The sequence below is a fragment of the Streptomyces sp. NPDC090445 genome (assembly GCF_044769385.1).
Classification (GTDB): domain Bacteria; phylum Actinomycetota; class Actinomycetes; order Streptomycetales; family Streptomycetaceae; genus Streptomyces.
Genome location: NZ_JBIVXV010000016.1, coordinates 57,672 through 115,342, shown reverse-complemented (window position 1 = coordinate 115,342; position 57,671 = coordinate 57,672). Strand labels below are relative to the sequence as shown.

Sequence of the window (57,671 nt, the reverse complement as noted above, 5' to 3'; positions counted from 1 at the left end):
TGCTGTGCGAGGCACTGGAGCGGGCGGCCCGCCGGACCGGCAGCGCCGCGCCCCTGACCGAGGCCGTACAGCTCCTGGACGACGCACTCGACGCCCGTCCCGCACACCACCCCGACCGGGCGGTGCTGCTCCTGAAGGGCACCCAGGCCCTGATCGACCGCTACGCGTTCGAGTCCCGACCGGACGTGCTGGACCTGGCGATCACCCGGGGCCGGGCGGCCGCCGCGGCCGCGACGGCGGACGACCCGGTCAACGAGGGCGCGGCCCGCGGCATCCTGGGGTCCGCCCTGCACGACCGCTACCAGCGCACCCACCGCACCGCCGACCTCGACGAGGCCGTCACCCTGCTGGAGCGGGCCGCCGCCCTCGCGACCGGCGGCAACCGCGCCACGGCGACCGCCGAGCTGGCGCGCTGCCTGCTCACCCGGGCCCGTACCACCCGGCACACCGGGGACGTCGACCACGCCGCCCGCGTCCTGCGGGCCGCACTGGACCGGCCGCCCGCCGGCGGCTGGAGCCGCTCCGCCGCCCACCTGCTGCTGGCCGAACTCGGCAAGGCCATGGTCCGCCGTCACGAACGAACCGGCGGGAACGAGGCCCTCGAAGCCGCGCGGCAGGTGACGCAGGCCGCCCTCGACCTGCTGCCCGCGCAGCATCCGGGCCGCCCCGCAGCGGTGGCCAACCTGGGCTCCGTACTGGAGCGGGCCCACCGCGAGACCGGCGATCCGGCCCCCCTCGAACAGGCGGTGGGGCTCTACCGGCACGCGCTGGCACAGCTGCCCGACGCCGGCCCCCCGCGCCGGTACTTCCTCGACGGCCTCGGCTACGGGCTGCGCACACTGTACGACGCCTACGGGGACCCGGCCGACCTGCACGAGTCGATCGGCCTGCTGCGGCAGGCGGCCGCCGCCTTCCCCGAGGACGACCCCGACCAGATGGCGACGCGGTACTCCCTCGTACAGGCGCTGCGGGCCGAGCACCAGCGCACCGGCGACCGCAGCGCGCTGCGCGAGGCCGCCGGCGTGGCGGCCGCGGCCGTCGCGGTGCGCACGGCCTCCGTGGGCCGGCGGATCGAAGCGCTCGCCGCGCAGGGACACGTCCGGGCCGGCCTGAAGGACTGGCCGGGGGCCGCGGACTCCCTCCGGCAGGCCGTCGCCCTCGTGCCGCGGCTGGCCACCCGCGACCGGCTGCTGATGGACCAGCTCCACGACCTGGGCGACACGTCCGGACTCCCCTCGGCCGCGGCCGCCTGCGCACTGAACGCCCGACGGCCCGAACGCGCCCTGGAACTCCTGGAGCACGGCCGCGGGGTGGTGCTGTCCCGCCGCCTCACCGCCCGCGGCGGCCTGGCCCCGCTCTGGCAGGCGGATCCGGAACTGGCACGGGAGTACGTCCGGTTGCGCCGCGCCTTCGACCCGCCGCAACCCGCCGCCCGGCCGGACCTCGCCACCCCGCCGGGCCGGACGCAGCCGGCCCCCGCCGGCGCCCCCTCCGGCCCCGGCGCGCCGCGGCCGGAGGACCGGGAGGCCGAGTGGGGCGCCCTGCTGCGGCGCATCCGGGCCCTGCCGGGGCTGGCTGGCTTCCTCGTACCCGCCACCGCGGCGGAGCTGTTGGCGGACGCGGGCCCGGACCCCGTCGTGCTCGTCGTCCCCTCCTGGTACCGGTGCGACGCGCTGCTGCTGCGCAACGGGCGCCTGGACGTTCTGCGGCTGCCCCGTCTGACGTTCCGGGCGGCGGTCGACCGGGCCGCCGTCCTGCAGGAGGCCACCGAGGCGGCCCACGACCCGGCCGTCGGGGTACGGGAGCGGCTGGCCGCCCAGCAGACCGTCGCGGGAGTCCTGGACTGGCTGTGGCACACCACCGTGCACCCCGTCCTGAAGCGCCTCCGGCTCGACGCCGCACCCGCCCCGGGCACGGCGAGGCCGAGGCTGTGGTGGTGCCCGACCGGGCCGATGGCACTGCTGCCCCTGCACGCGGCCGCCCCCGCCGAGGACGGCGGCCGCCGGTGGCTTCGGGCACCGCGGTCGGACGGCGGCGCGCTGGACCGGGTGGTGTCCTCGTACACCCCCAGCGTGGAGGCCCTGCGGCGGGTCCGGTCGCGGCCGCCCGCCGATCCGGCCACCGCCTCGTCCTGCGTGGTGGCGATGGGCCGGACCGGGGACGGCCACGCGCCCCTGCCGTCCGCCGCCGCGGAGGCCGCCCTGGCCGCGGCGGCCCTGCCCGCCGCCACGGTCGCCGCCGACGACGCCGCCCGTCGGGACCGCGTCATCGGCCTCCTCGCCCACGCCACCCACGCGCACTTCGCCTGCCACGCCGTCGACGACCCGGGCCGGCCCGCCGAGAGCCGGCTGCTGACCGCGGGCCACCGCGAACGGCCCCTGACCGTCGCCGACATCTCCGCCCTCGGCCTGGAACACGCCGAGCTGGCCTTCCTCTCCGCTTGCTCCACCGCCCGCGGCGCCGCCCGCCTCGCCGACGAATCGGTGCACATCACCGGCGCGTTCCTGCTCGCCGGATTCCGGCACGTGGTGGGCACGCTGTGGCAGGTCGACGACACCGCCTCCCTTGAGATCACGCGCCTGTTCTACGAGGGAACCCGCTCCAGCCGCCCGGTCGGCGCGGGTCCGACGGGCGCGGGTCCGACGGGCGCGGGTGCGGCACCGTACGCCCTGCACGAGGCCGTCCGCGCGCTGCGGGACCGCTACCCGCGCACGCCCACCCTGTGGGCGGCCCACACCCACACCGGCGCCTGACGGCACGGCACGACGGGACCCACCGCCCGCACCGGCACCAACCCCCCTGTGGAGTGGCCGGGTTCAGGTCCGGTTCCCGCCGCGGATCCGCCCCAGCAGCGCACGCGCCGCCTCCGTGTCCGGATGGCCGGGGCCCAGCATCCGCTCGCGCCCGGCCAGGCAGGCGCGGGCCTCCCGCGCGGCCCGCTCCGGTTCCCCGCCGGCGGCCAGGGCCTCGGCCAGGCCCTGCCGCGCCGCGAGGGTGAGCGGATGGTCGGCTCCGCAGGTCCGGGTGTAGCCCGCGACGGTGGCCTCCAGCACGGCCGTGGCCTCCCGCGGCCTGCCCGACCGGGAGAGCGCGTCGGCCAGTCCGTGCCGGGCGTGCAGGGTCACCGTGTGGTCGGCGCCGAGGGCGCGCTCGGCATCGGCGGCGACGGCCTTCGCCGCGGGCAGTGCCTCGGCCGTCCGGTCCAGGGACAGCAGGGCAGTGACGTGGTTGCTGCGGGCCTGGAGGGCGGTGACGGAGGAGGGTCCCTCGACCCGCGCGAAGGCGTCGACCAGGTGGGCGATGAGCCGTTCGGTCTCGACCGGCCGGCCCAGCGCCCGCAGGACGGCGGCGAGCCGCATCAGGCAGTGCAGTGTCTCCGGGGCGTCCGGGCCCAGGGCCCGTTCCGCGGCCTCGGCGGCGGCGAGCTGTACCTCCCCGGACTCGTTGAGACGGCCGAGGCGGAACAGCAGCTCGCCCAGGTTGCCCCCGCTGGCCACCGTGTCCGGGTGGTCGGAGCCGAGCACGGCGCGGCGCCTGTCGTACACCGCGCGCTGCACCGCCTCGGCCTCGGCGTACGAGCCCTGCACGTACAGCGCGAAGGCGAGGCTGTGCCCGCTCGCCAGGGTGTCCGGATGGTCCGGGCCCTGGGAAGCCGACCGCAGCGCCACGATCTCGCGGTAGGCCTCGACGGCGTGGGCCACCTCGTGGTTCTGCATCAGGTGGCGGGCGTGACCGGTGCGGATCTCCAGGGCGCGGGGGTCGGTGCGCCCGTACTTCGCGAGCTCTGCGGAGACCTGCAGCGCCGTCGACATCACGGGGCCGAGCCTGATGCTGATGACGGGCGTGCCGTCCGCCTTCTCCCCCGTGGTGACGGTGAAGGGCTCCGCCTCCGGCCCGCCGAGCCCCGCCGGCGGGGGCAGCGGACCGGGCCGGGCCCGCCCCGACAGGCGCCGCCGTAATCGTGCCCACACGCTCTCACCCATCGAGTCCCCCGATCCCGCGGCAGGTTTGAGGCCGTCCCGAAGGATACGTCCGCCGGCCGGAGTTGCCGCCCTCTCGTGCGGGTGCGGGCCGGCCGCGTCCGGCACGGCCTCGGTGCGGAACTCGATAGTGGCCTTGTGACCTGCTCTGTTACGGTCATGGGGCCGGCCGCGGGACTCCGGTGCGACTTCCGGAACCTGCCTCTGAAGCAATGATTCGCAGCTCGCGCCCCCATTCCCCGGCCGGCATCCGCACTCACGGGGAAAGATCTGGATGGACACCTACGGGGACCTCGTCGCAGCCGAAGACGTACTGCTCTTCGTCAACGCGGCGATCACCGCCACCGGCCAGCGGGAATTCCACAGCGATGCGGACGAGCAGCGGCTGTCCTTGGACTTCCTCCACACGTACATGCTGGGGAACTACCGCGACCTGTACGCCGGGGTCCTCGCGCTCGACATCAACGACCACAACGCGGTCATCGTCATCCGACGGCTGCTGGAGACCGCCGGTGAGGCCACTGCCGACCGGCGCCGCAGCGAGGGCCGTCTGATCGCGTCCCGGCTGGCGGTGCTGCCGCCACAGCGCGTGTACGGACTCTTCGACGCGCTGAGCCGGGCCGGGGTGAACAACCGCCGCACGCGCGCGATCATGCGTGACTGGCTGTCCGCCCGCCGGGACCTGGCGTTCGACGCGGTGAAGTACCGCAGCAGCCTCAAACGCGCCCTTCGCCACGCACACCTGGCCCCCGCCACCGAAGAGCTGGGCACGTTCCTGTTCGCGCCGCTGACCCGAACGCACTATGCGACACCCCTGCTGGAGGCGTGGCGCCGCGCGCACCACGAGCAGGCAGCCCTGTACGAGCTGCCCTACACGGCTGCCGAGGGCTTCGCCGCGAAACACGGCATACGCCGGGACGTCTTCCTGGAGCGCATCGCCCCGCGGATGACCCGCCTGGAAACCCTGCGGCTGCAGGCGTCCGCGCACAGGCGCGGGACCACGGCAGTGCAGGCGGACCTCGCCGGGATGCCGCTGACCCGGTTGGCGACCCATGTGCTGTCGCTGCCGGTCGAGGACCGCCGGCGGCGGCGTGCCGAGCTCACCCAGGCCCTGGAGGCGGCCGCAGGCCGGGTGGCCGGCTCCCACCGGGGGACCTGGGGCAAGGTCACCGCCGTCCTGGACGACAGCTTTTCCGCCTTCGGCTCGGTGCAGAAGCGCCGCCGGCCGCTGGCCGTCGCCCTGGCCTGCCACCACCTGCTCGCGGCCCTCGCCGCCGACTACACCGGCCTGTGGACGTCCGGGCGGACCGACGCACTGCTGGCCCGTCCGCACGGGCCGACCCCGCTCGGGCGGCGGATCCTCGACGCGCTGGACACCGCCCCGTCCAGGCTGGTGATCGTCTCCGACGGATGGGACAACGCACCTCCCGGCCTGGCGGCCGAGGTGCTGCGCGTCTGGCGGACCCGGCTCGACCCCGAGCGGCGTACCGGCATCGTCCATCTCAACCCCGTCTACGACGCGGCCGATTTCGACGTGCGCCGGCTGGCCCCGTCCGTGCCCACCGCGGGCATCCGTGACGCCGAGGACCTTCCCGCACTGGTGGAACTGGCCCAGTTCGCGGAAGGCCGGACCGGCCTGGCCGAACTGATCACCTACATGGACACCCGTGCGGCCGGCATGACGAGCGGACGCGACCAGGAGCAGGCGCGATGACCACCCCGGACCCGACCATGCTGGACCTGACCGGTCTTGCCCCCCGTCCCGCCCAGGTATGGGGCGCCGTCCGCCTGGTTCCGCTCGTGCGCGACGAACCCCTCCACGACCTCCGTCTGCGCCCGGAGCTCTACGGCGATGCGGCCGGTCAGGCCGAGGCCGACCCGCCCCCTGCCCACCTCTCCTACGTCCCGCACGGGTTCGTCGCCACGTGGACCGGTGACGGTACGCCGGCAGCCGCCTTCGGCACCCAGCTCTCCGCCGACGGCAACTCGGCCCCCACCGCCACGATGGGCCTGCGCTTCCACCGCCGGACGGCCCGCCGCCAGGCCAAGGACCGGCTGCGGTTCCTCCCCGCGCACCTGGCGCTGGAGGGCTACCTGGCACTGCACTTCGGCGGCCCCACGATCGCCTGGGAGGAATGGTCGCAGCGGGCGATCCGCCAGGGGCTCTCCCCGCGCGTCGAGGAAGCCTACGCGGGAGCCGAAGTGCGCGGACTCGCCGACGCACTGCGCATCTTCGAGATCCACCCCGGCCAGTGCGGTGTTCTGCTCTACGTCGCCGACGCGCTCGCCGCCGCGTTCGCGGTCCCGCATCCCGACGACTACCGGGCACTCCACCCCACCCTCCTGCAGGACCTGTACGGGGAGCTGATCCACCACTACGCCACGCTGATGCCGCCGGTGCCGGACTTCCGCGCCCGCATCCCCGACGCGCAGATCCGCTCCCTGGCCCATCTGCGCACGGCGGTTGCCGAGCAGGAAAGCGCCTGGGCGCACTTCCACGACACGACCATGGCCACCGGACTGCTGGAGCAGGCGTACACCTGGCAGAGGGTCTACCGGATGGGACGCTTCACGCTCTCCCGGTTCCTGCCGCTGTTCCGTCCCAAGCAGGAGAACCACATCGGTGAGGCCATCACCGACGACCGGGGCCGGATCGCCTTCCTCAAGACGTTCCGCCTGTCGGAGGCCCAGGTCCGCCGCGGCCACCTGCTGAGCAGGCTCGCCGACAACGACTGGCACCTGGCGGACACCGCAGCCGGTCTCGGCATCGACAAGGCCCGGTTGGGGCTGCGGCTGGCATCCGCCGGCTTCGGTTACCTGCTCCGCCAGGACGTCTTGGACGGCTACCGCAGGCAAGCGCGGCTCCGCAGGGCATGAACGCAGCGCGTGAGCGCGATGCGGTGGCGGCAGGGCAGCGCGGAAGGTTGGCCTTGACCTTGACCTTGGGTCAGGGATCAGACTCGATCGCATGCCGCCTCGCAAGGGCCGGCAGCCGCAGGGGCTGCCGCTGAGCCTTCGAGCCGCGCCGAATCCGTACTCCCGCGAGACAAGGAATGACCCATGGGTGAGTCCCACCGCACCGTCGTGGACAGCCGCGCCGTGACCGAGGCCGCTGCCGGGCAGGACCGTCCGGAACTGCGGGAAGCCATAAGGGAGTTCGCCGATGCAGGCTTCGCCGGGATACAGGTGCGGGTGCATGACGAGCAGGGCGACTGGGCCGGCAGCGCCGGCGTGCGCGAGCTGGGCGGGACCGCCGAGCCGTCGACGAACGGGGCGTTCCGGGTGGGGAGCTCCACCAAGACCTTCGTCTCGACGGTGGTGCTGCAACTGGCGGCCGAGGGCAAGGTCGGGCTGGACGCCCCGGCCGCCGACCACCTGCCCGGGTTCGGGCTGGACCGGCGGATCACGGTGCGGATGCTGCTGCAGCACACCAGCGGCCTGTTCAGCTTCACCGGCGAGTACTACCCCGACGGGACGATCGTGCCGGGCATCCCCTGGCAGGGCGGGGAGTGGGTGGAGAAGCGGTTCCACACCTACCGGCCGGAGGAATTGGTACGGCTGTCGTTGTCCAAGCCGGTGCGGTTCGAGCCGGGGGCCGACTGGAGCTACTCCAACACCAACTACGTGCTGGCCGCGCTGCTGATCGAGCGCATCACCGGCCGCCCCTACGGCGAGGAGATGGAGCGGCGGATCCTGCGGCCGCTCGGGCTGCGGGACACCCTGGTGCCGGGCACCCGGGCGGACATCCCCGGGCCGCACGCCCACGGCTACCACCGCTACCAGGACGCCGCCGGCCAGTGGAAGACGCTCGACGTCAGCCGCCAGAACCCCTCCTGGATCTCCGCCGGCGGCGAGATGATCTCGACCGCCAAGGACCTCGGCACGTTCATGTCCGCGCTGGCGGGCGGCAGGATCCTCCCGGCCCCGCTGCTCGCCGAGATGCGCACGCCGCACCCCAAGAGCGGCGAACACCACTACGGCCTGGGGCTGTTCGTGCAGGACCTGAGCCCGGAGTGCGGCGTCACCGTCCTCCACCACAACGGCGGCCTCAACGGCTACGCGACGTTGATGTACAGCACCCCCGACGGCAGGACGACGCTCACCGCCTCGGTGACCACCGGGGACGCCGCGCTCGACCCGGCAGGGGAGTTCCCGAAGCTGCGGGACAGGCTCGTCAACGAGGTGTTCTGCGGCGGACAGGCCACGGGCTGACGGCACGGGCACGCGATACCCTCGACCCGGCGCCCGCGCGGTACCCGTACCCCACCGCCTGCGGCCGCCCGCGACCAGGAGGTTGGCTCAGCACATGACGGGGAAGACGACCGGCGGCATCACGATCGGCCAGGCAGCGGCATTCGCCGGCGTCACGGTGAAGACCGTGCGGCACTACCACCGGCACGGCCTGATCGACGAACCACGACGCGACAGCTCCGGATACCGGCGGTACGGATCGGCCGACCTGCTGCGGCTGATCCAGGTCCGGACCCTGGCCGCAGCCGGCGTCCCGCTGGCCGAGGTCGGGCCCCTGCTCGACGCCGACACCGAGCAGTTCGCCGCCGGGCTCGACGACGTCGAGCAACGGCTCACCGACCGGATCGCCGAGCTGACCGCCCGCCGCGACACCCTGCGGCAGCTCACCGACGGCGACCGGCTCCTGCTGCCCGGCCGTGCTCTCGCGATCCTGGACCGGTTCGCCGATCTCGGCTTCGACCCCGAGTACACGGCCGGCCAGCGGGAAGCCCTGGTGCTGGCCAGGGCACTGGCGCCGGAGGTCTTCGACAGCCTGCTGCCCCAGCTCGAACACCGGCTGGACGACCCCGAGTACGTCGAACTGACCAAGCGCTGCCGGGAGGCCGAGGCCTGGCCGGCGGACGACCCGCGCATCGAGGAGCTGGCGTCCGCCCTGGCCGACAACCTGCTGGCCAACCGCGAACTGCTGGCCATGTCGCCGGACTTCCTCGCCCAGCCCGACGCCGCCGCCCGGTACGGGCTGATCAACTCCCACCGGGAGGACGAATGGCCGGCCTCGGCCCGGTTGACCGCGCTGGTCGAGGAGAGGCTGCGCGCCGCCGGCTTCGGCATCCCCCACCGGTGACCTGACGGGACGGCGGCAGGCGCAGCCCCCGGTCAGCCCGCGGTGTCCTCCAGGGCGCTGTCGGGCACCCAGGAGCCGTGGACCCCCGCGGGCACCCGGTGGGGCAGGTGCACGGTGGCGATCGGGTTCAGGCCGGAGGCGTCGAGGACCAGCAGCTGCGAGGCGTCCTGCTTGAGGTCGGAGACGACGGTCAGCAGATAGCCGTCGTCCTCGCACGTCGCAAGGGCGGCAGGGACGAAGACGGCCTCGCCGGGCAGGCGGGCGTCACCGACCCGGTGGATGCGGCGGGCGCCGGTGGTGCGGTCGTACTTGACGATGCCGTAGCTGCCGAAGCCCTTCTCGTCGGGGAAGGAGATGGCGTACTGGTAGCGGTTCTCGGTGCCCAGGTACTCCTCGTTGAGGGTCGGGAACTCCACCGGCAGGTCGTCGATGATCTGCTCGCCGACGCTGCCGTCGGTCAGGTCGACGACCCAGCGGCGGGTGTAGGAGCGGGCGTTGGGCTCGCTGCCGCGCCCGGGTGCGCCGACCCACCAGTTCCAGGAGAGCCGGAAGCCCTCGCGGTCCACGGTGGGGCCTTCCAGGATGATGCGGCCCCGGTCGTCCTCGAAGGCGTTGGAGACGTGCAGCATGTTGCCCGGCTCGATGGAGAACCAGCGGATCTGCCGGGAGCCGTCGTCTCCCCGCGGCATGACACCGATGCGGGCCGGCTGCCGGTCACTCCAGCCGTACGGGATGCCGGAGCGCTCGGCGGGGTCGAACGTGACGTTGCCCTCCATGAAGACGACGTGGCGGCGGGTGACGGCGAAGTCGTGCTTGAGCGCGGCGGTGGCTCCCGGAACCTCGCTGCCGTGGACGATCCGGCCCTTGGCGTCCGAGACGTAGTACGTCAGGAACGGCGGGAACGGCGAGGACCCGAAGAAGTGGAGCTCCCCGGTTCGCGGGTCTTCCTTGGGGTGGGCGGTCATCGCGCTGCGCAGCTTGCCGTCGAAGTCGTGGGCGCCGACCGTCTCCAGCTCCGGGGTGAGCTCGAAGGGGAAGTTCGACTCGCACAGGGCCAGGAGGCGTCCGCCGTGTTCGATGACGTGGGTGCCGGCGGTGCTGGCGGTCAGGTCGGGGCCGTGCTCGGTCATGTAGGGGGCGCCGTCGAGGGCGGGGGTGTGGACCCAGCGGTTGCGGTACCACTCGGCGCGGCCGTCGCGCAGGCGGATGCCGTGGACCATGCCGCTGCCCTTGAACCAGTGGGTGGGCGTGATGCCGGGCTTGGGGTTGTGTCCGTTGCGGAGCAGCCGGCCCGTCAGCTCGGGCGGCAGCGTGCCCTCCACGGTGAGTTCGGTGGTGGTGACCTCCTCGACGACGGGGGTGTAGTGGCCGGTCAGGTACGGCTTGGCGGCAGCGGCGGTGGCAGTGGTGGCGGCAGACACGGCAGGGATCTCCTTCGGTGGACGGGTACGGCGGATGGGTCAGGCGGCCTGTTCGGCGCGGGACTTGAGGTGGGAGAGCCAGCTCTTCAGCGAGTCGTGGAGGGCCTTGCCGAGCGCGTCGGCCGCGGCCTCGACCGGGGCGCCGCTCCAGGACTCCTCGGTGCGGACGGTGACGCGGTCGCCGTCCTGCTCGAACATCCACACGTGGACGCCGGTGATGCCGCCGGCGGGGCCGCCCCAGACGATGCACTGTCCGGGGACCAGTTCGTGCACGGTGGAGGTGATGTCCAGACCGCCGGTGCTCCAGCTGAAGGAACCGCCGGGCGCCAGCGGGCCGTGGGGCCGCGCCCGGTCGATGTCCGGATTCCAGGACGGCCAGGCGGCGATGTCGGTGTGCAGCTCCCACACCGTCGCGAGCGGGGCGTCGATCACGGTGCTCAGCCGGACGATGGCGGGAGCGGTTTCGTCGATGGTGACCATGGTGGTGCCTTCTGTCGTCGGTATGACACGGGCGGGTGGTGCGCGGCCGGCTATCGGTCCGGCCGCAGTCGGGAGAGCCGGGAGGTTGCCGGGCCGGAAGCCCGGCGGGTGGACGGGGTGGCCGTACGCGCCCCGGTGCCGCGGGTGAGGAGCAGAGCGAGGACCACCGTCGCGGCCAGGACCGCGGCCGAGACCGCGAACGCGGTGCGGTAGCCGGCGGTGAGGGCTTCCAGAGCGGGCCGGTGGCCGGCTGCGTGGGCGGTGACGGAGGCGGCCAGGGTGGTCAGGGCGGCCAGGCCGATCGCGCCGCCGACCTGCCGGGTGGTGTTCACCAGTCCGCCGGCCAGGCCCGCGTCCTGCGGCGGTACGCCGTCCACGGCGAGCGCGGTGAGCTGGACGAACGCGACGCTCAGGCCCAGGCCGACCAGGATGCTCGGGCCGAGGACGTCGGCGGCGTAGCTGCCGTCGGCGCTCATCCGGGACAGCCACAGCAGTCCGGCGGCCTCGGTGAGCAGGGCCGCGGTCACGGCCGCCGGGGCGCCGATGCGCCGCAGGACGCGCGGGGCGAGGGAGGCGCCGAGCATGTTCGCCGCGGCGAAGGGGAGTTGCCCCGCGCCGGTGGCCAGCGGGCCCGAGCCGAGGACCTGCTGCTGGTAGAGCGGCAGGAAGAAGAACAGGGCGATCCACACGGACCCCAGCAGAGCCATCAGCAGGTTCCCCGCGGCGACCCGGCCCGTGGTGAACAGCCGCGGCGGTACCAGCGCGTCCGGCCGGCGGCGCTCGATCACGGCGAAGGCCGCCAGCAGCGCGGCGGCGGCGCCGAGGGCGCCCAGCACCCGGGCGTCGGCCCAGCCGGTGTCCCGTGCCGTGGTCAGGCCCCAGACCAGGCAGGTCAGGGCCAGCGTGACGGTGACGGTGCCCGGCAGGTCGAACCGCCCGGCCTGCTGCCCTCCGGCCGCACCCGGTACGAGCGCCACCACGCCGGCGAGGACCAGCCCCGACCCGAGCGCGACCGCGTGGAAGATCCAGGGCCAGCCCCACGCCTGGGTGAGCGCACCGCCCAGCAGGACCCCACCCGCCCCGCCCGCACCGGAGACCGCCCCCCACACGCCCAGCGCCCTGCCGCGCCCGGGCCCGGACGGGAACAGCCCCATTGCCAGGGCGAGCGAGGCCGGGGCGATGGCCGCGGCGCCGAGGCCCTGGACGGCGCGCGCCGCGATCAGTACGCCGGCCGAGGCGGCGAGTCCCGCCGCCAGCGAGGCCAGGGCGAACAGGGCGAGCCCGGCGATCAGCACCCGGCGGCGGCCGAACAGGTCGGCGACCCGTCCGCCCGCCAGGAGCAGCGCCCCGAACGCCAGGCCGTAGGCGTTGACCACCCAGGTGGTCCCGCCGTCCGAGAGGCCCGCCCCGGCACGGATCTGCGGGAGCGCCACGTTGACGATCGACGTGGCGAGCATGACGGTGAACTGGGCCGCGGCGAGCGCCGCGAGCACCGCCCCCGGCCGGGGAGCCCGGCGTGCCGCCCGGTCCGTCTGTGTGCGTGCTGCGTTCATGGCGCACACACTGGTGCCGGACGCTGTCCACTCTCCAGGCCCGACCGGGACGGGCACTGTCCACGGCTGTCCACACCTGTCCACCCGGCCCTGCCGGGGGCGTGCGTCCGCGGCGGCTACCGCGGATCGTGCAGCTCCTGCTGCCACAGGGCTTCGCAGAGGAGGTCCAGGCCCTGGCGCAGGTGACGGCGGTACGTACCGTACGGAAGGCCGAGCCGGCGGGCGGCGGCCTCCTGGGTGGGCGCCCCGGAGAAGTAGCCCGCGGTCAGGGCCTCGCGGGCGCGCACCCCGCGCGGGTCACGGGCGAGGTCGTCGGCGGCCCCGCGCAGCAGGGCACGCAACTCACCGACGGGCTCGCCGAGGTCCGCCGCGAGACGGGACCGCATCAGGGCACAGGCGGCGAAGGCACTCGCATCACGCCAGTGCGCCAACGCCTCACGCACGGCCTGGTCGAACGCGGAACGCGAGACGGGCGACGGCCCCGACCGGACGGGCTCCGCCTCGTCCGTGGCCGATATGAACCGCATGAGCCACGCCTCCACGGGCACCTGGCGCCAGTCGACGCCGAACAACCCGTACGTGTGCGCACCGACCCGGGGGCGCGCCCCGGTGTCGACGAGCGTCCCCCGGACGCGCTCGGCCCAGGTCTCGGCGTCCCGGAAGACGGCGAAGCCGTACGCGCGCCCGCGGGCCCGGGCGCTCTCCGCATGGGCCCGGGAACTGCTCAGGTCGATGACGCGCGAGGGGACCTGGTACCGCTCGGGGTAGATCGAGAAGCGGCTGATGCCGATGTGCTCGCCGGGTCTCACCGGCGCAGCGGCACCGGTGTACTGCCATGCGGCGGCGACGACCGGGTCGGTGGCCAGGTCCCGGGGGTCGGGAGGGGCCGACAGTGCCAGCCGGGCCGTGAACGCCACGATCCGGCCCGTGCTCACGAGGCGGTAGACGCTGAAGGCCTGCGGCTGGCGCCGCGCCCAGTAGCGGACCAGCTCCGCGGAGGCGGAGCCCTCGGTCTCCTCGGCCATGCGCAGGACGACATCGAGGTCGTCCGGACGCAGCGGACGGTCGTGCACCTCGTCCTCGCGGGACCAGGTGCGCAGCCTGGCCAGGGTCTTCCCTTCCCGGAACAGGTGGAACAGGTCGTCGGTGACCGTCCACACCCGGTCCTCGGGCGCCTCGCGCAGGATCCGCAGGTATTCGTCCGACAGGCGCCGGCGCATCGTCTCGAAGGCGTTGGGCGCACGCCAGCGCAGGTCGGCGACGAGCGTCTCACGGGCGGCGTCGTGCGGGTGGAGCCCCCGCGGCGTGGACTCCATGAAGGGCAGGTCCCTCAGCCAGGAGAAGAGCAGATGGGTGTCCTCCCCGGTCAGGACCGCGGCGAGCAGTTCCTCGGACGTCGAGTGGGCCTGTGCCGCCACCTCCAGCGCCCGGCGGTGGGCCGCCGTGGGCACCTCACCGATCAAGCCCGCCAGCAGGGTGCGCAGGACGTCCGCCGAAGGGGCCCAGAGCATTTCCTCCCCGCTGCAGCCCGGCGACCCCGCCGAGGCCGCGAGGGACAGGGCCAGCGGATTGCCGCCGGCGAAGCGCAGCACCCGGTCCCGCAACTCGGGCCGGATCCCCGCCGCGACCAGCAGGTCCCGGGCCTGCTCCGTCGAGAACGGCTGCAGCTCGGTGACGTGGAGGAGCCCGGACCAGGCGGGGTCGGCGGTCCACTGCGGCTGCGGAGCACGCCGCCCGGCCAGCACGACCAGCGCGTCGTCCGCGGCGCGCGGCAGGAAGTGGTGCCACAGCCAGCTCTCCAGCCACTGGCAGTGCTCGAAGGAGTCCACGAACAGGACCGTGCCCGGAACGTCGAGGAAAGGGCCGGCAGCACGCTCGAAATCGGCCGGGTCCCGGCTGACGAACCGGCCGTCGAGTTCGACGAGGAGCCGGCCCGCCGCCCGGGCGTGGTCCGCCAGGCGCCGCAGCAGCGTCGACTTCCCGATCCCGCCCGGCCCGCACACGTAGAACGCGAACGGCGCCTGCGGATCACCGGCCAAAGCCTCCCCGAAGCGCCCGAGTTCCTCGTCCCGGCCGATGAAGGCCCGTACGCGCGCTCTGCTCAGTCTCTCCCCGACGGACGCCATTGCTGCTCCCGACTCCCCCTGTTTCCACGTCACTTGATGGTTCCGAGGTTCCGGTCGTCGGCGTGGCCGTCGACCAGGAGGGTGGTCTCCTCGACACGCCGGAAACGGCCGTCGGGGGCCATCTCCGCGAAGAGGTAGACCTCGGTGCGGGAGGTGCTGCCTTTGTGGCGGCTGAGGGTGACGGTGTGGCGGTCGGCGTACCGCAGGCCGTCGCGGAGTTCCTCGTGGACCTCGATGTGTCCGCTGCGGACGAGGGAGCGCAGCCGTGCCATGTGCCGGGTGAAGGCGGCGCGGTCGCTCCACTCACCGTTGGTGCGCTGGCGGTAGTCCGGGGCGAAGTGCCGGTCGATGGCTTCGTCGAGGTCGAGGCCAGGGGTGAACAGCAGGTCGTTGACGGCGCTGGTGATGTCGGTCGGTGTCATGGCTGCCTTCGCGTGGGGGAGTGGGGGGTGTGCGGTGTTCCCGGCTCGTGGAGCCGGGCGATCAGGGGGCCGGACGGGGGGTGAAGTCCAGCGGCAGTGCGACGGGGGCCAGGATGCCGAACGGGTGACGGACCACGGGCATGGGGGGACCTCTCGACGTGCGCGGCGCGGGAAGTGCAAGAGAGGGGGACCACCCGGCGACGCCGAAGCGAGGCAGCAGGCGCGGGGGAGCCTCCCGTGCTACAGGACGGGCGAACGGCCGTACGGGTTCAGTCCGTTGCCCCGCCAATCGACGCCCGCGCGCCGGACCGCGCAGCGGTCGGCGTGCCCGGGCAGCCGCAGCGGGCCGACCGGGCATGCGGCAGCTCCGGCCGTCAGCCGATCCGGCGGGCCCCGGGCGACGGTACGGCCTCCAGCACGGCCGGCGCCGCGAAGCCGGCCGCCGCGAAGGCGTCCGTCACGGCCCGGGCCACGGACGCGGCATCCCCGGCCGGGACCAGGGCGATCACCGAACCGCCGAACCCGCCGCCGGTCATCCGGGCGCCCAGCGCTCCCGCCGCGACCGCGGCCTCCACCGCCAGGTCGGTCTCCGGGCAGGAGACCCGGTAGTCGTCCCGGAGCGAGGCGTGCCCCTCGGTCAGCAGCGGGCCCAGGGCCTCGGGTTCGCCCGCCGCCAGCCGCTCGACGGCCCGCTCCACCCGCGCGTTCTCGGTGACCACGTGCCGGACCAGCGGGACGAGGTCGGCGGGCAGCCGCACCAGCGTCGCGGGCAGCTCCGCCCCGGCCAGGTCCCGCAGGGCGGGCAGGCCCAGCAGGCCGGCGGCCCGCTCGCACCCGGCCCGCAGGGCCGCGTAGGCCCCGTCGGCGAGGTCGTGCTTGACCCGGGTGTCGAGCACCAGCAGGCGCAGCCCGTGCCCGGTGAGGTCGAGGGGCACCTGCCGCACCTCCAGGCTGCGGCTGTCGAGGTGGAGCGCATGGCCGCCGGTGCAGCACACCGAGGCCATCTGGTCCATGACCCCGCAGGGCACCCCGGCGTAGGCGTTTTCGGCGTACTGGGCCACCCGCGCCAGCTCCGGCCGGGACAGGCCCAGCCCGTACACGTCGTTGTACGCGACGGCCACCGCGCACTCCAGGGCCGCGGAGGAGGACAGTCCGGCGCCCGTGGGAACCGAGCTGTCCAGGTGCAGGTCGGCGCCGCCGACCGGCAGGCCCCGCTCGCGCAGCGCCCACACCACGCCGGCCGGGTAGCGGGTCCAGCCGGGCGTTCCGCCCGGGGCGAGGCCCGCGACCCGCAGTTCGGTGGTCCGGCCGTCGCCCTGGGCGCTGTGCAGCCGCAGCAGGCCGTCCTCGCGGCGGCGGGCGGCGAGCACGGCGGCCTGCGGCAGCGCCATGGGCAGGGCGAAGCCGTCGTTGTAGTCGGTGTGTTCGCCGATCAGGTTGACCCGGCCGGGCGCGGCCCAGACCCCCTCAGGGTCGCTGCCGTGGACCCGCCGGAACCCCGCGCGCACGGCTGCGGACGCGGCGGCCGGGGTCATCGCACCTCCCGCAGGCGCTGCGCAGCCGTCTCGGGGGCCACGTCGTTCATGAAGGCCTCCATGCCGGACTCGGTCCCGGCCAGGTACTTGAGCTTGTCGGCGGTCCGCCGGACGGTGAACAGCTCCAGGTGCAGGGCGAGTTCCCCGCCCCCGGTGAGCGGGGCCTGGTGCCACGCGGCGATGTACGGGGTGGGCCGGTCCAGCCCGAAGAGGCGGTCGAAGCGGCGCAGCAGGTCCAGGTAGAGGACCGGGAACTCGGCGCGCTCCGCCTCGGTGAGCCCCGTCAGGTCGGGGACCCGGCGGTGCGGGTAGAGGTGCACCTCGTACGGCCAGCGTGCCGCGTACGGGACGAAGGCGGTCCAGTGCTCCCCGGCGAGGACCACGCGCCCGGTGGCCGCGCGGGCCTCGGCGAGCAGGTCCTCGAACAGGTTCCGGCCGGTCGCGGCACGGTGCGCGGCCGCGGCGGCGAGGTGCTTGGCGGTCCGCGGCGCGGTGGCGGTGAACGCGTAGATCTGGCCGTGCGGATGGGGCAGGGTCACCCCGATCTCGGCGCCCCGGTTCTCGAAGCAGTACACCTGGACCACACCGGGCCGGGCGGACAGCGCGGCGGTCCGGTCGGTCCAGGCGTCCAGCACCAGCCGGGCCCGCTCGGGGGTGAGGTCGGCGAAGCCGGCGTCGTGGTCCGGAGTGAAGCACACCACCTCGCAGCGGCCGGTCGGACCGGACAGGGACGGGAAGCGGTTCTCGAAGACGGCCACCTCGTAGTCGGCGGCCGGGACCTCGCTCTCCCGGCCCTCCCGCGAGGGGCAGAGCGGGCAGGAGTCCGCGGGCGGATGGTGGATACGGGACTGCCGGTGGGCGGCGATCGCGACCCAGTCGCCGGTGGCCGGGTCCCGGCGCAGCTCGGGAACGCTCTCCACGCGGTCCAGCGGTCGCCGGTCCGGGGCGCGGCGGTCCCGGCCGGGGGCGCTGTCGTAGTAGATGAGCTCGCGGCCGTCCGCGAGTTCGGTGACGGTCCTGTACACGTCCTCGCCTGATCTGTCGGGGGTACGGGGATACGCGGGCGGGTGGCGGCCGCTCAGCCGCCGGCGGGAGCGGGAACGGTGGCGGGTGCCGGGGCGGTGGAGGCGCGGACGACCAGCTCGGGGTCGAACAGCAGCTCCCCGGTGGGCACGTCCCGGTTGCCGACCAGCGCCAGCACGCTGCGGCCGACCTCCAGCGCCAGCCGGTCGGCGGGCTGCCGGACGGTGGTCAGCGGCGGGTCGGTGAACTCGGTGACGCCCGTGCCGTCGTAGCCGACCACCGACACGTCCTCCGGGACGGAGCGGCCCAGCCGGCGGATCCCGCGGATCGCCCCGAGAGCCATCCAGTCACTGGCGGCGACGACCGCGGTGGCCCCGAGCTCCAGCAGGGGTGCGACGGCGGCCTGTCCGCCCTCCACCGTGTACGACTGGCGGATCACCCAGCGCCCGGCGTCCTCGATCCCGCGCCGCGCCATGGCCGTCAGGAAGCCCTGGACGCGCCGGTCGGCGGGACGGTTGCCCGCCGGCCCGGAGGCCATGCCGATCCTGCGGTGGCCCAGCCGGTACAGGTGGTCGACGGCGAGCTCGGCGGCGAGCAGGTCGTCGGTGGAGAACACCGGGACCGCCACCCCGTCCGCGAACTCGCCGTTGACGCCCACGTACGGCACCCGGCGCTGGCGCAGCAGCTCGTACGCCTCGGTGTCGGCGCCCTCGACGGTGTTGGACGCGGACAGGAAGACCACGGCCGCGATGCCCTTGTCCACCAGGGAGGACACGAAGTCGTACTCCTGCACACCGCCCGCGAAGGCCGGGCAGAGCACCGTCTTCAGGCCGTGCGGGGCGAGGGCGGACTCGATGCGCTCGGCGACGTCGGCGAAGAAGGGGTTCGACACGTGGTCGGTGACCACGGCCACCAGCCGGCCCTGGGTGGTGCGCTCGTAGCCGAGCTCGGCCATCGCCTGCTCGACCGCGTCCCGGGTCTTGCGGGCCACGCCCTGGCGGCGGTTGATGACCCGGCTGACCGTCGCCTCGCTGACCTGTGCGCGGGCCGCGATGTCGGTGATGCCGACCCTCATCGCCGTCCTTCCGTGACCGTGATCGTGAGCGAGGCCAGGCCGCCGCGGGGGACGGCCAGGGTGTGCGGCCCTTCCCCGTACCGGGCCGACGTGGACTCGATGATACGGCCGTCCGGGGCGTGGACCACCCGGGTGATCTCGGCCGGACCGCCCCGCACGGCGAGGGTCAGCAGGTCCCCGGCGGACCCGTTGACCAGCTCCACGCGGCGGTGGGCGGCCGGGTCGAGGGGGACGACCAGGTCGCCGTGCACGCTGATCAGGCAGCGGTCCCCGGCCGTGGCCCGCACCAGCGGGTACAGCTCGTCGGGGCGGCCGGGCTCCACCTCGCCGTCGAGCAGCAGATCGCGGTTCTCGTGCCAGCGGCGCAGCCAGAAGCCGATGGCCGCGCGGTGCGCCTCGGGGATCCGGTCGAGGCGCACCGACAGCTGCGGGACGGCGTGCAGGGCGCCGATCAGCTGCCGGGCCACCGTTTCCACGGGTGCCTGCGCGGACCACAGCAGCATGTCGGAGTGGACGGCGCCGCCGACCGCGAGCAGTGCGGTGTCGAGGGTGCGGACCCGGTTTGCGGCGGCGTCGGCCGGGCAGTCGTAGGAGCGCAGCAGGTTCCCGAAGGGGGCGGTGCCGGGGCCGGTGTAGGGCTGGCGGAGCTCCAGCAGCAGCCCTTCCGGGCGTACGTCCTCCAGGGCGGCCCGGACCTCGGCGAGCAGGCCGGCCATGGCCCGGCCGATGTCGCCGCCGCCGTCGCCCGCGTAGACCATGGCCTGGTCGAGGAAGTCGAGCTTCAGGCCGTCCAGTCCGTGGTCGCGGACGAGGCGGGTGCACACGTCGACGATGTGGCGGCGGACCTCGGGCCGGCGCGGGTCGAGGACGTGGGCGCCGGGCACGGTCGCCGGGGCGGGTGCGTACGGGGCCCAGCGGGCGTGGCAGTCGGCGCCCGGGCCGAGCAGCAGGGGGGCGGTCCAGGCCAGGTAGCGCAGGCCCAGGGCGCGGACGGCGGCGACGTGGCCCGTGAAGTCGGGGAACTTGACGGGGTCGGGCCGCCAGTCGCCGAGGCCCGTGTAGCCCCGCCCGTGGCCGTGGCGCTGCCAGCCGTCGTCGAGGATGAGGGTGCCGCAGCCCAGCGGGGCGGCGAGCGCGGCCTGGGCCTCGACCTCCTCGGCGGTGACGTCCTGGTTGAAGGCGTACCAGGTGGAGTAGACGGGGGTGCGGGCGCCCTCGGGGACCGGCATCGGGGGCAGTGCGCGGGCGTACCAGGCGCGCAGCGGCCGCAGGGCGGCGGCCACGGAGGGGGCGCTCGGGACGAGCAGGACCCGGTGGGTCCGGCGGGCGGGATCGGCGGGCAGCCGGAGGTGCACGACGTGGGTGTCGTTCTCCTCGGAGACCCCGAAGCGGAGGGTGGTTTCGGGGGCCGGGTCGGCGGCGGCGAAGGTGAGCCGGGTGGCGCCGGAGTGGTCGTAGAGGCAGCCCGCGGCGAGGCCGTCGACCAGGGAGACCGCGGCCCTGCCCTCCCAGTCGGCGACCAGGGTGCGGCGCCAGCCGCCCTGCGGGTGCCAGTAGCCGGCGGCGTCGCCGAGCGGCACGGAGAAGCGGATCTCGGCGGGGGCGCCGCCGGCCGCCACCTCCAGCATGCGCAGGCCGTCCGGGAGGGCGGTCAGGGTCCAGGGGGCCGCGGCGGGCTCGGCACCCGGGGGGAGGGCGAGCACCGCCACCTGGACGCCGTCGAGCAGGGGCGCGTACGGCACGGGCGGCAGCCCGGCCGTGGTCACGGGGTCCGGGTCCGGGGCCGGGTCCGGGGCGACGGCGAGGCTGTCGGTGTCGGTGTCGGTGTCGGTGTCGGTGTCGGTCGGCATGGCTACTCCTTCACGGCTCCGGCGAGCAGGCCGGAGACGAAATGGCGCTGGAGCGCGAGGAATACGACGGCCATGGGCAGGGCCGCGACGGAGGTTCCGGCGAGGATCGCGCCGTAGTCGGTCTCGTCCAGGCCCTGGAGGGAGGCGAGGGCCACCGGGATGGTGAACGAGGAGCCGTCGCGGAGCACGATCAGCGGCCAGACGAAGTCGTTCCACTGGTAGAGGAAGAGGAAGACGGCCAGGGCGGCGAGCGCGGGCCGCATGGCCGGCAGGGCCACGCTGAGGAAGAGCCGCAGTTCGCCGCAGCCGTCCATCCTGCCGGAGTCGAGCAGGGCCGGGGGCAGGGCGGCCATGGACTGGCGCATCAGGAAGATCCCGAAGGGCAGCGCCAGGTTGGGCAGGACCACCGCCTGGTAGGTGCCCAGCCAGGCCAGGTCGGCCATCATCCGGAACAGCGGGACCAGGGTGACCTGGGCGGGTACCACCAGGCCGAGCATGAGCAGGCCGAACAGGGCGTCGCGGCCGCGGAAGCGGAAGACGGCGAACCCGTAGCCGGCCAGGGTGCACACGACCCCGGCGCCGAGGGTGTAGACGGTGGACACCAGCAGGGAGTTGAGGAGGACCCGGCCGAACTGCGCCGACTCCTGGAGGGACCGCAGGTTCTCCGCCAGGTGGCCGCCGGGGAGGAGCGGCGGCGGGCTGCCGAAGATCTCCTGAGAGCTGTGGGTGGCGCCCACGACCAGCCAGTGGAACGGGACGAGGACGGCGGCCACGGTGATGGCGAGCCCCGAGGTCAGCAGCAGGCCCCGGGCGCGGCGGCGGGCGGTGCGGGGCGGCGGCGCGGCGGGGGTCATTCCTTCTCTCCCAGGACGCGGAACTGGATCAGCCCGAGGATTCCGATGAGGACGGCGAGGGCGTACGCGATGGCGGAGGCGTAGCCGAAGTCGAAGTACGTGAAGGCGTTCTGGTAGAGGTACACGCCGATGGTGAGGGTGGCGTTGTCCGGGCCGCCGCCGGTGAGGACGTACGGCTCGTCGAAGAGCTGGAGGGTGCCGATGGTGGAGAGGACGGCGGTGAGGAGCAGGGCCGGGCGCAGGCCGGGCAGGGTGACGTGGCGGAAGGCCTGCCAGGCGCCGGCGCCGTCGACGGCGGCGGCGTCGTACAGCTCGGCGGGGACGCTCTGCAGCCGGGCGAGCAGGATGACCGCGTTGTAGCCGGTGTAGTGCCAGGTCAGGGCGAGGCCGAGGGAGACCTTCGCCCACAGCGGGTCGGTCAGCCAGGGCACCGGGCCGGCGCCGACGCGGGCGAGCAGCCAGTTGACCAGGCCGTAGTCCTTGTTGAGCAGGACGGAGAACACGATCCCGTAGGCGACCAGGCCGGTGACCACGGGGAGGAAGAACCCCAGCCGGAGGATGCTCCGGCCGTGCAGCAGCCGGGAGTTCAGGGCGACGGCGAGACCGGTGGCGAGGGCCAGCATCAGCGGGACCTGGACGGCCAGGATCACCGCGGTGTTCCCCAGTGCGGTCCGGAAGAGCGGGTCGTGCAGCAGCCGGGTGTAGTTGCCGGCGCCGACGAAGGTCTCGGTGCCGCCGACGGTCCGGTGCAGGCTGAGGACGAAGGACGAGCCGATCGGGTACAGCTTGAAGACCGCGAAGAGCAGCAGGGCGGGCAGGACGAAGAGGTACGGGGCGGGGCGGCGCCGCGGGCGGCGGCTGCCCGGCGCGGGCCGGGCGGGGGCGGCGGCACCACGGCCGGTGGAGGGCGTGGCGGTTGTGGCGGCCGCGGCCGCGGCCGGGGTCGCCGGGGTCGCCGGAGTCGGCGGAGTCGGCGGAGTCACCGGGCGACCTTGCGGCCCGTCTGCCGGGCGAGCTGGTCGGCCGCCTCCCTCAGCGCGCGGGCGGGGTCGGCGCCCTTGAGGAGCACCTTGGACTGGGCGTCGGTGACCAGCTTCAGGGCGCGGGCGTAGTCGGCGGTGTAGTGGAAGGCGGGCTGCGGGGCCTTGAGGGCGGCGAGGAAGATCTCGCCCTTCCGCTGGCCGCCGAAGAACGCGGACGGCTCGTGGAAGACGGTGTCCTCGTAGGCGGCCATCAGGGCGGGGGCGATGCCCTTGCTGCGGTAGATCCGCACCTGGGAGGCCGGCCGGGTCAGGACGAACTCGATGAAGGTCCAGGCGGCGGCCCGGTGCCTGCTGCTGCCGGCCACGGCGAGGTGGGTGGAGTTCACGGTGGCGGCGGAGGAGCCGCCGCGCCGGACGGCCGGGGGAAGGCGGACTTTCCACTTCCCGGCCTGGTCGGGCACCTGCTCCTCGATGATCCCGCCGAACCAGGTGGGCCAGGGGTAGACCGCGGTGGTGCCCTGCTTCAGGGAGCCCATCAGCGCGTTCCAGCCGCCGGCCAGGTCGCTGACCAGCCCGGCGTCGTTCAGCGTCTTGATCAGAGTGAGGGCCTTGACGGCCTCGGGGGAGTCGAGGGTGATCCGCCCGTCGAGGTCGAAGCAGAAGGCGCCCTGGAGCTGGAGCAGCATCTGGAAGAAGTTCGCGGCGTCGGCCTGCGAGGCGGGCTTGTCGATGCCGAGGAGGAAGGCCCCGGTCCTGGCCTTGAGCTGCTTTCCGGCCTCGACCGTGTCGTCCCAGGTCTGCAGGGCCTCGGCGTCCAGGCCGGCCCGCTCGAAGAGGTCGGCCCGGTAGTGGAACCCGGCCGAGTTCGCCTCCCAGGGCAGGGCGTTGACCCGCTTGCCGTCGGGGGAGACGGTCTGCCACAGGCCGGGGGCGAAGGCGTCGCGGTGGGCTCCGGCACCGAGCGGGGCCAGGTCGGCGAGGCCGCCGGGGAACTTCTCGACGTAGCCGGGGAGGTAGTCGACCCCGATGTGCAGGACGTCCGCGAGGCCCTGGCCGCCGGCCGCCAGACCGGTGGTGATCTTGTCCCAGATGGCCGGGTTGCCGATGTCCTCGACGGTCACCCCGATCCCCGGGTACACCTTGTTGAACTCCGGTACCAGTGCCTTGAGTTCGGCGGCCGGGCCCTGCCAGGACCAGACGGTGATCCGGCCCCTGTCCTTCTCCCCGGCGGCCCCGCCGGCCGCCGCATCCGCGCCGCTGCCGGAGCAGCCGGCCGTACCGGCGAGTCCGAGGCCGGCGGTGAGCGCGCCGCCCATGCCCAGCAGTCGTCGACGCCCAAGTCCCATGGGGATCACCTCTGTTGCCCACTCGCGGGGAAGCTGACGGGCCGGAACTCAACCACGCGACTGACCGACTTGCAAGACATCGATGAAAACTTTCAGTTCGGTCGCGCAGTCAACTGCGCCTGATTCATTGCAAGTTCTCCATGCGGCTTGCTAGCGTGCCCGCGCCCTCCTCGCAGCAGACGAGGAACAGCCACCCGGGAGAACCCGATGACGCGTTCCCGCACCACCCTGCTCACGGCACTGGCCCTGCTCGCCCCGCTCCTCCCGCTCACCCTCGGCGGGACCCCTGCCGCCGCCCGGGACGGCGGGGCCGGCCACCCGGACCGCGCGGCGGCGCCCGCACCGCTCGCCGTGGCCAACCCGGGCTTCGAACAGGGCGCAACCGGCTGGCGGTTCACCGCCGGGACCGGCGTGGCCGCGAACCGTCCGCACGGCGGGAAGCAGCTGGTCTACCTGGACGCCGGAGCCGGGAAGAAGGTCTCGCAGACCCTCACCGCGACCGGGCGCGGCACCTACGACATCTCCGCATGGATCGCGACCGGCGGCGCGCGCGGCCGGTTCACCGCCCGCGTCAACGGCACCGAACGGGCCGCACAGGACCTGCCCGCCGGATCCGCCTACCGGCGCCGGACCCTCAGCCGGATCACCCTCGCCGCCGGCGACCGGCTGGAGATCGCCTTTGAGTCGGGCGACGGCTGGGTCAACGCCGACGACCTGATGCTGTCCCCGGCCTCCCCGGCCGACCCGCGGGTCACCTCGTCCGACCCGAAGGTCGTCGAGATGTTCGACTGGGCCAAGCGGAAGGCCAACAGCTGGGTGCACCTCGCGGGCACCGAGGGCCCGCTGAACGTGGACGAGAACAACACCTCGGGCAGCGGCGCCGCCGCCTACGGGCCCTCGTACTGGGCGGGCTACGCCAACCGCAGCGGCTACTACTCCCGCGACATGGCGCACCAGCTGGCCGGTGCGGGCGTACTGGGCCTGCACGCCGAGAACAGGGCCATGCTCCGCACCTTCGCCGGGTCCGCCACCGCCGAGCACAAGTTCTACCCGGTCTGGGCGCTCAACTTCGACAACCGCAGCCCCCTCTCCATCGACTACCGGAGCCCGTCCCTCTTCGTCCGCGAGGTCCCGGCCACGTTCGAACTGGTGCAGAAGGCCGAGGAGGCGTACCGCTGGAGCGGGGACCGCCGCTACCTCACCGACCCGGTGCTGTGGGACTTCTACCGGCACGCCACCCGGGAGTTCGTCGATCTGCACGACGGGCTGAAGGACAACGGCACCGTCAAGGTCGCCGAGGGCACCGGCCAGGGCATCTTCCGGGGCACCGCCAGCTACAACGAGCAGAGCGACGAGCCGCTCGCCGAGGCCGGCGACGGCATCGGCGCCCAGTACCGCGCCTACACCGCGATGGCCTCCCTCGCCCGCGCCAAGGGGGACACCGCGCTCGCCGCCGCGTACGACACCCGGGCCCGCGACCTGAAGGCCTACTTCAACACGGTGTGGAGCGGCACCGGCTCCGGCCCCGACACGATCCGCGGCTGGACCACCGACGGGCGCCCGCTGACCGGCTGGGGCAAGGAGAACAGCTGGTTCATGCCGCTGAAGCAGATCATGGAACCGGGCCCGCGCCGGGAGGCGTACCTCGACTACATCGACCGGCAGGCCTCCGGCGAAGGCCGCCCCGACAACATCGAGGCCCTCACCTACCTGCCGGACACGTTCTTCACCAACAACCGCGCGGACACCGCCTGGAAGTGGATGCGGCACGTCTACGACCGGAAGGACGTCCAGCACGTCAACGCCGCCCAGGGCGCCAACGGCGACTACCCGGAGGTCTCCTTCAGCCTCCTCGGCCAGACCGTCGAGGGCCTCCTCGGCGTCACACCGGACGCCCCCGCCCACCGGCTCACCACCCAGTCCCGGCTGCCGTCCGGCATGGACTGGGTGAAGATCGACGACCTGCGCGTGGGCCGCTCCGGCTTCTCCCTGCGCCACGACGGCACCCGCAGGTCCGTGCTCACGAACGCCTCCGGCACCGACCGCTGGACCTGGGAGGCCCGCTTCCCGGGCACCTGGTCCTCGATCACGGTGAACGGGGTACCGGTGCCGGTCCGCACCAAGGTGGTGGACGGGGCGACGTACACGTACGCCACCCCGTCCGTCGCCCCGGGCCGCACGGTGACGGTCCAGGTGCGCTGATCATCGCGTAGGCTTGCGCCATGTGAAATTTCACATGGCGCAACGATGTCCGGGCTCCCCGGGCACGCCCACACGACAAGGAGAATCCCCATGAACCACCGCTTAGCCGCCCTCGCGATCGGCGTCGCAGGCCTGACCGCCCTCACGACCGCTCCGGCCGCCGCGATGCCTTCCGCCGTCATCCCTCCCGGCGCCACCACCGAGACCGTCACCTCCTGTGGGAACTCGGCTCTCCAGGCAGGCCTGACCACCAGGCTGTGCGCAGACGTCACCGGTGACGTCGTCGAGTTCTACGGCCGGGTCAGCCTCGCCGGCCCGCCCTCTTCCGGCAGCCCGGCGCCCGCGCCGAAGGAGCTGTTCACCACGCTCTCCGCCGCGGTCGCGGACGGCACCTCGCCCGAGACGCTGGACAGGCGGGTCGTCTTCACCTCCACGACGATCGAGGTACGCGGCCTGGTGACCACCGCCGCCTGTGGCGCGACCGTCCGCGGTGCTTTCGGCGTGGCCTCGTTCCCCTGGGCGGCCCGGCCCGTCGCCCACGAGGTCACCATCAGCTGCTGACCGGTGAACACGGCTGCCTGCGACGCGGGGCCGGTGTGAGGGACGCGTGTACGCCAGCCGGTGCCGACACGGCCGCCTCCGGCGCATATGCCGGGGCCCCGGTGAACCGAATGCTAGTGATGACGTGCAAACGCACCGCACACAGGAGGTATGCAATGCGTGCACGTCTTCTCCGGTTCACCGTCGTACTGGGCGCCGCCGCGGCCCTCGGTCTCGGCGGGGCCACAGCGGCCAGCGCCGGAGGCATCGGCAACTCGGGCGTCGGAAACTCCGGTATCGGGAACGCGGGTATCGGCAACATGGGCATCGGCAACGCCGGCATCGGCAACATGGGCATCGCCAATGCCGGCATCGGCAACTCGGGTATCGGGAACTCCGGCATCGGCAACTAGCGAGTGACACGGAAGGCTCGGCTCGGGGCGCGCTGCCCGTACGGGCGGGGGCTGCGGGCCGAGCCGGTGAGCAGGCTCCCGGCCGTCAGGGCGTGAGGTGCCACCACTGATCGTCGAACTCGTCGCTGCAGGACACCTGCGCCGCGGGCCGGCCCGCGGCGCGTCCCTGCACCACCAGGCACTTGGCATGGCCGATGCTGCGGAGCGCGAAGTGCCCGGCCCTGCGGCCGGTGCCCCACAGCATTTCCCAGCGCCGCCCTTCGAGCGGGCCGGTGCAGGCGAGCTGGTGGGCGGGGGCGAAGTCCTCCTTGCCCGTCACGGTCACGCAGCGGCCGCTGGAGCCGTTCCGCAGCGTACGGGTGGCGCCGCCGTCCTGCCGGTCCAGCGTCCAGGTGCGGTCCGCGGCCGCGGTGCAGGTGTCCTGCACCGGCACGACGCCGTCCTCGGAGCCGGTCACCCGCAGGCACAGCCCGCTGTCGTCGTTGACCAGCCGCCCGGTGAGCACCGACGGGTCCGCCCCGCCCGTGCCCGGATCGGGGGCGGGCGCCGTCGCCGTGTGCGAGGGCGGGGCGGCCGCCTCCGTCCCCGGATCACCGCCGACCCGGACGGCGATCACCGTGGCCACGCACACCAGGGCGACCGCACAGGCCGAGAGGATGCCCGCGCGGTGCTCGTGGACATTGACCTGGAGGTTCCCGCTGCCGCGCTGCACACCGGCCGGGCCGTGGTAGGCCTCCCCGCGGCGGCCGCCCTCGCGCGGACCGTCGCCCCCGCCGGACTCGGCGCCGGTCACGGGCGGGAGCCGAACCGGTTCACCTGGACGTTGCCGTCCCCGGACTGGACCGCCGTCGGCCCGAGGAACACGTTCCCCGCGACACCCCCGGCGGCCGGGCGCACGACTTCCGGCGCGACCCCGTCGAGCAGCGCGCGGAGCTCCGCCGCGACCGCGGCCCGCTCCTCCGGCTCCAACTGCTCCAGCAGGTCCTCGGTACGGGTCCGCCAGGCCGCACCGTGCCTGCTCCGCTGCCCGGCGGCGCCGCCCTCCGGCCCGTCGTCGTCCCGTGCGGCCACCGCCAGTTCGGCGGCGGTCCGGTCCAGGCGTTCCGACTGGGCGGCCTCCTGCTGCCGGTTCCCGCGGCCGAGCAGTCGGGCCAGCCGGTCGCGGAACACCCGCCAGCCGTCCGTCCCGGCGGCGTGTACGACGCCCGAGCCCACCGACGCCGCCAGCGCGACCGTCGCCTCGTCCAGCATGACGCTCCCCCTTCGCCGTCCCCGCGCAGTGCCGCCACGGTAGCCCCGCCCACCGCAGCCGCGACAGCCGCGCGGGCGCCGGATCCGGCCGGGTCCAGGGCCTGTTCGCCCACGCGTCCCCGGCATGCCCAAAACCGGTTGACCCGTGGTGGAGGATGAGACCGTGATCGTCAAGGAACGCGCCGTCGAGCTCGTCGAGTCCTACCTGGCCCGAGAGCTGCCTGCGCGGCGATGGGAGGGGCCGCCCCCCACGCCGGAGATCTACGCCGTGGAGGAACGCGAGGTCGGCTGGGTCGTCCACTGGCGCTCGGCGGAGCAGGCCCGCGCCCGCAGGGCGACCGGCAGCTTCGTCGGCGGCCACTACCTGGTGGACCGCCACGACGGGAGCATCCACTACGTGCCCGCCGTGTGGTGGGACGGCGAGGGCTGGGAGGACCGGTACCTCCGGGAGGTCAAGGGCACCGGGCGGCCCGATCCACTGGCCGCCGCCGTGCGCGAGCTCGTGCACTCCTCCGGGGCCGTGGCAGCCATGGGCCACCTGCGCAGGCAGGCCCCACGGCTGGGCCTGCAGGAGGCGAAGGCCTACGTCGCGGCAGTCCGGGACGGCGCCGAACCACCGGAAGAGCTGGCGAGCCTCACCCGGCAGGAGGCGCTCCGGCCGGATCCCCCCATCGAAACGGTGGCCGGCCCGGTCCGGTAGAGGTCCGGGGCCCCCGGTCAGCGGCGCCGGGTGAGGGCGTCCACCTCGCGGACCAGGAACGTCTCCCGGCACAGCTCGAAATGGTCCACCCGCCGCAGGTCGAACACCCGCCGCACGCCGCGCTGCCGGGCCAGCCCCACCACCTCGTTGAAATGCCGCTCGAAGTGCGTGGAGAAGAAGATCTTCACGGTTCCGGACAGGGCCTGGAGCTGGTCGTAGCGCCGGAAGAACAGGTCGTACCGGCCCTCCGGCTCCCAGTCCGTCCACAGCTCCGAGGCATAGCGCTGGACCTGGTGCAGGTCCTTCTCGGTGATCTTGTGGAGGTACTCGCAGACGTTCTGGAACTCCACCGGGGAACGCGGGATGTTGGCGATCCGCTTGAGCTCCGCCAGCGGATCGTCCGGGTTCATCTGCGCCACGCTCCCCGTGATGATCATCGTGGAGTGGTTGATGTTGGGGTCCAGCAGCAGGGCGGCGGTCACCTTCGGCCTGCGGTCCGGGTGCGCGGTCCACAGTGCGGCCAGCCGGAACAGCATGTCCGCCCCGACCGAGAACCCCACCAGGGTCAGCTTCTTGTGCGGGTACTGCCGGCACAGGTTGTTGATGGCCCCGTTGATCAGATCGGCGTGGGTGGCCAGCCCGATCGGACCGTACCGGCTGTCCCGGGCCTCGTCCGCGTTGTGCCCGAACGCGGTGATGGCGACGGTGTGCTGCCGCGCCCTGTTCATGTACGGGCGGAAGTCCTCGGCGTCCAGGCCGAGACCGTGCAGCAGGACCACCAAGTGCGAGGAGGACGTACGCCGTTCGAGGTAGCGCAGTTCGCGGCCGATGACGGCCTGGTCCGACGGGAGGTCGCCGTCGAAGTCGTCGGCACGGATCTCGAACGACTGCGGGGTGACCTCGCGTTGGCCCTCCCGGCGCCGTTCCAGCCGGCCGCGCGCCCACCAGGCCGTGGAGAACACGGCGGCGACTCCGGCGGCAACGAGCGTTCCGCCGGCGGCCACATGGGTCCAGGTCCACGCGAGCATGGCGCGTGCCTCGTCGCTGTAGATCCCGACGAGCAGGCTGGCGGCCCCGCCGGCCACCGCCAGCGGTGCCTTCCACCGGGTGGCGAAGGCGGTCAGCCGTGCGGTGTCGATTCCTCTCATCGGCCGGGGCCGTCCAGACCGGTGAGTTCGGTGAAGCCGGGGCCGGCCGTGACCCTCCCGACGACGTGGGCGTCGGAGACGTCCGCGACGTGGAGCGGGCCGGCGCTGCCGGTCAGATGGGCCTCCACCCGGGCTCCCATCCGGCGCAGCCCGTCACGCGGCTCCATGCCGAGCAGCAGCCCGGGCGGGGCCAGGGCTTCCCTGATCGTGTCGACGACCTGGCCGCGGGTGGCCGCGTCGTACTGGTAGAGGACGAAGTTGCAGGTCACCACGTTGATCCGGTGGGTGCGGAGGTACCGGGCCAGCGCTTGCAGGTCGAGCACGTCGAGGGCGGAGACCGTGAAGGTGCCGTCGGCGGACTCCGTCTGCTCCAGTGACCACAGCACCTCGGAGAAGCGGTCGTCGTAATAGGCGGAGGGCCCGTGGCAGGTGCGGACCCACTCCAGGGTGGGCAGCGGCGGGGCATCGACCCCGTGCCGCGCATCCAGCGGCAGCGTCCGGTACGGCAGCGGGCAGGGGCTCCATTCGAGATCGGGGGCGAACCGGTCGAAGACCGCCTTGTTGTTGAGCTGGCGCAGCATGAGTCCGATCCCCGTGCCCACGTCCAGCAGGCGCATTCCGTCGATGCCGTGGCACGCGGCCCAGGAGCCGAGGAGCAGCTGGGGTATGAGGAACCGGCGGGCCCCCGTGAAGGAGTTGGAGCGGCCGGTGAGCACGGCCGTGATCGGCTCGTGGTGTTCCCGGAGCGTCCCGGAGAGGAGCTCGGCCCGGTCGGCGGGCGGGAGTCCGGGCGAGAAGAGCGCCGCGGCCCGCGGGTCCTGCGCGGCCACGGTGCGCAGGGCGATGCCGATGAGGGTGATGAGGTGCGAGGTGCTCATCCGGGGCCGGGTGCGGCGTACGGACTCCAGCAGCCGGTCCAGCTCGGCGGCGGAGCCGGAGCCGGCCAGCAGGGCCATCGACTCGTGCACCACCGACCAGCCGTGATTGCCCTGCTCGTGCCGCTGCATATCGCCCAACGTGCGTACCAGGAGCTCCTTGCCGTCGGACATCACCGAAGCGTCCCCCTCTTGTTCGGCTGACTGGACTGCGTGCCGGAATCAACGGTTCGATTCTTGTCCCGTTCGGTAGCCGTGCGCGTGCCACCCCATTAAGCTGGACATTCCCGGGTGGTGTCCAGAACGCAGACGGGTCCCCGCTCCGCCGACGCCGGATGGTGGTCTTACCCATTCCGGCACATGCCATGCGGTGTTGGTCTAGAGTCACTCACGACTTGCCGCACACATCTGCCAGAGGGTGGTCCGTATGACCTCTGCGTTGGCTTTCGGTCAGGTGACCGAAGGACGAACGTCGACCGGATTGAGGTACCTGGAACGAAAGTCGGACTCCGACACGCTCACGTTCTTCTTCCACGGTCTGGGCCTCGATGCGACGGACTACCTCGGCTACCTCAGCACCACGGACACCCATGGCATCGCCCTGAACCTGCGCGGCTACGAACCGGACCGATCGGCCGGGATCCCGCCGGTCCCCCTGGCCTCGCACATCCTGCTGGCCGCCGCCTTCGTCGAGCAGGTCAGCAGGGAGAACGCGGGCAAGGAGGTCGTGCTGCTGGGCTTCTCGCTCGGCGCGGACCTGATCCTGCAGCTGGCGGAGCACTGGCAGAGCGGGGGTCGGGGCGAGGTCCCGGCGGTGCGTGCCGCCCTGCTCCTCGATCCCAATGTCAATCAATCGACCATGACCATTTCCCGACTGTTCGCGAAGGCGGATCCGGCAGATCCGGTATCGGCTTTCAAGGAACTGGTCAATCTCGCTCCGGACAAGGACGGGTTCCGGTCACTCTGCCATTATCTGACGAAAGTCGCGCCAAAGGATTTTGGACAGGTGGCGCAGCTGTCCCGCGATATGATCACCTACTGGCGGCCCGACGGCTACGACCAATTCGGGGCCCGGCTGCACAATGTGACCCGTGTGGCAGAACACGTACGACTGGTTCTCTCCGCTTCCTATGGAGAGCACCTGTCCGCCATGCGCACGGCCATGGGACGGCACGGGGACGCCGACACCGTTTCCGTGGAACTCACCGGCGTCGATCACTTCGATCTGATCGACGAGGACCGCCTCGCCTCGGTCCTCGCCCCCTTCACAGGCCGATCCGGTCAGGTTTCCTCGCGTCGCGCGACCAGCCGGTAGGCGTTGGTCAGGCCCCACCGCCCGGCGAGCGGCCTCGCCACCGTCCGGTCCAGCACGGTGGCCGCCAGCAGCAGCGGCACCCCGGCCAGCAGGGTCGCGGCGCGCAGCGCACGGCGCACCGCCCCGGGCGGCTCCGGCAGCCAGGGCAGGTCCTCACCGGGTGCCACGGCGTCCAGGGCCAGCCAGGCCGCCGCCACCAGGTCCACGGCGTCGTGCGCCTCGGCGTGTTCCTCCGCCACCACCGTGAAACCGGTCTCGGCCAGCCTCCGGCGCAGGTTGGCCACCGGCACCAGGTGCAGGTGCTGCGGCTGGAGCCACGGCAGCCACCACCGGCCCAGCAGCCGGGCCCAGCGGCTCTCCGGATCCGGTACGTCGATCACCAGCAGCCCGCCCGGCCGCAGTACGGCGTGCGCCGCCTCCAACTCGCCCTGCGGGTCGGTGGAGTGCTCCAGGTAGTGGAACATGCTCACCACGTCGTACGCCCCGGGCATCGCCGCCGCCAGTTCCGTGAACGACCCGCGGTGCCCCTGCCGTACCCGTCCGGCCTGCCGGGCGAGCTCCGCGCCGTCGGAGCGGTCGAGGCCGTCGAAGACCACCTCGGGCAGGACCTCCGCGGCGCTCGCGCAGAAGTGCCCGTGCCCGGTCCCCACGTCCAGCCACTCGGCCGGGCGGCCGGCCAGGTGCGGGCGCACCGACGCGGCCCGCGCCCGGTAGGAGGCGGTGCGGCCGGCGAACAGCCCGCCGAGGCGTTCCTCGCCCAGGCCGTCGTAGAAGTCCCGGTAGTAGAAGGCGAGTCCGCGCTCGCTGAGCCGGGGGTTCTGGAAGACGTGCCCGCAGTCGTGGCAGCGGTCCAGGCGGAACTCGCCCGGCTTGTGCTGCAGGAGGTCGGTGGTGTGCAGCCGGCCGCCTAGCCGGGCCGAGCCGCACCAGGGACACCGGTGCTGCCGGGCCTCGAAGAAGACACCGGTGCCCTCCGCGAGTTCCCGCCGGTAGGCGGCGCGCAGCGCGGCCACCCGGGCGGCGCGTTCCCTGTGCCGCCGCGTACGGCCGGTGGCGGGAGGGGCGCCGGTGCCGCGGGGGTCGCGCGTGCCGTCTGCGTGGGGTGCGGAGCTCATACGGGGGCCTCCTGCCCTGCCAGCCGTTCGAGATGGTCCGCCGCGGCGGTCGCGCCTCCTGCCGCACGGAAGGCGGCGGAGACCTTCGCGGCCGCCCCGCGGACGTGCGGCTCGCCCAGTACGGTGTCCAGCGCCGCGCCGATCGCGGCGGCACCGGCCCGCCCGAAGCGGATCCGCACCCCCACCCCGGCCTCCGCCACCTGTGCGGCGATCACCGGCTGGTCGTCGCGGATGGGCGCCACGACCAGCGGCACCCCGTACCACAGCGCCTCGCACACGGTGTTGTGGCCCGCGTGGCAGACCACCGCGGCCGCGCGCTCCAGCAGGTCCAGCTGCGGGACGTGGGGCAGCGCGATGACGTCCGGGTCGCCCGGCCGCCCGCCGAGCACGCCCTCCGGATCGGCCACCACGGCCTGCACCCTCCCGGCCCGGGCCCGTACCGCGCTCGCCGCCTCGGTGAGGAAACGCCCGCCGGCGCCGGCGTTCGCGGTGCCGAGCGTCACCAGCACCAGGGCCCGGCCCGGATCGAGCCGGTCCCAGGGGAACGCGGCGGGGCGGGGCCGTGCGGCCAGCGAAGGGCCGACCCAGCGGACCCGGTCGCCGCCGCGCGGGGTGGGACCGGCCAGTTCGGGGGTGCTGAACGCGAGGACGAGGTGCGGGGAGAACCGGGGGTCGCCGGTGCCGCCCGGGCGCCCGATCCGTGCACGCAATTCCCTGAGCAGCGTGTCGTTCCAGGCGGCGACCCGCGGCATCGAGGCGAGCGCGTCCGCGAACTCCGCCGATGTCGTCGCCGACGTGGCCCACGGCAGCCCCAGGTCCTCGGCCACCAGGGCTCCGGCGAGCGCCTGCTGGTCGGCGACGACCACGTCCGGCCGGAAGGCGCCGACCGCCTGCCGCACCCCCGGCGCCATCGCCTCGGCGAGCGGGACCAGGAAGCGCTCCCACAGGAAGCGCAGCGCCTCGGGACCGCGCAGGTCCGGCGGCCGGACGGCACCACCGGCCACGCCCTCGCCCGGCCCGGCAGGCCCTGCCGGCCCGCCCTGCCCGCCCGGCTCGCCCGGGCTGTCCGGCGCGTCCGGCGTGCCCGGCTCCTCCGGCGGGCACGGGTGGACGGTCGCGTCCGGTCCGGCCAGTCGGCGGATCAGCGCGGGTTCGCCCGCCCAGGCCACCTGATGGCCGCGGGCGGCGAGCGCGGAAGCCACCCCGACGAGCGGGTTGACGTGCCCGACCAGCGGCGGCACGACGAACAGGAAGGAACTCACCGGGCACGCACCTCCGGCCCGGCCGCGACCGGCTCCCTCGGGACACGGTCCGGGCCGTGGCGGCCGACCCAGTCCAGGATCGCGTCCCGCACCCGCCCCGGCGCCTCCACCAGCACCGAGTGGCGCAGGCCCGGCACCAGCTCGGTGGTGCAGTGCGGCAGCAGCGCCCGCATCCGGGGCGCCTGTTCGGCCAGGTCGGAGTCGGCACCGTAGAGCGCGAGGACGGGACAGCGGACGGTGCGGATCTGCGCGTCGTCGAGCACGGGGCTGGCCGGGATGTCCCGGGCGAGGGTCGTGTCCCGCACCAGCCGCCCGGCGGACCTCGCCAGGCGGGCGGTGTGGCCGCCGTGGTGGGCGGCGATCCAGTCGAGGGCGGCGCCCTCGTTGACGCTCATCTCGTGGCGGACCCGCTCCAGCAGCCCGGCCAGCTTGACCGCCCACGCGGCGGTGGCGGGTTCCGACTCGACGACCAGCAGGCTCGCCACCCGCTCCGGGCGCCGCCGCGCGTAGGCGAAGGCGACCGTCCCGCCGTACGAGTTGCCCACCAGGTGCACCGGTCCGGGCAGCCGGAGCCCGGTGAGCAGGGCGTCCAGGTCGTCGGTGGCGTCGTCGAGGCCGTATCCGGAAAAGGGGCGGCCGCTGCGGCCGTGTCCCCGCTGGTCGTACATGACCACGTCGAGCCCGGCGGCGGCGAGGGCCGGCGCCACGGTGAAGTAGTAGCTGGCGAGGCTGTCGGTGAGCAGGCCGTGGACCAGGACCACGGTGGCCCGCGCCCGTCCGCCGTCCGCGGGCGCGAGGCGCTGCACGTGCAGCCGGACCCGGCCGGTGTCGAGGACGGTCATCGCGGGCCGGCCCCGCCCGCGGCCTTCAGGCACAGGCAGATGTGCTCGACCAGCCGGCCCACGTCCAGGTCGATGATCTCCTCCAGCTCCATGCCGGCCACGAACTCGGCGAAGTTCACCGCACGGCCGTAGCGCTCCTCCAGCAGGCCGGCGAGCGCCACCAGGTCGATGCTCTCCAGTTCCAGATCGCTTCCGAAGCGGGTCCGCATGGTGACCTCCCCCTCCTCCAGCTCGTACCCGTCCAGTACCTGCCGGATCATGGAGGTCAGTTCGGCGAGCACCTCCGCCTCGTCGGCGCCCTCGGACACGCCGGGCCGGCTGGTCGTCACGACTCGCTCCCCTCGTCACGGTCGTCGCCCGCGCCCGGCGGTTCCGGGTCCGGGCCTTTCGTCCACGCCACGACGTACGCGCGCGGTGGCAGTCCGGGCGGATTGGCGACCCGTACGCAGTCCACCCGGTACACGCGGGCGGCCGGGACCCCCGGCGCGTCCGCATGGCCCGTACCGCCCGTACCGCCCGGATCGTCCGGTGCCCCGAGGGCCCGTGGTGTGTGCGGCCGGCGGACGCGGACCGTCAGCCGGTCCGGGTCCGCGGCCGTCACCGCGATGTCCCTGGGACGGCCCGCGAAGCCCGTGCCCTCCGCCTTGGCGACGGCCTCCTTGGCCGCCCAGAAGCGGGTGAACCACACCTCCGGCGCCTCCTCGGAGCCCGCCTGGCAGGCCGTCAGGAGTGCCCGCTCCTCCGGTCCGCACACCGTCGCCACGGTCGCCTCGGCCGGCACGGCGATCTGCTCGATGTCGATTCCCGGCCCCGGCCCCCGTCCGGGGCGGGCGAGTGCGACGCCCGCCTCGGCGCAGTGCGCCAACGACACCTCCAGCGGCGGCAGCGTACGGCCGTGCCGCCCGCCGACCCTCGGCCTCCCGGACGACGCGTTGTCCACGAGGAGTTCGGCGGGGAAGACGGACCCCTCGCCGGCCTCCCACAGCAGGCGGCGCACGGCATCCTTCGCGGCGATCCGGCCCAGCAGCCACTGCCGGCGGCCGCGCGGCGGCCGGGCGGCGTAGGCGGCACGCTCGGGTCCGCCCAACACGTTACGCATGATCAACTCGCGGGAGGCCAGGTCGGGCCAGCGCTCGAACACCAGCGACCAGCCGCCCGGCGTGGCCGCCGAGAGCGTGTTGCGGTCGGGGAAGCGTTCCACCGGCCGGGTGTGCGGATCGTTGTCGAAGCGGCGGTCCTGCCAGCCGGTCAGCTCCGCCCACACCCGGCCCGCCACGGTGAGCACCGCGTCGGCCTCCAGGACCGTCTCCGTGAGGGAGGTGATCCGTACCAGGCACTCCACCGGCGTGCCGGGCCGCGGGGACGGGCCGAAGAAGCGCATGTGCCGCATCCGCACAGGGAAGACCACGGTCCGGTCGGTACGGGTCGCCATGATCCAGTAGCCGAGGACCTGGCCGACGTTGTCCAGCAGCGCGCCCGGCGCGGGCGGTGTGGTGAGGGTGGCGCGTACGTGCCGGTCGCCGATGGCGGTGAGCCGGCTCATGCCCCGGTAGGCCGGGCCGTGGAACATCCAGCGCTCGCGGTAGACCTGCTCGGCGGTGTGGTCGGGCACCCGCTCGGCAGCGGGGTCCGGCGGTCCGGGCGGCAGCGGCGCCGCGGGGTGACGGCCGGCCAGCTCCACGACGGCGCGCGCCTGCGGTCCGAAGGACACCGCCACCCGGCCCGGCCCGCGCGGGGTGACGGTGACGTCGACGTCCAGCGGCTCGGCTGCCGTCAGCCACCGGTCGAAGCACGCGTCGTGCACCGCCACGGCCACCTGTCCCGGTACGGCACGCTCCGCCGCCGCCGTCATGAGCGCCACGATCGTCGTCGCCGGCACCACCGGCCACCGGTCCGCGACGTCCGGCCAGTCCGCGCGCTGCGGAAAGAAGCAGTGGTCCAGCAGGTACGGCATGTCGTCCACCGAGACCCGCACGGTCTCGGACCGGGCGGCGGGCGGCCAAGGCCCCGACCCCGGCCCCGGTACCGGCCCCGGTGGTTGCGCGGGCCCGGCGCCGGGACGGTGCCGGTCGCCGGAACGGGGTGCGGCCGGGGCGGCCGGGGGGCCGGCCGCGGGGTGTGCTTCCGGAAGTCGCCCGCGGGCGGCGGGCATCGGACCGCGACCCGGCCGTGCAACGGGCGCCGACGTCGACGCCGGCGCCGGACGGCGTACGGTCGGGGCCGGACGGGCCGCGGTGAGCAGTGCGGCGGCGGCCTGCGCGGCCTGCGCGGTCTCGTGCAGCAGAGCCGACAGCTCCGCCGCCACGGATCCGGTGGCCGCCGACGCAGGCCCTTCCCCGGGCTGCCCGGGCTGCCCGGCGGAAGGGGCGCCGACTGCCGGGCGCGCGGCATCAGGCACGGCGCCCGGCGCGGCGGGCACAGCAGTGGGTGAGGGCCACGGGGTCAGGGCCGGCCGGGCCGACGGCGGCAGGCTCACCAGCGCACTGCCCAGGTCCAGCCGCACCGGACGCCCGAGCCGGGGGCCGCCGGGGCCGACGGAGCCGGGCCGCCCGGCGCGCCCGGACACGGTCGGCGCGTCCACCGCCTGCGGGCCGGTGCGGGAGCCCGCCGTCCACAGGGCGGTGGCCACCCGCCGGAGCTGGTCCAGCCCCCCGCGCCGAGGGGAGTTGGCGGCCACCACGAGATGGTCCCGCCCGGCCAGAGTGTCCCCGACCAGGGAGCCCAGCTGTCCCGGCCCCGCCTGGACGAAGACGCGGAACCCCGCCTCGTACAGAGCCCCGGTCAGCATGCGGAAGCGGACCGGTTCGAGCAGGTGGCGTACGAACAGTTCCCGGATCCCCGCCTCGTCGGCCGGGAACGGCGCCCCCGTGGTCCCGGACCAGACGGGGGTGTGCGGGGCGCGCAGCGGCAGGCGTTCGGCAGCCTCCCGGAACGGCCCGACACAGGGGGCGAGCATCGGGGTGTGGAAGCCGGAGCGGAACGGCAGCGTGCGCACCAGCACGCCCTCGGCGCGCAGCGCGGCGGCGAACCGCTCCACCGCGGTGGGCGGTCCGCACACCATGCACTGGTGGGGCGCGTTGTCGTGCGAGACGACCACCCCGGGGTGGTCTCCGGCGGCCAGCAGTCCGGCCACCCGGTCGGCGTGTGTGCCGACTGCCGCGTACGCCAGGTCGGCGGCCCTGACCGTCTCCGGGTCCAGGGCGGCCATGAGCGCGTCCACCGCCTCCTCCTCGTACAGACCGCCCGCGACCATCGCCGTCCACTCGCCGACGCTGTGTCCGGCGACCGCGTCGGGGACGACGCCGATGCGGCGCAGCGCGGCGTCCAGCAGCCGGCCGACGGCGACGACGCCGAGCCCGTGCCGGCCGAGCAGGCCTGCGCTGCCCGGTCCGCCCGGTCCGCCCGGTCCGCCCGGTCCGCGCGGCGCGCCGCCCGGGGCGCCGTCGGGTGCGGCCGGGGGCCGGGGCAGGCCGAACCGGTCGGCGATGTCCTCGACCCGGGGCGCGAAATCGGCCTCCAGACCGGGGAAGAGGAAGACCGTCCGGCCGGCCTCGGGTGCGCCGGCGCCGAGCAGCGGGCGCGGGCGGAACCAGATGTCGCCGCGCCCGTGCCACGGCTCGCCCTTGGCGACGGCCCGCCGGGCCAGGGCGAGCCGCTCGGGGGTGGGGCCGACGATGCCCAGCCGTACCGGCCCGGCTTCCACGCCGGCCGGGGCCCGGCCCGACGCCCCGCCCGCCGGCCCCGACGCCCCGCGCTCGTCGAGGACGCCCGCGAGGGCTTCGGGTGTCGCGGCGGCCAGGAGCAGGACGCGTTCCGGCTCGTCGACCACGGCCCGCTCCCGCGGCGCGGGCGGGGCGGGGACGCGGGCCGGTGCGGTGCCCGCGCCGTGCGGGGCCTGTTCGAGGACGACGTGGGCGTTGATCCCGCCGAACCCGAACGCGTTGACCGCCGCCCGGCGCGGCCCGCCGTCCGGCCCCGGCTCCCAGGGGGCCGCCTGCGCGAGCGGACGGAAACGGGTCCCGGCCAGCGCCGGATGCGGATCCTCGCAGTGGAGGGTGGGCAGCAGCACGCCGTGGTGGACGGCGAGCGCCGCCTTGACGAGCCCGGCGACGCCCGCGGCGGGCATGGCGTGCCCGATCATCGACTTCACCGACCCGATCACGGGCCGGTACGCCGACGGGTGCCCGGGTTCCGCCGGGCCGAACACCTCGCGTACGGTCGCCAGTTCGGCGGCGTCCCCGGCCGGGGTCGCCGTGCCGTGCGCCTCCAGCAGCCCCAGCGAGCCGGGTGCCGCCGGGTCCAGGCCGGCGGCCCGCCAGGCCGCCCGCACCGCCCGCGCCTGCCCGGCCGGATCGGGGTTCACCAGGCCCGAGGTACGGCCGTCGCTGCTGACCCCGGTCCCGCGGATCACGGCGTAGACCCGGTCGCCGTCGCGCTCCGCGTCGGCGAGGCGCTTGAGCACCACCACCCCGGTGCCCTCACCGATGAGGAGACCGTCGGCACCGCGGTGGAAGGGGCGGATCCGCTCGCTGGGCGAGAGGGCGCGCAGCTGCGAGAACACGCTCCACAGGGTGATGTCGTGGCAGTGGTGCACGCCTCCGGCCAGCATCAGGTCGCACCGGCCGGAGACCAGTGCGGCGACCGCCTGGTCCACGGCCAGCAGCGACGACGCGCACGCGGCGTCGACCGTGTACGCGGGCCCCCGCAGGTCCAGGCGGTTGGCGACCCGGGAGGCGGCGAGGTTGGGCACCAGCCCGATGGCGTCCTCCGGCCGGTCGGGACCCAGCCGTTCGGTGAACGCCGCCCGCACCCGCTCCAGCTGGTCCGCATCCAGGCCCGGCAGCAGCTCGCCGAGGGTGCGCACCAGCTGGCCGGCGGTGCGGACGCGCTGGTCGAGGCGGACCAGGCCGGGCGTGAGGTAGCCGCCGCGCCCCAGGACGATCCCGATGCGGTCGCGGTCGGGAAGCCGGTCGGTGCCGCCGGCGTCGGCCAGCGCGTTCGCCGCCACGTGCAGCGCGATCAGCTGGTCCGGTTCGGTGCCGGGCACGGAGGACGGCATGACGCCCCAGCGGGTGACGTCCACCTCCGCGACGGCGTCCACGAACCCGCCGCGCCGGCAGTACACCCGGTCGGCCGCCGCCGGCTCCGGTGCACTGCCCGGGCGGTAGTAGGCGGCGTCCCAGCGCCCGGGCGGGACCTCGCCGATGACGTCCACACCCGTGCGCAGGTTGTGCCAGTACGCGGCCAGGTCGGGTGCGCCCGGCAGCAGCACGGCCATGCCGGTGATGGCGACGGGGACGGCACGTACGGCGGGTACGGCGGGGACAGAGGGTACGGCGGGGACAGAGGATGCGGCGGGGACAGAGGATGCGGCGGGGACAGAGGATGCGGCGGGGACAGAGGATGCGGCGGGTGCGGCGGGAATCGCGCCCGAGCCGGACCCGTACGGGGGGCGTGTCACGTCACCACTCCGAGGCGGTCAGGACGACGGCCCGCTCCGCCGGGTCACCCCAGGCCAGCTCCCGCAGCAGGGCCAGGGCTCCCTCCTCCGGATCGATCAGCCGGATCCCGCGCCGGCCGTAGTGCCGGGCCAGCTCCGGGCCGACCATGCCGCTGTGGCCCTCGGAGGGGGCCCACGGCCCCCAGTGCACGGTCAGCGCGCGCCGCCCGGTGCGGGCGGCCCAGGCGGCACCGTACGCCTCCAGCGCGTCGTTGGCCGCCGCGTAGTCGGCCTGGCCGCGGTTGCCGAGCACGGCCGCGATACTGCCGAACAGGACGACGAACGACAGGTGTTCGGCCTGCGGCAGCTCCTCGACCGCCGCGAGCAGCGCGGCCGCGCCCTCCGCCTTGGTGCCGTGGACGCGGCGGAACGACGCCTCCGACTTGTCCTCGATCAGCTGGTCCTCGACGACTCCGGCGGCGTGGACCACCCCGTCGACGCGGCCGTGCTCGGAGTGGATCTCCTTGAGGGCCTGGAGCACGACGGCCGCGTCCCGGCAGTCGACACTGCGGTACCGGCCCCGGCCGCCCGCGGCCCGTACGGCGTCCAGCGTCGCGGTGACCTCGCGCTGGGCCAGGATCAGGTCGGCGGCGCTGTCGACGGCGGCGGGCGAGGCGTAGCGGCCGGTACGGGCGAGCAGGCCCCGCAGCGCGGCGCGGTCCGGTGCGGCAGCGGTCACCGGGTCCTCGGGCCCGGCAGGCACCGGGGTACGGCCGAGGAGTTCGATCCGGCAGCGGGCGGCGGCCGCCAGCACGGCCACGCACCGCGCGGTGATCCCACGGGCCCCGCCGACGACGACCACGACGCCGTCCCGGTCAAGCCCCAGCGCCTCCGCCTCGGCGGCACCCTCCCCGGCCGGTCCCGCACCGGTCCCGGCGAGCGGGCCGAGCGGCGCCTCGGCGAGCACCGGCGCGAACCGTCCGGCGGACGTGCGCACGACCACGGGCTCGCTGCCGCCCGCCAGCAGTTCCTCGAACAGCGCCTCCGCGGCCGCCACCGGCCCGGGCAGCCCACCCGGATCGAGCGCGACGCAGCGCACCGCCACGCCGGGATACTCGCGGGCCGCGGACCGCACCAGCCCGTCCGTCCCGGCCGCCCGCATCCCGTACCCCGCCTCCCGGACGACCAGCAGGCGCCGCGGGGCACCGCGCAGGGCGGCCCGTACGACAGGGAAGCCGGCCGGCAGGAACGGCGGACCGCCGCTCTCGCCCAGCGCGCTCAGGACGACGACACCGTCCACGGGCCCGTCCGCCGCCGCGGGATCCGTGTCCGCCGGCGGCATCGCCGACACCGCCTGCGCGCCGCGCGCGGCCAGCAGCTCCCGCAGTTCGCCGGCGGTCCCGCGCCAGGCCCCGGCGCCGTCGCCGAGCAGCACCCACCGGGTACCGGCGAGGTCCGCCGCCGTACCGGCCGCGCCCGCCAGCCGCGCCCGCACCACCCGGTACCGCCGGGGAGCGGCCACGACGGGCTCGGCCGCGTCGGCCGCCGCACCGGGATCGCCGACAGTGCCCGAGCCGGGCGCGGGCTCCTCTGCCCGGGGCTCCCGGTACGCGCTCGGGTTGGGCTCCGAGCCGTCGGGGACCGGGGCGGGGGCGGGGAAGGCCGGGCCGTACGCCGCCGGGACGTCGCCCTGAGCCGCGCCGGAGGCCCCGGCTGCGGCCGGGACCTCGGCCGGGACCTCGGCCGGGACCGGGACCTCGGCCTCGGCCGGGACCGGCGGTGCCGCGGCCGCGCCGGAGGCCGTCGCGCGGGCTACGAGCCAGCGGGCGATGGCGGCCGCGGTCCGCGCCCGCGTCAGCTCCTCCAGCTCGGCGTCGTCCAGTACCGCCGGGACGGGGCCGCCGCCCGAGCCGCCGAGACGATGCGCGAGTTCCCCCGCGATCTCGGCGCGTTTGATCGAGTCCACGCTGAGGTCGGCTTCCAGATCGAGTCCCGGCTCGACCATGTCCAGGGGGTACCCCGTACGTTCGCTGATCAGCTCCAGGACCGCTCGAAGAATCGTTTCCCCGGTGAACTCCGCGGACTGCGGCGCAGGCGCGGAGACATCCGGCGCAGCGAGGTCCGATGCGTCGGCGCCGACCGCCGACCCGGGCCCGTACTCCGGCTGCGGCAGCGGCTGCGGCAGTGGCAGTGGCAGTGGCAGCAGCGTCGGCGTCGGCGTCGGCGTCGGCACGGCAGCACCGGCCGCGGTCCCGTCCGGCACACCGCCGAGGTACGCCAGCAGCACGTCGCGCTGAGCGGCGATCATCTCCCGGCTGCTGCGCAGGAACTCGGCGATCAGTGCGTCCGGCGCGCCGGACGCCGCCTCACCGGGGTTCGTCGTCACGGGTGCCTCCACGACTCGTCGGGCCGGCGCGAGAGCGCCGGGAAGCGGCTCGCCGGACGCGGTACGGACGAGGTGCCCGTCCACGGTCCAGCCGGGCACGCGCGGGGCGGGGGCCCGGTCGATGTCGACGGCGTCCCGTCCCCGGAACATCCAGTCGTTGACCACCGGCAGTCCGGCGGCCGCCAGCCGGGCGAGCGCGTCGAGGAAACCCGCCAGACCGCCGTCGGCGCGCGGTTCCAGCGCGACGACAAGGTGCGGCCGGTCACCCAGGACGTCCGCGACGAGCCGGGTCAGCACCCGCCCGGGCCCGACCTCGACGAAGGTCCGGGCCCCGGCGCCGTACATCGCCTCGATCTGTGCCGCGAACCGCACCGGAGCCCCGACCTGCGCGGCGAGTTCCCCGCGCACCGCCTCGGAGCCGGCCCCGTAGGGGAGGGCGGTGCGATTGGCCCACACCTCGAACTCCGGCTCCCGCAGCGGCATTTGCTCCAGGATCCGGCCGAAGGCCGGACCGGCCGCGGCCACGACCGGACTGTGGAAGGCGCATGCCACCGGCAGCCGCTTCACCGCCTGCCCGGCCTCCCGCAGCCGGCGCACCGCCGCCTCGACCGCGCGGGTCGGCCCCGACAGGACGCTCTGCCGCGGCGCGTTGTGGTTGGCGATGACCAGCCCGTCCGGCAGCGGCGGGCCGCCCAGCACCCGCCCGATGTCCTCGGGGGCGGCGGCCACCGCGGCCATGGCGCCGGGGTCGTCACCGGCCGCGTCCAGAATCGCCGCGGCACGGGCCGCACTCAGCCGCGGCAGCGACCCGGCGTCGATGACGCCCGCGGCGCACAGGGCGACCAGCTCGCCGTAGCTGTGGCCGGCCGCCATGTCGGGCCGGATCCCGCACCGGGTGAGCAGTTCGTACGCCGCCAGCTCCACCATGCCCAGCGCCGGCTGCGCGGCCCGGGTGTCGGTGAGCGCCCGCCGCGTCTCCTCCCGGGCCGCGTCGTCGAAGGCGGCCGGCGGGTACAAGGCCCGGACGGCCCGTCCGTCCGCCTCAGCGTCCGCGCCCGCGCCCGCGTCCGGGCCCGTGTCCGCGTCCCCGCCGAGGAGCCGGCCGAGGTCGGGGAAGGCGGTGAAGAGGTGGGCGGACATCCCGGGCCGCTGACTGCCCTGCCCCGGGAAGAGGAAGGCCGTACGCCCGGCCCCCTCGCCTCCCTCGGCCGCCCGGTACACCCTGCCTCCCGCGCGGGCGGCGCCCCCCGCACCCGCGCCCGCGTCCGTACCCGGACCCGCCCCGCCGTCCGCCTCTGCTGCCGCCGCCCGCAGCAGGCGGCACAGCTCCTCCAGGTCCCGGGCGGCGAAGGCGATCCGGACGTTCCCGCGGTCCCGCGCCGCGCGCCGGGACGCGGTCGCGGCCAGGTCGCGCAGCCGCCAGGGGGCGTCGCCGCGGAGGGCCGCGCCGGCCAGGTCCAGCAGCCCGGCCGCCGCGCGCCGGGCGGCGGCCGGGTCGTTCCCCCGGAACAGGAACAGTTCGGCCGGCCACTCGTCCCGGGCATGCGGGGGCGGCGGCCCGTCCCCGCCGTGGGCGGCCAGTACGACGTGGAAGTTGGTGCCGCCGAAGCCGAAGGCGCTCACCCCCGCGTACCGCCGCTCCGGGGCGGCCGGCCACGGCAGGGCCTCCCGGTGGAAGACGAAGGGGCCGGCGCCGGCCTGCCAGGCAGGATTCGGTCTCTCCAGGTGCAGGGTGGGCGGCCGCACCCCGGTGTACAGGGCCAGTGCGGTCTTGATGAGCCCGGCCAGGCCCGCCGCGCACTTCGTGTGCCCGATCTGCGACTTCACCGAGCCGAGCACACACCTCCCGGCGCCGGCCCCCGCCGCGTCGAAGACCTCCGTCAGCACGCCCAGTTCGGTGCGGTCGCCGACCACGGTCCCGGTGCCGTGCGCCTCCACCAGCCCGACCTCGGCGGGGGAGATTCCGGCGCCCCGGTACGCACGTTCCAGGGCGGTCCGCTGGCCCTCCGGCCGGGGCGCGGTCAGCCCCAGGGAGCGCCCATCGCTCGAAGCGCCGACTCCCTTGATCACCCCGTACACCCGGTCGCCGTCCCGTTCGGCGTCCGCGAGGCGTTTGAGGACGAGGCAGGCGACCCCCTCCCCGAGGGCGATGCCGTCGGCCGCGGAGTCGAAGGCGCGGGAGCGGCCGGTCGGGGACAGCGCGTGCACGGAGGTGAAGAGGGCGTAGTCGTTGATGCCGTTGTGCAGGTCCGCGCCGCCGCACAGCATCACGTCGCTGGTGCCGAGGACGAGCTCCTTGCACGCCACGTCCACGGCCGCCAGCGAGGAGGCGCAGGCGGCGTCCACCGTGTAGTTGGGGCCGCGCAGGTCCAGCCGGTTGGCCACCCGGCCGGCGACGACGTTGGCGAGCAGGCCGGGGAAGGTGTCCTCGGTGAGCCGGGGCAGCTGCCCGTCCAGCCCCGCGGGCACCTGCCCGTAGTAGGAGGGCAGCACGGCGCGCAGCGTGGTGGCGTTGGACAGGTCGCTGCCGGCCTCGGTGCCGAACACCACCCCGGTCCGCGAGCGGTCGAAGGTGCGGCCGTCCTCACCGTAGCCGGCGTCCTCCAGGGCGCGCCGGGACGCTTCGAGCGCGAGCAGCTGCACCGGTTCGATGCTGCCGAGCGACGCCGGCGGGATGCCGTAGCGCAGCGGATCGAAGGGGATGCGGGGCAGGAAACCGCCCCATCGGGACGCGCTGGCCGGGCCGGAGCCGTCCGGGCCGGGGGAGCAGTGCACCTCGGGATCCCAGCGCTCCGGGGGCACTTCGGTGACGGCGTCGCGGCCGTCCAGCACCCGGGCCCAGAAGGCCGCCAGGTCCGGAGCCTGCGGGAACATGCAGGCCATGCCGACGACGGCCACGTCCAGCGGAGCGGGTGCCCGGGGGCCGTCATCGACCCGTTCCGGACCCTGCCCCGCTGCCCGCAGGACGGCGCGCCGCCGTTCCAGGAAGGAGGCGGCGCCGTCGGTGACGGAGGCGTGCAGCGCGGCGATGCCGGTGGTGGCATCGCGCAGCACCGCCACCTGGCCGGCCATGAACATCCCCTCGGCGTACTGCCGTTGCTCGTCCACCGCGGCCAGGGCACCGGTTCCGGTGCGCTCGACGCCCTTGCTCGCCAGCCGCAGCCTGCCGACGTTCAGGCGCTCCAGCCGCTCCCACACCTCGCGGTCGGGAACGCCCTCCGCGCGCAGGCCCGCCGCCAAGTCCCGGAAGCCCTCGCTGAATGGGCTCGGTACGCACCGCGTGGCGTGCCCGGGAGCCGTCCGCAGCAGCGCGGTGCTTTCGGCGGCCAGCACCTGCCGCTGGAACAGGGGGCGTACGGCGCCGTGGGCGACGGCCTCCCGGGTGAACAGGTAGGCGGTGCCCATCAGCACGCCCACCGCGCACCCGCGGGCGGTGAGGGGCGCGGCCAGGACCGCCACCATGGCGGCGGAGCGGGCGTCGTGCACACCGCCCGCGAAGAACACCTCGATGTCCGGCGCAGCGCCCGGATCCTCCGCCACGTGGTCGAGCAGGACGCCGATCTGCGCCTCCCACAGCGGAAAGCTGTTGCGGGGGCCGACATGGCCCCCGCACTCGGCGCCCTCGAAGACGAACCGGCGTGCGCCCTCGCCGAGGTACTGGCGCAGCAGCCCGGGGGAGGGCACGTGCAGGAAGGTCCGGATGCCGTCGGCCTCCAGGGCCCGGGCCTGCGAGGGCCGGCCCCCGGCGATGACGGCGTGGCTGGGCCGGTGCGCCCGTACGGCTTCGAGCTGTGCGGCACGGGTCTCCTCCGGCGCGAAGCCGAGGATCCCCACCCCCCAGGGGCGGCCGTTGAGCGCTGCGGCGGCCTCGGCGAGCAGGGCGCCGGCCTGTTCCCGGCCGGCGAGCGCGAGGGCGAGGAAGGGCAGGGCTCCGCCGTCGGAGACCGCGCGGGCGAAGTCGGCCCCGTCGCTGACCCGGGTCATCGGGCCCTGGGCGACGGGCAGCAGGGTGCCGAGTGCGCGGCTCATGGGCGATCCGGCGGCCAGGCTGCGGGCGGCGGTGTCGTCCTCGGCCGCGGCCCGGACCGCTTCGGTGACGGCGCGGACCGCGCCGGCGGCATCCCGGTGGCGGTCGGCGAAACGGGCGGCGAGAAAGGCGTCCTGCCCGACCGGCAGCAGCCGGTCGTCCGGGTTCCGCCCGCCCACCGGGCCGGCCACCCGGCCCCGGTCGTCGGGCGGTTCCGTGACCGGCGGGGCGCCGGGACCGCGGCGGCGCAGAACGCGGTGGCCGCCCAGCACCGTGGTCTCGGAGCCGTCCACCGACCGCAGGACCGTCGCGACGGACGCGGGGAGCGCCGACTCCGCGAGGAGGGCCAGCTGGGTGTCGAGCACCACTCCCGCGGCCCCGCCGACGACGGCGGCCGCGGCCGTACCCGGTGCGATGCCCCCGCAGGCCCACACCGGCGGCCCGTCGGGGCCGGTGGCGTCGAGGAGCTGCTGCAGCAGCACGAACGTACCGAGGTCGCCGATCCGGCCGCCGGATTCGCTGCCCCGGGCGACGAGTCCGTGCGCGCCGTCGTCCAGGGCGGCCCGGGCCTCCGCCAGGCAGGTGGCCTCGGCCAGCACCTGCACGCCGGACGGCAGGTCGGCGCACCGCACGGCCGCCCCGACACCGAGGAGTACGGTACGGGGCCCGCCGGGCCCGCCGAGCAGTCCGGCCAGCTCCCCGGGGCGTAATCGGCACGGGGGCCCGATGCGCACCCCGTACCGTCCGGGGAGCCATCCCCGCAGGTCGGCGAGGGCTTCGCGGGCGGCCCGGTCACCGGCCCCCAGATCCAGGACGCCGAGTCCGCCGCCGCGGGTGACCGCGGCCGCGAGGCGGGCGTCGGGTTCGCCGAAAGGGGTCAGTCCGATGACTTGCACTACCGACGTCATAATTCTCCGAATGTGCGATGGCGTTGCCCGGTGGGGGAATTTCGGCCCTGACACAGGCCGCGGGAAGGCACAAGGTCGCGCAGGCCCGGAACGGGAATTCGGGCCTTTCGGTGAACGAAGCGAAACTAGCGCCAAGTTACTGAAGGGTCAACGCTGAGTCGCTGATCCGGCCCCGAGGCCGCCGGACCGGCCGCGGGAGCGGACACCCACCGCGAGAACGCCGCGCGAAGCACCTCGCGAAATGAACGGCGCGAATGCGCCGTTCCGCAGCGGGTGCGGCCCCAGCCGAAAGTACTGGTCAGTAGCGCCGAAGACCGCCGAGCCTGCTCCACCGCGACCGGCGAATGTCCGAATCGAGACGGCAAAAACCACCCCGGTCGCCCCTCGGCCCGCCGAACGGGCCGAGGGCGCCGGCCGCCGCGTGCGACCTGTCGCCCCGCGCTCCCGGTTCGGGCGGATGGGCCGGAGCCCCCGTGCACGCCGCGGCCTTCGGTAGTTCGGCATCCGCATGCACCGGTGGCCGCGGCCCGAAGAACCACCGTCAGGTGAGCAGCGGGGTCCGGTTCCGCAAAGGGAGGGGCGCCCACCTGCAAAGGCGGGCGCCCCTCCTGATGCTCCGGCACCCGGCGCAGGCGGGACGCGTACGTCCGGGGCGCCCCCAGTGCCCCTGCCGGCCGGCTGGGCCGCCGCGGGGCCACCGGCGGTTGATCTTCGCTAGTGCATCGCGAAGTGATGTACATGTGGCGGTCGTTCGGAGAGTGTGATCGTTCCGAGGGGCTGACGAGGAGATTTTCTCAAGAAACCTTGTCGAACAGGGCTGACGGCCCGGGCGGCCTTGAATCGCCTCTGCGAATCGGTCAGGGTTTCGAACCAGCCCCAGGAGATCCTTCGGCTCCAACGGGGTTGCGCGACAACGCTTTGACGCCCCACACGTCAACCCAAGGAGAACCCTCCTCATGTCAACTCACCGGCATGCCCGCGTACGTTCACGCGGCCTCCGCATTCTGGCCGTGGCCACGGGAGTCACCACCACCGCCGGCCTCTGCATGCTGTTATCGCCGTTCGCCGGTGCGACCGCACCCGCCGAGGGCACGGTGTACGGCCTCGGCGCCCCCGGAGCGCTCCCCGGCAGCTACATCGTCATCCTCGACCAGGACGCGGACAAGCAGGCCCTCGCCAAGAAGTACGGCGGCGAACTGAAGCGCACGTACACGTCCGCGGTCAACGGCTTCTCCGCGGCCGGGCTTTCGGAGACCGGAGCCAAGCGCCTCGCCGCCGACCCGGCGGTGGCCAAGGTCGTCCAGAACAAGAAGTTCTCCATCAACACCACCCAGGACGACCCGCCGTCCTGGGGCCTCGACCGCGTCGACCAGACGGAGACGGCCGGGGACAAGAAGTTCACCTACCCCGACGCGGGCGGGGAGGGCGTCACGGCGTACGTCATCGACACCGGAGTCCGGATCAGCCACAAGGACTTCGGCGGCCGGGCCCAGCACGGCTTCGACGCCGTGGACAACGACCAGGGCGCCGACGACGGCAACGGACACGGCACGCACGTCGCCGGGACCATAGCCGGGCAGTCGCACGGGGTGGCGAAGGCCGCAAAGATCGTCGCCGTCCGCGTCCTCGACGACGAGGGGTCGGGCAGCACCGAGCAGGTCGTGGCCGGGATCGACTGGGTGACGCAGCACCACAGCGGCCCCTCGGTGGCGAACATGAGCCTCGGCGGCGGTGCCGACGAGGCGCTCGACGAGGCCGTGCGCCGTGCGATCGCGGCGGGCGTCACCTTCGCGGTCGCCGCGGGCAACGACTCGGCCGACGCCGGGCAGGGCTCGCCCTCCCGCGTCCGGGAGGCGATCACCGTCGCCTCCAGCACCGCCGCCGACGCCCAGTCGCCCTTCTCCAACTTCGGCGCCGTCGTCGACCTGTACGCACCGGGCTCGGACATCACCTCCACCTGGAACGACAGCGACACGGGCACGAAGACGATCTCCGGTACGTCCATGGCGAGCCCGCACGTCGCGGGGGCCGCCGCGCTGTACCTGGCCGGCCACAAGGACGCCACCCCCGCGCAGATCGCCGAGGCACTGACGGCGGGCGCGACCCCGGGGAAGATCACCAACCCGAGCAGCGGTACGCCGAACAAGCTGCTGAAGATATCCGACCGGTAACCGGATCACCCGAGGGCCATCCGCCCGCACCACAAACACCGAGGCCGCCGCACCCGAGGGGGGGATGCGGCGGCCTCGGTCGCAGCCGGACCGGCGGGCAGCGCGGCGGGGTACACGTCGTTCCTTCCCGGCGAGCGAGACCGGCTCGGCGACCGGTGACGGAGGTTCAGGAACCGGTGGAGCGGGCGGAGCCGGTGCTCGTGCCGTTGGCGGTGCCCAGGAAGCAGGTGACCTCGCGGTCGCCGAGGGTCCAGCTGCTGGCCTGCGGGTAGTAGTAGAACACCTCCAGCGTCTTCGGGAGCTTCGAGGCCTTGCCCACGTAGTCGGTCAGCGCCTTTCCGCCGCACTTCTCCTCGGCGATCGCGATGACCTTGTCCTCTCCGGGGAACGTACCGTTCTCCAGGTTGAAGACGTCGTACGCCTCACCCTCGTGGGGCTGGTCGCAGGGCACGGTCCGCACCGAGAAGCGGGCCTGGGTGCCCTCCTGCTCCTGGGTCTTCGCCAGATCGTCATCGGTGTTGAAGCAGTCGCCCTTGCGGATGTCCTGCACGTCGCTGGAGCCGGGGGTGGTGACCTGGCCATTGGTGTCGAGCCGCGGTGAAGCGCCGTCGCCCAGCGCTCCGGACAGCCCGAGCACCAGCAGGAGCACGATGAACGCGAGCGACACGGCGTGGATGACGATGGCCGCGATGGCCAGCCCCTTGCCCTTCTCGCCGGTCTTGCGGATCTGGGAGAGGGCGACGAGGCCGAGGACCAGCGGGACCGTCGGCACCGCGCAGACGAGCGACATCACGAACGCCACGATGGCCGGCACGTTGGTCTTCTGCGGCGGCGGGTACCAGCCCTGCTGACCGCCGTACGGCGCCGCAGGCCCGGGCTGCCCGGGATATCCCGGTTGGCCGGGCTGCCCGTACGGCCCCGACGGCGGGTACGGCTGTGGGGACGAGGGCGGCTGCGGGGGTATCGACATGCGTGGGGTGCTCCTCGCGAGAGGGTGGGTTGGGGCCAGCAGCCGGGCGGTGACGCCGCCGGTGGGGGACTGATGGGCGGATGATGTTCGGATCAGCCGCGCCCCAGTATCCCCCGGCCGGGCACCGCGAGGATCCCCGAGCCGGGGCAGTCCGGGAAGGGCAGCTCTACGGGCGTTCGAAGAGCTGGAGGATGCCGCCGACGGAGAAGCAGAGGGCGCCGGTGAGGGTGCCCCAGTTCGCGATGTCGACGTTGACCGGGCTGCCGGTGGCCGGCCGGGTGAACGCGGCGAGCGCGGAAACCATGAAGAGGACGGACCCGAGCTGGTTCACCCCGACGATCCACCAGCCGAGGTTGCGCAGGAGGACGCGGGGCCGTCCGTGGCACACCTCGAGGAGGGCGAGGTGCCCGGAAGCCAGGAAGAGCAGGCAGCCCACCACGTCGGGTACCCAGATCAGCCGGTTGACCTGCTGGACGCTCAGCCCCTGCAGGAACGAGTCCAGCAGGTTCACGCCGAACACCAGCGTGCCCGTGAACAGAAGGAAGGCGCTCAGCCAGTCCAGCCGCATCGGCTCGTAACTCCACCACCGCCAGCGGTGGGTGACCAGCACCCGGCCGCCGGCCGTGTGGCGGGGCGCGTTGACCGCCTGCAGGAGCGAGGCGTAGCCGCCGGTGTTGAAGAAGAGGCCGCCGGCGAAGTAGATCGAGGCGCTTTCCATGGCGTTGCCGGACCCGAACTGGGCGACGCCGGCGCCGGCCGCGAAGAGGGCCCCGCCGATGATGAACGCGGTCGCGGCGATGGAGTTGAGCCTGCGCAGCCGACCGATCGCCACCTCGCCGGCACGGGCGTGCCGGTCGTGGTCCGCCCCCGGCGCACGGACGGCGAGCGCTCCTCGCCGCCGGGCGAGACGTGACTCCCAGACCGCCGTCCCGCCACCGGGCAGTTGCCAGGTGACCCGGGTGGTGAACGGTCCGAAGCCTTCGACGCGCTGCTCGGGTTGCGGCACGGGCCGAGCCTAGACGGACGGGCGGGCCGCCTCGTGGACGAAACGCCCTCCCTGCCGCAGCAGATCACCACTCTGCGACCCGCTGCCTATAATCTTTAGGTAATCTCATATACACCTTAGGCGGTTGTCGCAGTCCCAGGGAAGGAAGGAGACACGGGTGGCAGGACGTGTCGGGCTCACGGCGGATCGACTGGTGCGGGCCGGCGCGGAGCTGGCGGACGAGATCGGCTTCGAGCACGTGACGCTCTCGGAACTCGCCCGGAGGTTCGACGTCAAGGTCGCGAGCCTGTACTCGCACCTGCGCAACTCCCACGACCTGAAAACCCGGATCGCGCTGTTCTGCCTGGAGGAGCTCGCCGACCGCGCCGCCGACGCCCTCGCCGGACGGTCCGGCAAGGACGCCCTCGGGGCGTACGCGAACGTCTTCCGCGATTACGCCCGCCGGCACCCCGGCCGTTACACCGCGACCCGGTTCCCGCTGGATACCGACACCGCTCTGGCGAGCGCAGGCGTACGCCACGCGCGGATGACGCGGGCCATCCTGCGCGGCTACGACCTGGCGGAACCGGAAGAGACCCACGCCGTCCGCATGCTCGGCAGCGTCTTCCACGGCTACGTCAGCCTGGAGATGGCCGGCGGCTTCAGCCACAGCTCTCCCGACAGCCAGGAGAGCTGGGACCGCATCCTCGACGCCCTCGACGCCCTGCTGCGCGACTGGCCCACACCGTGAGCGCCGACCCGCAGCCCGCCCCCGCACCGACCGACAGGAGCACCGCCATGCCCTCAGACCCCTCAGGCCCCTCACACCCCCGCGAACGCGAACACCTCACACCACACTGGATCACCACCCCGATCACCGACTCCCTGATACGCGGCGCCATCGAGCTGGAGCGCACGGCCCGCGGACTGCTGCCGCACCGGCTGCCCGCCCGGGCCCGGGCCCAGTGCGCCGACGGACAGCTCGCCATGGCCGAGGCCCAGCCGTCCGGCGTACGGCTCGCCTTCCGCACCGGGGCCACCGCGATCGAGCTCGACACCGTGCCCACCAAACGCGTCTACACGGGCGCGCCTCCCCGGCCGGACGGCGTGTACGACCTGCTGGTCGACGGCCGGCTCACCGCGCAGGGCACCGCCCACGGCGGCGACACCCTCGTCATCGACATGACGGACTGGAGCACCGAGCACCGCCCCGGCCCGCCGACCGCCATCCGCTTCACCGGCCTGCCGTCGGGAGCGAAGGACGTCGAGATCTGGCTGCCGCACGACGAAACCACCGAGCTCGTCGCGCTGCGCACCGACGCCCCCGTGGAGCCGCTGCCTCACCGTGGCCGTCCCGTCTGGCTGCACCACGGCAGTTCGATCAGCCACGGCTCCGATGCCGCGAGCCCCAGCACCACCTGGCCCGCCCTCGCCGCTTCGCTCGGCGGAGCGGAACTGATCAATCTGGGGTTCGGCGGCAGCGCGCTGCTCGACCCCTTCACCGCCCGCACGATCCGCGACACCCCCGCCGACCTGATCAGCGTCAAGCTCGGCATCAACGTGGTCAACCTCGACCTGATGAGGCTGCGGGCCTTCGGCCCGGCCGTGCACGGCTTCCTCGACACGATCCGCGAAGGCCACCCGACGGCACCGCTGCTCGTCGTCTCGCCGATCCTGTGCCCCGTACACGAGGACACCCCAGGCCCGTGCGTGCCCGACCCGGACGCCCTCGCCACCGGGCAGCTGAAGTTCCGCGCCACGGGCGACCCTCGTGAAGTCGCCGGCGGAAAGCTGACCCTCACCGTCATCCGGGACGAGCTGGCCCGTATCGTCCGCGAGCGCTCCGCCGACGACCCGAACCTGTACCACCTCGACGGACGCGACCTGTACGGACCGTCGGACGAGGCCGCCATGCCCCTGCCCGACCACCTCCACCCGGACCCCGAAACCCACCGCCTCATCGGCGCACGCTTCGCGCAGCACGCCTTCACCACCGGCGGCCCGTTCAACCAGCCCGCCACTCCCTGACGCGGAAGCCGGGACGCGAACGTGTGCGCCTGTTCGTCGGGGGCGGCGGTGGGCGGCGGCGTGCCGAAGGCGGAGGAAGCCCCGCCGGTCTGACCCGGCGGGGCTTCCAAGGCGTCAGGCCATGAGCAGGAGCCGCGTGTTCGGCACCAGCTTCCGGTTCACGCTGGTGCTCTGCACGAAGATCGTGAAGTCGTCGTTGTGGTCCGGCTTGACGCGCACTTCGGTGTCCGGCAGGCCGAGCAGGGCGCGGGCCTCCGGCCCCGTGTATATCCGGTCCGTCTTCTTCTCCAGGACCGCAATCTGCTTCCGTGCCTGGATCTTCTCCGACTTGCTCAGCTGATAGAACGCACAACCGGTCCGGTACGTGTGCCCGCATTCGACGACCCACTCCCGGATCGCCACTTCGCGAGACACGGGAATGAGCTGATACTTCGACGCATCCACCGGGGTGAGGCCGGCCGCCTCGATGGTGTCCTTGTTGACTGCTTCTGCACCCACGGAGAACACCGCCCGCGATCCCCGGATTCCCTTGGTGCGGCCCACCATGAATTTCTCGGTGGCCTGCTGGATGACATGGCCGGCCTCCTCCAGCCCCTGTGTGCTCGTGGCGTCCCAGATGGCGATGTTGTCCTTCGGGAAGCCGTACTGCATGGCCTCGCGCTTGCCCATCTGGTCCGGCACGAGGACGGCCAGCGTCCAGTTGTCGTCCTGCGTCTCGATCATCGTGGCCACGGCCTGCACCAGTTCACGCTGGTTCGTGGCAGGGGCGTCCGGGCAGCGATGACTTGCGTTCTCCTGTCCGTCGGTCAGCACGAACGTCAGGAAGCTGTGGTCGCCGTACAGCTGAGCGGTCTGGGCCAGCTCCCGCTGCGACTTCAGCGTGGCCGCCAGCAGTGCCGTCATTCCACCGACCCGGTACAACTGCTTCAAGGACGGCATGCGCAGCACGTCCTTGTCGTAGATGACGCATTCCACCTTGTTCGAGAACACGTACACCGTGACACGGGTTTCCTGGTCGAGTTCCTTCGACCGGCGGGCCAGATATGCAATCTGCTGGTCGGCCACTTCGACGACCTTGCGGCTCAGCTGTGACATGGACGAACTGGCGTCCAACACAAGAGCAACGTGATTGATGTAGTTCTGCGTACCGGACATGAGTGCTCCCCCGTTTCCGACTGGATGCTCCGATCCTCCCACCCACCACTGACAATCGACCGTCGCGTCAGGCGGACGCCCTGCGCCCGACGGTCCGATGCGGTGTGGAACGGGGACATCGCGGAGCGCCGGAGACCATCTCCGTTCGGCGCTGCACCACGCCGCGGCGACGACACACCCGCCCGCACGCAGAGCCCGACCCGGCCCCGGACGCTGCCCGCTGCGGCGTCGTCCGGCCGCAGACGCCACGAACCACCACGAGGCATCGCTTCAACAGCTCGCCCGGCAGGCGCCATCGGGCCACGGCCCTTCGCACGGGCCGGGATCAACGGGGCCGGGCCCGCGTGGAATGGCCCGGTCACACCAGTCGCACAACACGGTCACCCGGGCGCCTGCGTCCTCAAGCCGCCCGGCAACCTCCCCCGCGGCCTCGAACCAGTCCGGCTCCGTCACGGCCGCCGGCAAGCGGTCCAGCAGCACCTTGCTGTGCCAGAGGCTGAGGCCCGTCACCGCGCGCACCGCACGGACCAGCTCCGCCTTCCTGCCGTCACCGACGTCCGTCAGCAGTACGCGGAAACCCGGCTCCTCCACACGCCCTCCCCGGCCGGCCGACCAAGCCATCGGCAAGTGAAGCATTCACCGCAGAATCCCCGGGCACGGTCAGTTCTCGCCGCCCTCGTCACCCTGGCGGGGCCAGATCGCCACGGCGACGAGCACGGCCGCCCACACCCCCAGCGGGGCGACAGGCCAGTAGTACGTCAGCTCCCCCTTCTGCAGGCAGCGCACGCCCCAGACCGCCGTCATGAGCACCAGCCCGCCGAGCCAGTACCGCCACTCCCGGAGCCACTCCGCCAAGTCCTTGCGGTCCTGTTCGGCCCGGGTCGGCGTCGGGGCCGGCAGGTCGGCGGTGAGGGCTCCGAGATCGTCGGCGGTGCATGCCCGGAGGGCCGCCTGGACCCGGCTCGCGTGCTCCTGCGCGTCGAGCCGGCCTTCGGCCAGCGCCGCGGCCAGAATGCCGAGGGCCCGGTCACGGTCGGCGTCCGAAACCCGCACCGCCGGTGCCGAGGGCACGGAGGGCACAGAGGGTGTGGAGGGCGCGGAGGGTTTGCTGCGGTCGTCGTTCATCGTCTTCCCCCTTCGTCGTTAGAATACGACTGTATCTCAAAGAGGGAAGGTGTCCCATGCCGAAGACCGTCGACCGGCCCGAGCAGCGCCGGCAGATCGGTGCCGCGCTCCTGCGGCTCGCCGCGGAGCGCGGCCTGGACCAGGTCAGTGTGCGCACCGTGGCCGCGGCCAGCGGCCGGTCCGCCGGTGCCGTACAGAAGTACTTCCGCTCCAAGGAGGAGATGCTGGTCTTTGCCGCCGAACTGGCCGGTGAGCGCGTCGAGGAGCGGATGGCGCTCGTGGACACCGGCCTGCCGCTGCGCCAGGCGTTGCGCGAGCTGGTCCTCACCACGCTCCCGCTGGACGAGGAACGCCGTGCCGAAGCCGCCGCACAGCTCGCCTTCGCCGTGCAGGCGGCCCACCACCCCCGCCTCGCCGCGATCCGGAGCCAGGTCGACCGCGACGTCAGGGAGGTCCTCGCGGCGTGGCTCGAGAGCGTCGGCTGCCCCGCTGCCGGAGCCACCGCCGACGCCGTCATCGCACTCGGCGACGGGCTCGCGCTGCGGATGCTCTACGCCCCCGCCGAGCAGGCCTCACTCCTCGACGCCCTCGACCGCGCGCTCGACGTCCTGACCCCGGACGAGCCGCCGGCGGCCTGAGCCGGAGACCGACGGCACCCGGCTCCCGACCGAGGCCCGGTCCGAGGCCCGGTCCGAGGCCCGGTCCGAGGCCTGGTCCGAGGTCGAGGCCGGGTACGGGTCCGGGGCCGCGGCAGCGGCCGCCGGCGTCGCCGCGGAGGGGTCGGCGTACAGCGTCGCCGCGAACCACATCAGCGTCACGCCGACAAGGACGTGCAGCGCGTTCTTGACCGGCGCATCGGGCAGCGGCGCGAGAAGCGCGAGCAGCGGCACCACGACCGTGTACCCCCAGGACGGCACGCGCGGCCACACCCGGGCGCGGATCGCCGCGGCGCCCAGCAGCGTGCTGCCCGCGGCGAAGACGATCGCCGAGCCCAGCAGGGCGGGCCGTGTCGGCCCGTCGAGCAGCTCCTTGACGATGGTGTCGTCGAGGTGGAAGAGCGCCATGTTGAG

At 74.2% G+C, this 57,671-nt stretch carries 43 protein-coding genes (2 of these 43 cut by a window edge); 14 read left to right on the top strand and 29 right to left on the bottom strand.

Annotated features, from left to right (window positions below; translation table 11 throughout):
* Nucleotides 1–2,753, top strand: partial view of a CHAT domain-containing protein gene (locus tag ACIQUT_RS26345; RefSeq protein ID WP_403566212.1) — the 3' portion only. Its footprint begins 280 nt before the window's first position; 2,753 of the gene's 3,033 nt are visible here — the last part of the coding sequence; the start codon falls outside the window, past its left edge; its stop codon occupies nucleotides 2,751–2,753.
* Nucleotides 2,754–2,816: 63 nt separating this feature from the next.
* Here ACIQUT_RS26345 and ACIQUT_RS26340 read toward each other — a convergent pair whose 3' ends face one another.
* Nucleotides 2,817–3,983 (bottom strand): tetratricopeptide repeat protein, encoded by a 1,167-nt coding sequence (locus ACIQUT_RS26340; protein WP_403566210.1) that lies wholly within the window; start codon nucleotides 3,981–3,983, stop codon nucleotides 2,817–2,819.
* A 271-nt stretch (nucleotides 3,984–4,254) separates the two neighbouring features.
* Between ACIQUT_RS26340 and ACIQUT_RS26335 the strand changes: the two genes are divergently transcribed.
* From ACIQUT_RS26335 to ACIQUT_RS26320, 4 genes are all read left to right on the top strand, one after another.
* Entirely contained in the window at nucleotides 4,255–5,694 is a 1,440-nt protein-coding gene (locus ACIQUT_RS26335; protein ID WP_403566208.1) for a hypothetical protein, read from the top strand.
* Entirely contained in the window at nucleotides 5,691–6,857 is a 1,167-nt protein-coding gene (locus ACIQUT_RS26330) for an ARPP-2 domain-containing protein (protein WP_403566206.1), read from the top strand. Before ACIQUT_RS26335 ends, ACIQUT_RS26330 begins: the two co-directional genes overlap by 4 nt.
* A gap of 183 nt (nucleotides 6,858–7,040) precedes the next feature.
* Nucleotides 7,041–8,192, top strand: a complete 1,152-nt coding sequence (locus ACIQUT_RS26325) for a serine hydrolase domain-containing protein (RefSeq protein ID WP_403566204.1) — start codon at nucleotides 7,041–7,043, stop codon at nucleotides 8,190–8,192.
* Between the two features lie 94 nt (nucleotides 8,193–8,286).
* Complete coding sequence (locus ACIQUT_RS26320; protein WP_403566202.1) at nucleotides 8,287–9,075, top strand: MerR family transcriptional regulator; 789 nt, start codon at nucleotides 8,287–8,289, stop codon at nucleotides 9,073–9,075.
* Between the two features lie 32 nt (nucleotides 9,076–9,107).
* Here ACIQUT_RS26320 and ACIQUT_RS26315 read toward each other — a convergent pair whose 3' ends face one another.
* The 12 genes from ACIQUT_RS26315 to ACIQUT_RS26260 form a co-directional block, all read right to left on the bottom strand.
* Nucleotides 9,108–10,496, bottom strand: a complete 1,389-nt coding sequence (locus ACIQUT_RS26315; protein ID WP_403566199.1) for a carotenoid oxygenase family protein — start codon at nucleotides 10,494–10,496, stop codon at nucleotides 9,108–9,110.
* Between the two features lie 39 nt (nucleotides 10,497–10,535).
* Nucleotides 10,536–10,976, bottom strand: coding sequence for an SRPBCC family protein (locus tag ACIQUT_RS26310; RefSeq protein WP_403566198.1), 441 nt, complete (start codon nucleotides 10,974–10,976; stop codon nucleotides 10,536–10,538).
* 50 nt (nucleotides 10,977–11,026) lie between these two features.
* Complete coding sequence (locus ACIQUT_RS26305) at nucleotides 11,027–12,529, bottom strand: MFS transporter (protein ID WP_403566196.1); 1,503 nt, start codon at nucleotides 12,527–12,529, stop codon at nucleotides 11,027–11,029.
* Nucleotides 12,530–12,645: 116 nt separating this feature from the next.
* Nucleotides 12,646–14,655, bottom strand: coding sequence for an ATP-binding protein (locus ACIQUT_RS26300; RefSeq protein WP_403566194.1), 2,010 nt, complete (start codon nucleotides 14,653–14,655; stop codon nucleotides 12,646–12,648).
* A 29-nt stretch (nucleotides 14,656–14,684) separates the two neighbouring features.
* Nucleotides 14,685–15,077: a nuclear transport factor 2 family protein gene (locus ACIQUT_RS26295; RefSeq protein ID WP_403566192.1), complete on the bottom strand. Its 393-nt coding sequence runs from the start codon at nucleotides 15,075–15,077 to the stop codon at nucleotides 14,685–14,687.
* Between the two features lie 374 nt (nucleotides 15,078–15,451).
* The gene (galK, locus tag ACIQUT_RS26290) at nucleotides 15,452–16,612 is read right to left on the bottom strand and encodes a galactokinase (protein WP_403566190.1); all 1,161 of its coding nucleotides are present in this window, start codon (nucleotides 16,610–16,612) and stop codon (nucleotides 15,452–15,454) included.
* Nucleotides 16,609–17,637, bottom strand: a complete 1,029-nt coding sequence (galT, locus tag ACIQUT_RS26285; protein WP_403566189.1) for a galactose-1-phosphate uridylyltransferase — start codon at nucleotides 17,635–17,637, stop codon at nucleotides 16,609–16,611. The genes galK and galT overlap by 4 nt, the downstream gene beginning before the upstream one ends.
* Nucleotides 17,638–17,690: 53 nt before the next feature.
* Entirely contained in the window at nucleotides 17,691–18,710 is a 1,020-nt protein-coding gene (locus ACIQUT_RS26280) for a LacI family DNA-binding transcriptional regulator (RefSeq protein ID WP_403566188.1), read from the bottom strand.
* Nucleotides 18,707–20,560 carry a glycoside hydrolase family 36 protein gene (locus tag ACIQUT_RS26275; protein ID WP_403566186.1) on the bottom strand — a complete coding sequence of 618 codons (1,854 nt, stop codon included), beginning with the start codon at nucleotides 20,558–20,560 and terminating at the stop codon, nucleotides 18,707–18,709. The genes ACIQUT_RS26280 and ACIQUT_RS26275 overlap by 4 nt, the downstream gene beginning before the upstream one ends.
* Nucleotides 20,561–20,562: 2 nt before the next feature.
* A complete protein-coding gene (locus ACIQUT_RS26270) occupies nucleotides 20,563–21,414 on the bottom strand; it encodes a carbohydrate ABC transporter permease (RefSeq protein ID WP_403566184.1) in 852 nt (283 codons plus the stop codon).
* Complete coding sequence (locus ACIQUT_RS26265; RefSeq protein WP_403566182.1) at nucleotides 21,411–22,397, bottom strand: carbohydrate ABC transporter permease; 987 nt, start codon at nucleotides 22,395–22,397, stop codon at nucleotides 21,411–21,413. Before ACIQUT_RS26265 ends, ACIQUT_RS26270 begins: the two co-directional genes overlap by 4 nt.
* Entirely contained in the window at nucleotides 22,394–23,743 is a 1,350-nt protein-coding gene (locus ACIQUT_RS26260) for an ABC transporter substrate-binding protein (protein WP_403566180.1), read from the bottom strand. The genes ACIQUT_RS26265 and ACIQUT_RS26260 overlap by 4 nt, the downstream gene beginning before the upstream one ends.
* Nucleotides 23,744–23,950: 207 nt before the next feature.
* Here ACIQUT_RS26260 and ACIQUT_RS26255 point away from each other — a divergent pair, with 207 nt between their 5' ends.
* From ACIQUT_RS26255 to ACIQUT_RS26245, 3 genes are all read left to right on the top strand, one after another.
* On the top strand, nucleotides 23,951–25,945 hold the full coding sequence (locus ACIQUT_RS26255) for a hypothetical protein (protein WP_403566178.1): 1,995 nt from the start codon (nucleotides 23,951–23,953) through the stop codon (nucleotides 25,943–25,945).
* 90 nt (nucleotides 25,946–26,035) lie between these two features.
* Nucleotides 26,036–26,506, top strand: coding sequence for a hypothetical protein (locus ACIQUT_RS26250; RefSeq protein WP_403566177.1), 471 nt, complete (start codon nucleotides 26,036–26,038; stop codon nucleotides 26,504–26,506).
* A gap of 155 nt (nucleotides 26,507–26,661) precedes the next feature.
* Entirely contained in the window at nucleotides 26,662–26,898 is a 237-nt protein-coding gene (locus tag ACIQUT_RS26245) for a pentapeptide repeat-containing protein (RefSeq protein WP_403566175.1), read from the top strand.
* 85 nt (nucleotides 26,899–26,983) lie between these two features.
* On the opposite strand, the gene ACIQUT_RS26240 is transcribed toward ACIQUT_RS26245, so the two are convergent.
* Nucleotides 26,984–27,691 (bottom strand): RICIN domain-containing protein, encoded by a 708-nt coding sequence (locus ACIQUT_RS26240; protein ID WP_403566173.1) that lies wholly within the window; start codon nucleotides 27,689–27,691, stop codon nucleotides 26,984–26,986.
* A complete protein-coding gene (locus ACIQUT_RS26235) occupies nucleotides 27,688–28,149 on the bottom strand; it encodes a hypothetical protein (protein ID WP_403566171.1) in 462 nt (153 codons plus the stop codon). The genes ACIQUT_RS26240 and ACIQUT_RS26235 overlap by 4 nt, the downstream gene beginning before the upstream one ends.
* A gap of 163 nt (nucleotides 28,150–28,312) precedes the next feature.
* On the opposite strand from ACIQUT_RS26235, the gene ACIQUT_RS26230 reads away from it, so the two are divergent.
* Complete coding sequence (locus ACIQUT_RS26230) at nucleotides 28,313–28,849, top strand: hypothetical protein (RefSeq protein WP_403566169.1); 537 nt, start codon at nucleotides 28,313–28,315, stop codon at nucleotides 28,847–28,849.
* 17 nt (nucleotides 28,850–28,866) lie between these two features.
* Here ACIQUT_RS26230 and ACIQUT_RS26225 read toward each other — a convergent pair whose 3' ends face one another.
* Entirely contained in the window at nucleotides 28,867–29,997 is a 1,131-nt protein-coding gene (locus ACIQUT_RS26225) for an alpha/beta fold hydrolase (protein ID WP_403566167.1), read from the bottom strand.
* Nucleotides 29,994–31,046, bottom strand: coding sequence for a hypothetical protein (locus ACIQUT_RS26220; protein WP_403566166.1), 1,053 nt, complete (start codon nucleotides 31,044–31,046; stop codon nucleotides 29,994–29,996). The genes ACIQUT_RS26225 and ACIQUT_RS26220 overlap by 4 nt, the downstream gene beginning before the upstream one ends.
* A gap of 253 nt (nucleotides 31,047–31,299) precedes the next feature.
* Here ACIQUT_RS26220 and ACIQUT_RS26215 point away from each other — a divergent pair, with 253 nt between their 5' ends.
* Nucleotides 31,300–32,187 carry an alpha/beta hydrolase gene (locus tag ACIQUT_RS26215; protein ID WP_403566164.1) on the top strand — a complete coding sequence of 296 codons (888 nt, stop codon included), beginning with the start codon at nucleotides 31,300–31,302 and terminating at the stop codon, nucleotides 32,185–32,187.
* Here ACIQUT_RS26215 and ACIQUT_RS26210 read toward each other — a convergent pair.
* The 6 genes from ACIQUT_RS26210 to ACIQUT_RS26185 form a co-directional block, all read right to left on the bottom strand.
* Complete coding sequence (locus tag ACIQUT_RS26210; protein ID WP_403566312.1) at nucleotides 32,154–33,200, bottom strand: class I SAM-dependent methyltransferase; 1,047 nt, start codon at nucleotides 33,198–33,200, stop codon at nucleotides 32,154–32,156. The two genes, ACIQUT_RS26215 and ACIQUT_RS26210, sit on opposite strands and share 34 nt — an antisense overlap.
* A 98-nt stretch (nucleotides 33,201–33,298) precedes the next feature.
* Nucleotides 33,299–34,564, bottom strand: a complete 1,266-nt coding sequence (locus tag ACIQUT_RS26205) for a glycosyltransferase (protein ID WP_403566163.1) — start codon at nucleotides 34,562–34,564, stop codon at nucleotides 33,299–33,301.
* A complete protein-coding gene (locus ACIQUT_RS26200; protein WP_403566161.1) occupies nucleotides 34,561–35,406 on the bottom strand; it encodes an alpha/beta fold hydrolase in 846 nt (281 codons plus the stop codon). Before ACIQUT_RS26200 ends, ACIQUT_RS26205 begins: the two co-directional genes overlap by 4 nt.
* Nucleotides 35,403–35,735 carry an acyl carrier protein gene (locus ACIQUT_RS26195; RefSeq protein ID WP_403566159.1) on the bottom strand — a complete coding sequence of 111 codons (333 nt, stop codon included), beginning with the start codon at nucleotides 35,733–35,735 and terminating at the stop codon, nucleotides 35,403–35,405. The genes ACIQUT_RS26200 and ACIQUT_RS26195 overlap by 4 nt, the downstream gene beginning before the upstream one ends.
* Nucleotides 35,732–40,693, bottom strand: a complete 4,962-nt coding sequence (locus ACIQUT_RS26190; RefSeq protein ID WP_403566310.1) for a beta-ketoacyl synthase N-terminal-like domain-containing protein — start codon at nucleotides 40,691–40,693, stop codon at nucleotides 35,732–35,734. Before ACIQUT_RS26190 ends, ACIQUT_RS26195 begins: the two co-directional genes overlap by 4 nt.
* 175 nt (nucleotides 40,694–40,868) lie before the next feature.
* Nucleotides 40,869–48,167 (bottom strand): SDR family oxidoreductase, encoded by a 7,299-nt coding sequence (locus tag ACIQUT_RS26185; protein WP_403566157.1) that lies wholly within the window; start codon nucleotides 48,165–48,167, stop codon nucleotides 40,869–40,871.
* A 956-nt stretch (nucleotides 48,168–49,123) separates the two neighbouring features.
* On the opposite strand from ACIQUT_RS26185, the gene ACIQUT_RS26180 reads away from it, so the two are divergent.
* Nucleotides 49,124–50,338 carry a S8 family serine peptidase gene (locus ACIQUT_RS26180; RefSeq protein ID WP_403566156.1) on the top strand — a complete coding sequence of 405 codons (1,215 nt, stop codon included), beginning with the start codon at nucleotides 49,124–49,126 and terminating at the stop codon, nucleotides 50,336–50,338.
* A 166-nt stretch (nucleotides 50,339–50,504) separates the two neighbouring features.
* Here ACIQUT_RS26180 and ACIQUT_RS26175 read toward each other — a convergent pair whose 3' ends face one another.
* Both ACIQUT_RS26175 and ACIQUT_RS26170 read right to left on the bottom strand, forming a co-directional pair.
* On the bottom strand, nucleotides 50,505–51,308 hold the full coding sequence (locus tag ACIQUT_RS26175) for a DUF4190 domain-containing protein (RefSeq protein ID WP_403566154.1): 804 nt from the start codon (nucleotides 51,306–51,308) through the stop codon (nucleotides 50,505–50,507).
* A gap of 166 nt (nucleotides 51,309–51,474) precedes the next feature.
* The gene (locus tag ACIQUT_RS26170) at nucleotides 51,475–52,314 is read right to left on the bottom strand and encodes a hypothetical protein (protein ID WP_403566153.1); all 840 of its coding nucleotides are present in this window, start codon (nucleotides 52,312–52,314) and stop codon (nucleotides 51,475–51,477) included.
* A gap of 157 nt (nucleotides 52,315–52,471) precedes the next feature.
* On the opposite strand from ACIQUT_RS26170, the gene ACIQUT_RS26165 reads away from it, so the two are divergent.
* Together ACIQUT_RS26165 and ACIQUT_RS26160 are read left to right on the top strand one after the other, a co-directional pair.
* Nucleotides 52,472–53,044, top strand: coding sequence for a TetR/AcrR family transcriptional regulator (locus ACIQUT_RS26165; RefSeq protein WP_403566151.1), 573 nt, complete (start codon nucleotides 52,472–52,474; stop codon nucleotides 53,042–53,044).
* A gap of 47 nt (nucleotides 53,045–53,091) precedes the next feature.
* Nucleotides 53,092–54,321: a GDSL-type esterase/lipase family protein gene (locus tag ACIQUT_RS26160; RefSeq protein WP_403566149.1), complete on the top strand. Its 1,230-nt coding sequence runs from the start codon at nucleotides 53,092–53,094 to the stop codon at nucleotides 54,319–54,321.
* A 114-nt stretch (nucleotides 54,322–54,435) separates the two neighbouring features.
* Here ACIQUT_RS26160 and ACIQUT_RS26155 read toward each other — a convergent pair whose 3' ends face one another.
* From ACIQUT_RS26155 to ACIQUT_RS26145, 3 genes are all read right to left on the bottom strand, one after another.
* Complete coding sequence (locus ACIQUT_RS26155; RefSeq protein WP_403566147.1) at nucleotides 54,436–55,476, bottom strand: vWA domain-containing protein; 1,041 nt, start codon at nucleotides 55,474–55,476, stop codon at nucleotides 54,436–54,438.
* A gap of 270 nt (nucleotides 55,477–55,746) precedes the next feature.
* Entirely contained in the window at nucleotides 55,747–56,067 is a 321-nt protein-coding gene (locus ACIQUT_RS26150; RefSeq protein WP_403566145.1) for a ribosomal protein L7/L12, read from the bottom strand.
* 69 nt (nucleotides 56,068–56,136) lie between these two features.
* The gene (locus ACIQUT_RS26145; protein WP_403566143.1) at nucleotides 56,137–56,601 is read right to left on the bottom strand and encodes a DUF1707 domain-containing protein; all 465 of its coding nucleotides are present in this window, start codon (nucleotides 56,599–56,601) and stop codon (nucleotides 56,137–56,139) included.
* Nucleotides 56,602–56,657: 56 nt separating this feature from the next.
* On the opposite strand from ACIQUT_RS26145, the gene ACIQUT_RS26140 reads away from it, so the two are divergent.
* On the top strand, nucleotides 56,658–57,239 hold the full coding sequence (locus tag ACIQUT_RS26140; protein WP_403566142.1) for a TetR/AcrR family transcriptional regulator: 582 nt from the start codon (nucleotides 56,658–56,660) through the stop codon (nucleotides 57,237–57,239).
* Here ACIQUT_RS26140 and ACIQUT_RS26135 read toward each other — a convergent pair.
* Nucleotides 57,174–57,671, bottom strand: partial view of a hypothetical protein gene (locus tag ACIQUT_RS26135; protein ID WP_403566140.1) — the 3' portion only. Its footprint extends 264 nt past the window's final position; the window shows 498 of its 762 coding nt (coding positions 265–762); its start codon lies beyond the right edge, outside the window — the gene reads right to left on this strand; the stop codon is at nucleotides 57,174–57,176. The genes ACIQUT_RS26140 and ACIQUT_RS26135 overlap by 66 nt on opposite strands.

Excerpts from the sequence above, each read along its gene's own strand:
- ACIQUT_RS26335 (WP_403566208.1), top strand. The coding sequence starts at position 4,255 with ATGGACACCTACGGGGACCTCGTCGCAGCCGAAGACGTACTGCTCTTC.
- ACIQUT_RS26220 (WP_403566166.1), bottom strand. The coding sequence starts at position 31,046 with ATGTCCGACGGCAAGGAGCTCCTGGTACGCACGTTGGGCGATATGCAG.
- ACIQUT_RS26310 (WP_403566198.1), bottom strand. The coding sequence starts at position 10,976 with ATGGTCACCATCGACGAAACCGCTCCCGCCATCGTCCGGCTGAGCACC.
- ACIQUT_RS26260 (WP_403566180.1), bottom strand. The coding sequence starts at position 23,743 with ATGGGACTTGGGCGTCGACGACTGCTGGGCATGGGCGGCGCGCTCACC.
- ACIQUT_RS26140 (WP_403566142.1), top strand. The coding sequence starts at position 56,658 with ATGCCGAAGACCGTCGACCGGCCCGAGCAGCGCCGGCAGATCGGTGCC.
- ACIQUT_RS26280 (WP_403566188.1), bottom strand. The coding sequence starts at position 18,710 with ATGAGGGTCGGCATCACCGACATCGCGGCCCGCGCACAGGTCAGCGAG.
- ACIQUT_RS26180 (WP_403566156.1), top strand. The coding sequence starts at position 49,124 with ATGTCAACTCACCGGCATGCCCGCGTACGTTCACGCGGCCTCCGCATT.
- ACIQUT_RS26245 (WP_403566175.1), top strand. The coding sequence starts at position 26,662 with ATGCGTGCACGTCTTCTCCGGTTCACCGTCGTACTGGGCGCCGCCGCG.
- ACIQUT_RS26225 (WP_403566167.1), bottom strand. The coding sequence starts at position 29,997 with ATGAGAGGAATCGACACCGCACGGCTGACCGCCTTCGCCACCCGGTGG.
- ACIQUT_RS26275 (WP_403566186.1), bottom strand. The coding sequence starts at position 20,560 with ATGCCGACCGACACCGACACCGACACCGACACCGACACCGACAGCCTC.
- ACIQUT_RS26175 (WP_403566154.1), bottom strand. The coding sequence starts at position 51,308 with ATGTCGATACCCCCGCAGCCGCCCTCGTCCCCACAGCCGTACCCGCCG.
- ACIQUT_RS26255 (WP_403566178.1), top strand. The coding sequence starts at position 23,951 with ATGACGCGTTCCCGCACCACCCTGCTCACGGCACTGGCCCTGCTCGCC.
- ACIQUT_RS26145 (WP_403566143.1), bottom strand. The coding sequence starts at position 56,601 with ATGAACGACGACCGCAGCAAACCCTCCGCGCCCTCCACACCCTCTGTG.
- ACIQUT_RS26185 (WP_403566157.1), bottom strand. The coding sequence starts at position 48,167 with ATGACGTCGGTAGTGCAAGTCATCGGACTGACCCCTTTCGGCGAACCC.
- ACIQUT_RS26270 (WP_403566184.1), bottom strand. The coding sequence starts at position 21,414 with ATGACCCCCGCCGCGCCGCCGCCCCGCACCGCCCGCCGCCGCGCCCGG.
- ACIQUT_RS26300 (WP_403566194.1), bottom strand. The coding sequence starts at position 14,655 with ATGGCGTCCGTCGGGGAGAGACTGAGCAGAGCGCGCGTACGGGCCTTC.
- ACIQUT_RS26325 (WP_403566204.1), top strand. The coding sequence starts at position 7,041 with ATGGGTGAGTCCCACCGCACCGTCGTGGACAGCCGCGCCGTGACCGAG.
- ACIQUT_RS26250 (WP_403566177.1), top strand. The coding sequence starts at position 26,036 with ATGAACCACCGCTTAGCCGCCCTCGCGATCGGCGTCGCAGGCCTGACC.
- ACIQUT_RS26160 (WP_403566149.1), top strand. The coding sequence starts at position 53,092 with ATGCCCTCAGACCCCTCAGGCCCCTCACACCCCCGCGAACGCGAACAC.
- ACIQUT_RS26215 (WP_403566164.1), top strand. The coding sequence starts at position 31,300 with ATGACCTCTGCGTTGGCTTTCGGTCAGGTGACCGAAGGACGAACGTCG.
- ACIQUT_RS26295 (WP_403566192.1), bottom strand. The coding sequence starts at position 15,077 with ATGACACCGACCGACATCACCAGCGCCGTCAACGACCTGCTGTTCACC.
- ACIQUT_RS26340 (WP_403566210.1), bottom strand. The coding sequence starts at position 3,983 with ATGGGTGAGAGCGTGTGGGCACGATTACGGCGGCGCCTGTCGGGGCGG.
- ACIQUT_RS26330 (WP_403566206.1), top strand. The coding sequence starts at position 5,691 with ATGACCACCCCGGACCCGACCATGCTGGACCTGACCGGTCTTGCCCCC.
- ACIQUT_RS26305 (WP_403566196.1), bottom strand. The coding sequence starts at position 12,529 with ATGAACGCAGCACGCACACAGACGGACCGGGCGGCACGCCGGGCTCCC.
- galK (WP_403566190.1), bottom strand. The coding sequence starts at position 16,612 with ATGACCCCGGCCGCCGCGTCCGCAGCCGTGCGCGCGGGGTTCCGGCGG.
- ACIQUT_RS26320 (WP_403566202.1), top strand. The coding sequence starts at position 8,287 with ATGACGGGGAAGACGACCGGCGGCATCACGATCGGCCAGGCAGCGGCA.
- ACIQUT_RS26200 (WP_403566161.1), bottom strand. The coding sequence starts at position 35,406 with ATGACCGTCCTCGACACCGGCCGGGTCCGGCTGCACGTGCAGCGCCTC.
- ACIQUT_RS26155 (WP_403566147.1), bottom strand. The coding sequence starts at position 55,476 with ATGTCCGGTACGCAGAACTACATCAATCACGTTGCTCTTGTGTTGGAC.
- ACIQUT_RS26235 (WP_403566171.1), bottom strand. The coding sequence starts at position 28,149 with ATGCTGGACGAGGCGACGGTCGCGCTGGCGGCGTCGGTGGGCTCGGGC.